The sequence below is a fragment of the Mesorhizobium sp. M0040 genome, assembly GCF_040323505.1.
Classification (GTDB): Bacteria; Pseudomonadota; Alphaproteobacteria; order Rhizobiales; family Rhizobiaceae; genus Mesorhizobium.
Genome location: NZ_JAMYVA010000006.1, coordinates 170,797 through 219,211, shown reverse-complemented (window position 1 = coordinate 219,211; position 48,415 = coordinate 170,797). Strand labels below are relative to the sequence as shown.

At 62.4% G+C, this 48,415-nt stretch carries 40 protein-coding genes (1 of these 40 cut by a window edge); 11 read left to right on the top strand and 29 right to left on the bottom strand.

The genetic code is table 11. The annotated features are described in order from the left end of the window. Positions 1-64 precede the first annotated feature (64 nt). The 3 genes from NKJ91_RS08445 to NKJ91_RS08435 all read right to left on the bottom strand — a co-directional run bounded on the left by NKJ91_RS08445 (position 65) and on the right by NKJ91_RS08435 (position 3,293). A complete protein-coding gene (locus tag NKJ91_RS08445) occupies positions 65-1,072 on the bottom strand; it encodes a magnesium and cobalt transport protein CorA (RefSeq protein WP_023677347.1) in 1,008 nt (335 codons plus the stop codon). A 116-nt stretch (positions 1,073-1,188) separates the two neighbouring features. After that, positions 1,189-1,914 carry a phosphate signaling complex protein PhoU gene (gene phoU / locus NKJ91_RS08440; RefSeq protein WP_352455150.1) on the bottom strand — a complete coding sequence of 242 codons (726 nt, stop codon included), beginning with the start codon at positions 1,912-1,914 and terminating at the stop codon, positions 1,189-1,191. Positions 1,915-2,030: 116 nt separating this feature from the next. Next, on the bottom strand, positions 2,031-3,293 hold the full coding sequence (locus tag NKJ91_RS08435) for a sensor histidine kinase (RefSeq protein ID WP_352455149.1): 1,263 nt from the start codon (positions 3,291-3,293) through the stop codon (positions 2,031-2,033). 197 nt (positions 3,294-3,490) lie between these two features. Here NKJ91_RS08435 and ppk2 point away from each other — a divergent pair, with 197 nt between their 5' ends. Continuing rightward, complete coding sequence (gene ppk2, locus NKJ91_RS08430) at positions 3,491-4,393, top strand: polyphosphate kinase 2 (protein WP_352455148.1); 903 nt, start codon at positions 3,491-3,493, stop codon at positions 4,391-4,393. A 24-nt stretch (positions 4,394-4,417) separates the two neighbouring features. Here the strand turns inward: ppk2 and NKJ91_RS08425 are convergent, their stop codons facing one another. The 3 genes from NKJ91_RS08425 to NKJ91_RS08415 form a co-directional block, all read right to left on the bottom strand. After that, positions 4,418-5,167 (bottom strand): enoyl-CoA hydratase-related protein, encoded by a 750-nt coding sequence (locus NKJ91_RS08425; protein WP_023677343.1) that lies wholly within the window; start codon positions 5,165-5,167, stop codon positions 4,418-4,420. A gap of 15 nt (positions 5,168-5,182) precedes the next feature. Continuing rightward, a complete protein-coding gene (locus tag NKJ91_RS08420) occupies positions 5,183-5,821 on the bottom strand; it encodes an acyl-homoserine-lactone synthase (RefSeq protein ID WP_023677342.1) in 639 nt (212 codons plus the stop codon). 97 nt (positions 5,822-5,918) lie between these two features. Beyond that, a complete protein-coding gene (locus NKJ91_RS08415; protein WP_023677341.1) occupies positions 5,919-6,650 on the bottom strand; it encodes a helix-turn-helix transcriptional regulator in 732 nt (243 codons plus the stop codon). Positions 6,651-6,920: 270 nt separating this feature from the next. On the opposite strand from NKJ91_RS08415, the gene NKJ91_RS08410 reads away from it, so the two are divergent. Further along, on the top strand, positions 6,921-7,772 hold the full coding sequence (locus NKJ91_RS08410) for an ABC transporter substrate-binding protein (RefSeq protein ID WP_023677340.1): 852 nt from the start codon (positions 6,921-6,923) through the stop codon (positions 7,770-7,772). Between the two features lie 14 nt (positions 7,773-7,786). Here NKJ91_RS08410 and NKJ91_RS08405 read toward each other — a convergent pair whose 3' ends face one another. Beyond that, on the bottom strand, positions 7,787-8,197 hold the full coding sequence (locus NKJ91_RS08405) for a tellurite resistance TerB family protein (RefSeq protein ID WP_023677339.1): 411 nt from the start codon (positions 8,195-8,197) through the stop codon (positions 7,787-7,789). A gap of 246 nt (positions 8,198-8,443) precedes the next feature. On the opposite strand from NKJ91_RS08405, the gene NKJ91_RS08400 reads away from it, so the two are divergent. Beyond that, positions 8,444-10,099, top strand: coding sequence for a lysine--tRNA ligase (locus NKJ91_RS08400; RefSeq protein WP_352455147.1), 1,656 nt, complete (start codon positions 8,444-8,446; stop codon positions 10,097-10,099). On the opposite strand, the gene NKJ91_RS08395 is transcribed toward NKJ91_RS08400, so the two are convergent. The 7 genes from NKJ91_RS08395 to NKJ91_RS08365 form a co-directional block, all read right to left on the bottom strand. Then, positions 10,062-10,901, bottom strand: a complete 840-nt coding sequence (locus NKJ91_RS08395) for a thermonuclease family protein (RefSeq protein WP_352455146.1) — start codon at positions 10,899-10,901, stop codon at positions 10,062-10,064. The genes NKJ91_RS08400 and NKJ91_RS08395 overlap by 38 nt on opposite strands. Before the next feature lie 11 nt (positions 10,902-10,912). Further along, positions 10,913-11,557 carry a S24 family peptidase gene (locus tag NKJ91_RS08390; RefSeq protein WP_352448637.1) on the bottom strand — a complete coding sequence of 215 codons (645 nt, stop codon included), beginning with the start codon at positions 11,555-11,557 and terminating at the stop codon, positions 10,913-10,915. A gap of 82 nt (positions 11,558-11,639) precedes the next feature. After that, positions 11,640-13,859: a 3-hydroxyacyl-CoA dehydrogenase NAD-binding domain-containing protein gene (locus tag NKJ91_RS08385; protein ID WP_352455145.1), complete on the bottom strand. Its 2,220-nt coding sequence runs from the start codon at positions 13,857-13,859 to the stop codon at positions 11,640-11,642. Between the two features lie 12 nt (positions 13,860-13,871). Beyond that, on the bottom strand, positions 13,872-15,080 hold the full coding sequence (locus tag NKJ91_RS08380; RefSeq protein ID WP_352448635.1) for an acetyl-CoA C-acetyltransferase: 1,209 nt from the start codon (positions 15,078-15,080) through the stop codon (positions 13,872-13,874). 31 nt (positions 15,081-15,111) lie between these two features. Continuing rightward, positions 15,112-16,281 carry an acyl-CoA dehydrogenase family protein gene (locus NKJ91_RS08375; protein ID WP_352455144.1) on the bottom strand — a complete coding sequence of 390 codons (1,170 nt, stop codon included), beginning with the start codon at positions 16,279-16,281 and terminating at the stop codon, positions 15,112-15,114. A 239-nt stretch (positions 16,282-16,520) separates the two neighbouring features. Continuing rightward, positions 16,521-18,317, bottom strand: coding sequence for an acyl-CoA dehydrogenase (locus tag NKJ91_RS08370; protein ID WP_352455143.1), 1,797 nt, complete (start codon positions 18,315-18,317; stop codon positions 16,521-16,523). Positions 18,318-18,554: 237 nt separating this feature from the next. After that, the gene (locus NKJ91_RS08365; RefSeq protein WP_023677331.1) at positions 18,555-19,016 is read right to left on the bottom strand and encodes a MerR family transcriptional regulator; all 462 of its coding nucleotides are present in this window, start codon (positions 19,014-19,016) and stop codon (positions 18,555-18,557) included. A 552-nt stretch (positions 19,017-19,568) separates the two neighbouring features. Here NKJ91_RS08365 and NKJ91_RS08360 point away from each other — a divergent pair. The 4 genes from NKJ91_RS08360 (at position 19,569) to NKJ91_RS08345 (ending at position 26,700) form a co-directional block, all read left to right on the top strand. Beyond that, the gene (locus tag NKJ91_RS08360) at positions 19,569-23,429 is read left to right on the top strand and encodes a peptidoglycan-binding protein (RefSeq protein ID WP_352455142.1); all 3,861 of its coding nucleotides are present in this window, start codon (positions 19,569-19,571) and stop codon (positions 23,427-23,429) included. Between the two features lie 191 nt (positions 23,430-23,620). After that, positions 23,621-24,544 carry a sulfite exporter TauE/SafE family protein gene (locus NKJ91_RS08355; protein WP_023676949.1) on the top strand — a complete coding sequence of 308 codons (924 nt, stop codon included), beginning with the start codon at positions 23,621-23,623 and terminating at the stop codon, positions 24,542-24,544. Beyond that, positions 24,544-25,335, top strand: a complete 792-nt coding sequence (locus NKJ91_RS08350; protein ID WP_352455141.1) for a TIGR02186 family protein — start codon at positions 24,544-24,546, stop codon at positions 25,333-25,335. Before NKJ91_RS08355 ends, NKJ91_RS08350 begins: the two co-directional genes overlap by 1 nt. 108 nt (positions 25,336-25,443) lie before the next feature. Then, the gene (locus NKJ91_RS08345; RefSeq protein ID WP_352455140.1) at positions 25,444-26,700 is read left to right on the top strand and encodes an Hsp70 family protein; all 1,257 of its coding nucleotides are present in this window, start codon (positions 25,444-25,446) and stop codon (positions 26,698-26,700) included. A 5-nt stretch (positions 26,701-26,705) separates the two neighbouring features. On the opposite strand, the gene NKJ91_RS08340 is transcribed toward NKJ91_RS08345, so the two are convergent. Next, a complete protein-coding gene (locus NKJ91_RS08340) occupies positions 26,706-27,608 on the bottom strand; it encodes a LysR substrate-binding domain-containing protein (protein WP_352455139.1) in 903 nt (300 codons plus the stop codon). 282 nt (positions 27,609-27,890) lie between these two features. On the opposite strand from NKJ91_RS08340, the gene NKJ91_RS08335 reads away from it, so the two are divergent. Genes NKJ91_RS08335 through NKJ91_RS08325 form a run of 3 tightly spaced genes read left to right on the top strand, consistent with a single transcriptional unit; the run spans position 27,891 to position 32,499 of the window. Then, on the top strand, positions 27,891-30,821 hold the full coding sequence (locus tag NKJ91_RS08335; RefSeq protein ID WP_352455138.1) for a molybdopterin oxidoreductase family protein: 2,931 nt from the start codon (positions 27,891-27,893) through the stop codon (positions 30,819-30,821). Then, positions 30,818-31,552 (top strand): 4Fe-4S dicluster domain-containing protein, encoded by a 735-nt coding sequence (locus tag NKJ91_RS08330; protein ID WP_352455137.1) that lies wholly within the window; start codon positions 30,818-30,820, stop codon positions 31,550-31,552. The genes NKJ91_RS08335 and NKJ91_RS08330 overlap by 4 nt, the downstream gene beginning before the upstream one ends. A gap of 11 nt (positions 31,553-31,563) precedes the next feature. Then, complete coding sequence (locus NKJ91_RS08325; RefSeq protein ID WP_352455136.1) at positions 31,564-32,499, top strand: dimethyl sulfoxide reductase anchor subunit family protein; 936 nt, start codon at positions 31,564-31,566, stop codon at positions 32,497-32,499. A gap of 2 nt (positions 32,500-32,501) precedes the next feature. Here NKJ91_RS08325 and pdeM read toward each other — a convergent pair whose 3' ends face one another. From pdeM to NKJ91_RS08300, 5 genes are all read right to left on the bottom strand, one after another. After that, entirely contained in the window at positions 32,502-33,218 is a 717-nt protein-coding gene (pdeM, locus tag NKJ91_RS08320) for a ligase-associated DNA damage response endonuclease PdeM (protein WP_023676942.1), read from the bottom strand. Continuing rightward, positions 33,215-35,737, bottom strand: a complete 2,523-nt coding sequence (locus NKJ91_RS08315) for a ligase-associated DNA damage response DEXH box helicase (protein ID WP_352455135.1) — start codon at positions 35,735-35,737, stop codon at positions 33,215-33,217. Before NKJ91_RS08315 ends, pdeM begins: the two co-directional genes overlap by 4 nt. A gap of 67 nt (positions 35,738-35,804) precedes the next feature. Further along, entirely contained in the window at positions 35,805-36,716 is a 912-nt protein-coding gene (locus NKJ91_RS08310; protein WP_502896642.1) for a C40 family peptidase, read from the bottom strand. Continuing rightward, positions 36,679-37,029 carry a MarR family winged helix-turn-helix transcriptional regulator gene (locus NKJ91_RS08305; RefSeq protein WP_023676939.1) on the bottom strand — a complete coding sequence of 117 codons (351 nt, stop codon included), beginning with the start codon at positions 37,027-37,029 and terminating at the stop codon, positions 36,679-36,681. Before NKJ91_RS08305 ends, NKJ91_RS08310 begins: the two co-directional genes overlap by 38 nt. A gap of 69 nt (positions 37,030-37,098) precedes the next feature. Continuing rightward, positions 37,099-38,463, bottom strand: coding sequence for a leucyl aminopeptidase family protein (locus tag NKJ91_RS08300; protein ID WP_352455133.1), 1,365 nt, complete (start codon positions 38,461-38,463; stop codon positions 37,099-37,101). 122 nt (positions 38,464-38,585) lie between these two features. Between NKJ91_RS08300 and NKJ91_RS08295 the strand changes: the two genes are divergently transcribed. Further along, a complete protein-coding gene (locus NKJ91_RS08295) occupies positions 38,586-39,407 on the top strand; it encodes a tetratricopeptide repeat protein (RefSeq protein WP_023676937.1) in 822 nt (273 codons plus the stop codon). Positions 39,408-39,523: 116 nt separating this feature from the next. Here the strand turns inward: NKJ91_RS08295 and NKJ91_RS08290 are convergent, their stop codons facing one another. The 9 genes from NKJ91_RS08290 to NKJ91_RS08250 form a co-directional block, all read right to left on the bottom strand. Further along, positions 39,524-40,540: a type II secretion system F family protein gene (locus tag NKJ91_RS08290; protein ID WP_023676936.1), complete on the bottom strand. Its 1,017-nt coding sequence runs from the start codon at positions 40,538-40,540 to the stop codon at positions 39,524-39,526. Between the two features lie 9 nt (positions 40,541-40,549). After that, positions 40,550-41,563, bottom strand: a complete 1,014-nt coding sequence (locus NKJ91_RS08285; RefSeq protein WP_023676935.1) for a type II secretion system F family protein — start codon at positions 41,561-41,563, stop codon at positions 40,550-40,552. A gap of 29 nt (positions 41,564-41,592) precedes the next feature. Continuing rightward, positions 41,593-43,101, bottom strand: coding sequence for a TadA family conjugal transfer-associated ATPase (locus tag NKJ91_RS08280; RefSeq protein WP_352455132.1), 1,509 nt, complete (start codon positions 43,099-43,101; stop codon positions 41,593-41,595). Positions 43,102-43,130: 29 nt separating this feature from the next. Beyond that, positions 43,131-44,414 carry a CpaE/TadZ family protein gene (locus NKJ91_RS08275; protein ID WP_352455131.1) on the bottom strand — a complete coding sequence of 428 codons (1,284 nt, stop codon included), beginning with the start codon at positions 44,412-44,414 and terminating at the stop codon, positions 43,131-43,133. 55 nt (positions 44,415-44,469) lie between these two features. Beyond that, a complete protein-coding gene (locus NKJ91_RS08270; RefSeq protein ID WP_023676933.1) occupies positions 44,470-45,204 on the bottom strand; it encodes a CpaD family pilus assembly protein in 735 nt (244 codons plus the stop codon). A gap of 14 nt (positions 45,205-45,218) precedes the next feature. Continuing rightward, positions 45,219-46,745 (bottom strand): type II and III secretion system protein family protein, encoded by a 1,527-nt coding sequence (locus tag NKJ91_RS08265; RefSeq protein WP_352455130.1) that lies wholly within the window; start codon positions 46,743-46,745, stop codon positions 45,219-45,221. Continuing rightward, positions 46,742-47,557 carry a Flp pilus assembly protein CpaB gene (cpaB, locus tag NKJ91_RS08260; protein WP_352455129.1) on the bottom strand — a complete coding sequence of 272 codons (816 nt, stop codon included), beginning with the start codon at positions 47,555-47,557 and terminating at the stop codon, positions 46,742-46,744. Before cpaB ends, NKJ91_RS08265 begins: the two co-directional genes overlap by 4 nt. A 189-nt stretch (positions 47,558-47,746) precedes the next feature. Next, complete coding sequence (locus NKJ91_RS08255) at positions 47,747-48,265, bottom strand: A24 family peptidase (protein ID WP_023676930.1); 519 nt, start codon at positions 48,263-48,265, stop codon at positions 47,747-47,749. Positions 48,266-48,413: 148 nt separating this feature from the next. Then, positions 48,414-48,415: a 2-nt sliver of a Flp family type IVb pilin gene (locus NKJ91_RS08250; RefSeq protein WP_023676929.1), read on the bottom strand. Its footprint extends 169 nt past the window's final position; only 2 of the gene's 171 nt are visible here; its start codon lies beyond the right edge, outside the window; only part of the stop codon is in view: it crosses the right edge, with 2 bases visible at positions 48,414-48,415.

Genomic DNA, 48,415 nt, shown 5'->3' with positions numbered 1-48,415 from the left:
CCCTAGTCCCCTACTGCCCTACTGCCCTACTGCCCTACTGCCCTACTGCCCTACTGCCCTCGCTTCAAAGCCACCCGTTCTTGCGAAACCGCCAGTAAAGAAACGTGCAGATCAGGGCAATTGCCGCCAGGACGGCCGGGTAGCCATATTCCATCCTCAGTTCCGGCATGTCGCTGAAATTCATGCCGTAAATGCCGGCGAATGCCGTCGGCACGGCCAAGATTGCGGCCCATGAGGCAAGCTTCTTGGAGATCGCCGTCTCCTGGCTTTGACCGACCAGAAGGCTCGCCTCGAAGGCGAAGGCGAGAACCTCACGCAGGCTGTCGATCTTTTCCTGGACAGTGCGGATGTGGTCGGTGACGTCGCGAAACAGCGGGTGCATGGCTGTGTGGATTTGCGGCAGATCGGCGCTGGTGAGCCGCCGGCAGACCTCTACCAGCGGCAGGGCCGCATTACGCAGGCGCAAGAGATCGCGGCGCAGCATATAAAGCCGTTCGATATCGGAGCCGGTCATCGGTTTCAGCAGAACCTTGTCCTCGATCGCCTCGACCTCGTTTTCGATCTGCTCAAGCACCGGCATGTAGTTGTCGACGATGAAGTCGAGAATGGCGTAGAGGACGAAATCCTCGCCCTTGGCAAGGGAATGCGGGCAGCTTTCCCAATGCTGGCGAACGGCGGCGTAGGAGGTCGACGGGCCATGCCTGACGCTGACAATGTAGCCCGCGCCGACGAACAGATGCGTCTCGCCGAAGGTGACGCGGCTGTCGATCAGCTGCGCCGTGCGGGCAACGATGAACAGGGCATCACCATATTGCTCGATCTTCGGTCGCTGGTGCGGATGCTCGGCGTCCTCGATCGCCAGCTCATGCAGATGGAATTGCGCCTGGACGCGCAGCAACAAATTGCGGTCGGGCTCCAGCAGTCCGATCCAGACCACGTGGCCCGGCTTCCCGGCCCATTCGCCGGCTTCCTCGATCGGAATGTCGGCGATGCGCCGCCCAGCCGTATAGACGCCGCAAGCGATTATACCCGACATCGGCGGCGCAGGAGCAAACTCGCGGACGTATTCCATCGCAGCCTCCTGAAGGCGGGGCCTTCATCGCGGAACTGAGAAGTCGGCGCGTCGAAAGCTTAGCGCAATTTTCTGTCAGGTGGCGAATCCGAAATTCGCATCAGTGCTGAGAGAACTCACTTCGCTGGTTGGGTTGCGGGAAGAACAATCTTGTCCGTCTTGTCGCCCTTCGGACGATCGGCCGGCATCTGATCGCCGGTGACGATATAGTAGATCGTCTCGGCGATGTTGGTAGCGTGGTCGCCGATGCGCTCGATGTTCTTGGCGCAAAACAGGAGATGTGTGCAGGGCGTGATGTTGCGTGGGTCTTCCATCATGTAGGTCAGCAATTCGCGAAACAGAGAGGTGTACATGGCGTCGATCTGGTCGTCGCGGTCGCGCACGAAACCGATTTTCTCCACCGACCGCGACGCATAGACGTCGAGTACTTCCTTGAGCTGGGTCAGTGCCAGATTGGCCAAAGCCTCGAGGCCGCGGAACAGGCTGTTCGGCTGGCGCCCGTCTGCGACGGCAACCACCCGCTTGGCGACGTTCTTGCCGAGGTCGCCTACCCGTTCGAGGTCAGCCGAGATGCGGATCGCGCCGACGATCTCGCGCAGATCCGTCGCCATCGGCTGGCGTTTGGCGATGATGATGATCGCCTTGTCGTCGATCTCGCGCTGTCCCTCATCCAGAACCAGGTCGTCCCGAATGACTTTCTGGGCAAGCCCCGGATCCGCATTGACCAGCGCCGCGACCGCCTGCTCGACCATGCGCTCGGCATGCCCGCCCATCGCCGCGATGCGCTTCGACAGATATTTCAGCTCCTCGTCATAGGCGCTGACGATATGCACGGACTGCATGACGAAATGCCTTCCCGGGATCTCGTGGTTGAGTCGTTCCCTCGAATCCCCGCTGATACGCTAGCCGGATGACAGAAAAAAGAAACGGCCCATTATGTGCTAGAGATAGTACTACGTTAGCGAGCCGGCAAATGGACCGTGAACGCCGCACCCTTGCCGACCTCCGACCTGATGGAGAGTCTGGCGTTGTGGCGGGTCAGGATATGCTTGACGATGGACAGGCCAAGGCCGGTGCCCTTCTGGGTTCGGCTGTTCTCGACGTCGACGCGGTAGAAGCGCTCGGTGATGCGCGGGATGTGCTCTTCGGGGATGCCGGGGCCGAAATCCCTGATGGTGACGTCGATGCCCGGTTCGGGATCGCTGTCGCTGCGTATGATCGACACCACGACGCGTCCGCCCGACTGACCATATTTGCAGGCGTTTTCCAGCAGGTTTTCGAAGACCTGGAAAAGCTCGTCCCGATCGCCGGGCACGTCGAGCGGCCCTTCCGCGAAATCACGCTCGATGACGACGCCGTTTTCCTTTGCGAGCGGCCCAAGCGAATCGATGACGCTGTCGATGGCCTGGCGCAGGTCGACCTCGGTTCCCGGCTTGAGATAGGGCTTCATCTCCAGGCGCGACAGCGACAGAAGATCGTCGATGAGGCGCGCCATGCGGCTGGTCTGGTTCTGCATGATCTGCAGGAACTGCTCGCGCGCCGCGGGGTCGTTGCGGGCCGGCCCGCGCAGCGTCTCGATGAAGCCGGCGATCGAGGCGAGAGGCGTGCGCAGCTCGTGGCTGGCATTGGCAATGAAGTCGGCTCGCATTCTGTCGATCCGGCGCGCCTCACTCTGGTCCTTGAACACCAGCACGTAGAGATCCGTGGCATGGCCGACTGAAGACGCGCTCACCCGATAGGCTCGTTCGACCGGCAGCTTTTCTATGTAGTCGACGCTGTCCGAAGCGACGTTGCCCGCCAAGATACTATCCAGCAAGGCCTGCATTTCCGGCGCGCGGAATTTCAGCGACAGCGACATGCCGGGCGCAATCCCGCCGAAGGCGGCAAAGGCAGCAGCGTTGGCGTGGACGATAGCGGCGGAGCGATCGAAAATGATCAGCGGATCGGCAACCGCCGCCGCGAGATATTCGCCGGAAAGTTGTTGCACGCTCGACTCGATGGCCGCGGCATTTTCGGTCGATTGGCGGGCGATGCCGGCCGGCAGCATCGCAGCGGCAACCAGCACGGCGCCAGCCAGCAGCACCACATAGCCAGACATGCCGGCAAAACCATAGACCATCAGAACCGCAACGAGGCCGGCCGCCAGCAGCCAGCGGCTGTTCCACAGCCGCATGGCGACGGCTTGCGCCCTGCCTCTCCGCTCCGTGCCGATGTCGGCCATTTGCGCTCCGTCTGCGGCCACTTCAAGAACTTCTTGCTGGACCGGCGCTAGAGCGCAGTGCGTCCAATTGGACGCACAAAGGACGCTCTACCACTTTATCTGCTGCATCGTTCTTTCCGAAAATCGATTCCGATTTTTGGGCCGATGCAGTAAGGCTCCCAATAGCACGAGTCCGGAAGCTGGAAAGGTTCGCCTCGATGAAAAACGCTAAGGAAAGCCCCGCCGCACCCTCATCGGGGCCGCTGAAGATCATGATCGACGGCAAGGAGAGAGCGTTCGACATCGAGGCCCCCGCGCTTCCCGACTGGGTCGAGGACCGCAAGCTCACCGCCGGCGGTTACCCTTACGACAAGAAGATGAAGAGCGAGGAGTATGACGAGAGGCTAGAGAAGCTGCAGATCGAGCTGGTCAAGGCGCAGGCGTGGCTGCAGTCGACGGGCAAGCGGGTAATGTCGCTGTTCGAGGGGCGCGACGCTGCCGGCAAGGGCGGCACTATCTTCGTTTTGCGCCAGTATCTGAACCCTCGCACGGCGCGCAACGTGGCGCTGACCAAGCCAACGCCCACCGAGCTTGGACAATGGTACTTCCAGCGCTACGTCGACCACTTCCCGACGTCGGGCGAATTCGTCACCTTCGACCGCTCCTGGTATAACCGCGCCGGCGTTGAACCGGTGATGGGATTCTGCACGCCCGAGCAGCACAAGCAATTTCTGGACGAGGTTCCGCATTTCGAGCGGATGATCCGCAACGAGGGCATACATTTCTTCAAATTCTGGCTGAACATCGGCCGGGAAACGCAGCTCGAGCGATTCCACGACCGCCGCTGGAGCCCGCTGAAGAGCTGGAAGTTTTCGCCAATCGACATCGCCGGCATCACCAAATGGGACGAATACACCAAAGCGCGCGACCTGATGGTCGAGCGCACGCACAAGGAGTTCGCGCCCTGGATCATTGTGCGGGCGAACGACAAACGGCGCGCGCGGCTGGCCGTCATGCAGCGCATTCTCCTTTCGCTTCCCTATGACGGCCGCGACCTCGACGTCATCGGCAAGGAGGACAAGAAGATCATCGGCGAAGGGCCGACTTTCCTCGAAAAATAAGCTCACCTCATCGATACGCGGCTCTCATGCCGCCAGCCGGGCAATCCGCTGCAGTCGCTTCAGCGTGGTGTCGTCCTGCAGCGCCTGCTGGAAAAGCGAGATCTCCTGGTCGATGCGGTCGCAGAGCGCGCCGGTGTCGCCCCTCAGCAGGTCGCGCGTCTGTAGCAGCGCCGCGACAGGCTTCTTGGCGAGTTGCCTGGCTCTTGCCAACGTGGCTTCCTCGACGCTGCCGTCCGTCACGATCTCGCCGACAAGGCCCAGTGCCCTGGCATCTTCGGCGGCGAGCGTGTCGCCCAGGCAGAAGAAGCGGAACGCCCCGGCATAGCCGAGCTTCTGCGGCGCCAGAATGCTGGTCGCCGCGTCCGGCACCAGGCCGAAATCGACGAACGGCACGCGAAACGTGCTCTTGCTCGAGGCGATCACCATGTCGCAGTGGAACAGGATGGTGCAACCGACGCCGACGGCGTCGCCGTCGACACAGGCAAGGACCGGTTTCGGGAACGTCGCCAGCGTGCGGAACATATCGGTGACGGCGGCGATCAGTCGCCGATGTTTGGTGGCGTCGAGAAATTCGGAGAAATCGGCACCGAGGCAGAAGCACCCGGCCAAGCCGCGCAGGACCACGACGCGGACGTCGTCGTCGACAGCGGCTTCGTGGAATGTTCTGGCCAGGCTTTCATAGGCCCGCCTGTCCAGCACCGGGCGGCCGTCACCCGACGATACCGTGACGATCAGCGTGTGATTGCGGAATTCTGCTTTTGAGTGAACGTTCATGGCCTCTCTCCAATCTCACGAGGCGCGTCTCTGTCCGAGCATGTCCGGGTACCCTCTGGCCAGCACCGGCGCAAAGTGGTTGCGGCGCGAACGCACCACGTCGAGCGTGTGCTCGTTGAAGGTGAGCAGTGTGGCAACCACCTGCTGGTTGCCATAGGTACGCTGGTAACCGAGCGGGGTTGCCAGGAAATGCAGCTGCAGCGCGCGAAGCACCCACATCGGCTCGAATTCGATGATCACCTGGTTGACGTTGCGCTTCAGACCCCACTCGACGAAGCCGGCGATCAGCTCGGTGCCGACCGTCGACACGCCGCGCCGACCGTCGCGGAATCCCGGCGCAACCGCATAGCGGGTCAGTTCATAGACATTCGGGCCCGACGGTGGGGTTCCCTCATAAAGGTCCGCCAGCACATCGGTTAGAAGATGTGCCCGGGTCGTCGGCAACATCCGCTGATAACCGGCGAGCTCGCCATTGCGGATGACGATCTGGTGCACTGCCTCGTCGTGGTCGAATTGATCGATCTCGAGGCCATCAGGGCGCTGCAGATCGGTCCATCCCATCTCTTCGACGAAAACTCTGTAACGCAAACGATGAACGGCCTCCCAGAGGTCGGGCCGTTCCATCAATTCCTGGGTCGTGAGGGAAAAAAGCATTTGCCGTCTCCTAGTTTCAATAGGAAGATACGGCCGTGCTTTCCCAAAAAAATTACGCGATCACGCAAGCAAGAATTTCTAGGCCGGCGCGGCCGACCTAGTTAATATAGCCGCGCCTTATCGCTTCCGCGACGGCCTGGACCCGGTTGACGGCACCGAGTTTGCTTTTGGCGTTAAGAAGGTGTTTCTCTGACGTGTGTTCCGAAATGCCGAGAATTTGTGAAATCTCCCATTCGGACTTGCCAACAGCAGCCCATTGCAGGCATTCGCGCTCACGCGGCGTTAATTCGACATGATCGATGGTTTTGCCCGCCATGGTGTGGAGCTGCATTGCGCGGCCAATCGCATAAGTCGAGACCAGCGACACCAACCCGAACTCGGCGCTCGACAATTCGACAGCCTCGCCGCCTAGCGACACCATGACGATCTGGCCATCGAGCGTGATTAGCGGGAAGGCCAACCCGTCGCGCAGCTTGAATTCGCCGGCATCGCCCATCACCTCGCCGCCGCTCTTGCCGATGCGGATGCCCTGAGATGCTTCCCGCCACTGGAATGGCGCTTGAAGCTGCTTCATGTGGCTGACGACGGGGTCGTGATCGACGTAGTTGCGCGCGACGTAGCGCTCAAGCCATTCAGCCGGCCAGTCGCAGAGCAGCACATGGTCCTTTTGCTGGTTTCTCGGTGTGCCAGGTTGCGGAACCGTCCCGGCCATCAGCGCCGTCAGCCCGAACCCGCTTGTTACCCCCAGCAGCTTTTCGCAGACGGCGGCGGCTGTGCCGGCGTGCTGCAACTGATCTATCAACTCCAGCGTACGATCGAAATGACCCATCGCAACATCTACCCCATGTTGCCTTCCGCTCTTGACGCCAATGGCAGTGATCAACCCGCACCACGCCATCAACCCCGGACTGCAAAGCTGCCTCCCCTGTGCGTCCTACTGCTCCTCTTCAGCCGGCATCACGCAGTCACTTGCAAACTCACTAAACAATATCCCTAAATTGCAATGATGAAACCAAAAACCGTCGTACCTGTGTTTTTTTCGTACAAAAACCTGTTATTTCGTACGAAAGCCGGGGCAAGACCCGGACGGAGTCGTCGCGTGGCGTTTCGGCGCATATCCATTTCATTGATCTCGATATTGATCGGAGCGCAATCGCTTGCGGTTGCTGCGCTCGCCGCGGAGCCGCAGGTGCCGGTGTTCTGGGACGCCAAGGAGCGGCTGCCAAAGCCGGACCTTTCGATGCTGCCGCGGCTGCGATTCCTGACCACCACGGATTTCCCGCCGTTCAATTTCCTCGATGGGGCAGGCCGGCTGTCGGGCTTCCATGTCGACCTGGCGCGCGCCATCTGCGCCGAGCTCGGCATTGCCGAAAAATGCCAGATCCAGGCGCTGCCCTGGGCCGAGCTCGAAGGTGCGCTCGGGAAAGGCGAGGGCGAAGCGATCATTGCCGGCATCGCCGCGACGCCGGAGTCGCGGTCGAAATACGCATTTTCACGCTCCTACCTGCAATTTCCGGCACGCTTCATCATGCTGAAGACACAGGCGCTGACCGAACCAATGTTCGACAAGCTGCGCAGCAAGCGTGTCGGCGTGATCGCCGGCTCCGCGCACGAGCGGATGCTGCGCGATTATTTCGGCGACGTCCAAATCGTCCCGTTCGCAAAGCCGGAGGAGCTTTATGGCGAGCTGAAAGCCGGCAAGATCGACGCCGCCTTCGGCGACGGCATGCGTTTCGCCTTCTGGCTCGGCGGTTCGGATGCAGCGGGCTGCTGCCGCTTTGCCGGCGGCCCCTATCTGGCGCCCGAATATCTCGGCTCAGGCATGGCAATCGCCACCAGGGCCGACGATCCGGCACTGGCCGCCGCTTTCGACTACGCGCTGCAGGAAATCTCGGTGAAAGGCACGTTCGCCGAGTTCTATCTGCGCTATTTTCCCGTCAGTTTTTTCTGAGCTTGGCCGCCGGCTCAGGTCAGCGTGCGAAGGCGGGCCTTGGCGGCTCGCGCAATGGCGGCGACCGTCAGCGCATCGAGGTCGAGTTCCCGGCGGACGAGCTGCAGGACGCGCACCTCCTCCAGGCGCATTTCGAGATCGACAGCTGCGACCTCGAAGGCGGCGGCATAGGCGGTGTCACGCAGGCGTTCGGGCAGCGCCTCGGCGACGCGCGCCAGGACGCCCTCCAGCCCATCCTTTTCATGCAGCATTTTCTGGCAGGCCTGGGCGACCTCGACCAGCCGCTCCTGGTTGAAATCCTCAAACACCGGCCAGGATCGAACGACGTCGCCGATCCGCGCCAGTTCGACGTCGGTCATGTCGCGGTCTGACGCCGAGGTGATGACCATCAGGTAGATCATGGCTTCGTGTGGCGACAATGGCATTTACAACTCCTTGAGATGGTCCCGAAGTTAGGAACGAGGGGCCGGCGCCGCAAGGAAAAACAGCCGCGATCGTCGGCGCTCCGATCACGCCTTGGAACTTGATCCATCCTGACTATCGGGACGGGGGCGCTTAATCTTCTTGCCTGATCACGGTCCTGCCCGAAAACCGGGTTCCACTTTTCGGGATCATGGTCTAGAGCATGCGGCTGCCGGCATGGATGCCGGCAAAGTTGCAGGAATAGCATCATGGCCGAACGACAGCCGATCGATCTCAGCCCGGAAGTCCTCGCCGCCGCCGCCGAAAGCAAGGCGTGGCCATTCGAGGAAGCGAAAAAGATCGTCGCCCGCTACGCGAGCAGCGGCTACCCGGAAACGGTGCTGTTCGAGACCGGCTACGGCCCGTCCGGCCTGCCGCACATCGGCACGTTCGGCGAGGTGGCGCGCACATCTATGGTGCGCCACGCTTTCCGCGTGCTGACTGAAGACAAGGTCAAGACGCGGCTGCTGTGCTTCTCCGACGACATGGACGGATTGCGCAAGGTGCCGGACAATGTGCCTAACAAGGACATGCTGCGCGCCTATCTCGGCAAGCCGCTGACCAGGATACCGGACCCGTTCTCCAATGAGTATCCGTCCTTCGGCGCCGCCAATAACGCACGGCTGCGCGCTTTCCTCGACCGTTTCGGCTTCGATTACGAATTCGCTTCCTCGACCGACTATTATACTTCCGGCCGCTTCGACGGGACGCTGCTCAAGATGCTCGAGCGCTTCGATAAGGTGATGGCAATTATGCTGCCGTCACTGCGCGAGGAGCGGGCGCTGAGCTATTCGCCCTTCCTGCCGATCCATCCCAAGACCGGCATCGTCATGCAAGTCGCGATCGACGAGCGCAAGCTCGACGCCGGCACCATCGTGTGGCGCGACCCGGACGCCGGCGAGCGCTTCGAGACGCCGGTGACCGGCGGTCATGCCAAGCTGCAATGGAAGCCAGATTGGGCGATGCGCTGGGCAGCACTCGGCGTCGATTACGAGATGTCCGGCAAGGATCTGATCGATTCCGTCAAGCTCGCCGGGCAGATTTGCCGCGCGCTCGATGCTCCGGCACCCGAGGGCTTCAATTATGAGCTGTTCCTCGATGAGAACGGCCAGAAGATCTCGAAGTCGAAGGGCAATGGGCTGACCATCGACGAGTGGCTGACTTACGCGCCGACCGAGAGCCTTAGCCTTTATATGTTCCAGCGCCCGCGAACCGCGAAGAAGCTTTATTTCGACGTCATCCCGAAGGCGGTAGACGAATATTACACGTTCCTCTCTGCCTATCAGAGGCAGGACTGGAAGGAGCGGCTGGGCAATCCGGTCTGGCACATGCATGACGGCAATCCCCCGGCAGTCGACCTGCCGGTTCCGTTCTCGCTGCTGCTCAACCTGGTCAGCGCCTCGAATGCGCAGAACAGGGACGTGCTGTGGGGTTTCATTTCGCGCCACGCGCCGGGTGTGACGCCGACAACCCATCCCGAGCTCGACCGGCTGGCCGAATATGCCATCCGCTATTTCGACGATTTCGTGAAGCCGGCGAAAGTGTACCGTGCTGCCGACGCGGTCGAGCGCGAGGCGCTGACCAAGCTTTCGGAAGCGCTCGCCGCGCTGCCGGCTGATGCCGACAGCGAGGCAATCCAGAACGCTGCCCTCAATGTTGCGCGCAAGATCGAGCGCTACCAGGATCATTCCAAGCAGAGCCCGGAGGGCGGACCCGGTGTCTCCGTCGCCTTCTTCCAGATGATCTATCAGGTGCTGATAGGTCAGGAACGCGGGCCGCGCTTCGGCTCCTTCGCCGCGCTCTACGGCATCGCCGAAACGCGCGAGCTCATTCAGCGGGCGCTGGCTGGTCAGCTGGCGGCATGAGGACGCCGTCTTGCTCCTCCAGGATCGAGCTAGGCGCTACAGGCGCGGATCGCGACGCAGCAGCCGGGAGCGGCGGCAGGCCTGAAACGCTCGGCGCCGGCCCGAAGACGCCTTTTTTTGCTGCACGCGCCTTCTCGCCGGCTTCTGCGTAAGGGCCGCCCTTGGCGGCGCGCGCCCAGCCATTTTCGACCAGCCATTGGCCGATATCCTGATTGCCGATCCGGCACTCGGCGGCGATCAGATCACGACCGCCTTCGGGCGGCACGGCACAGACCACCGCACGACTGCGGAGAAAGGCGCGGAAGGCCGTTCGCGCCCGAATGCCGCAATTCCAGGACTCGCCGCCGTCGGTGCAAGTCTCCTCCTGCTTGACGATGTCGATACCGGAAACCGCAATCGAATAGCCCTTTGCTTCGATGACCCCGGCGGCCGACGCGACGGGCTGGAATAGTTTCGTGCCTTTCCAGTCGTCGGGCATTTTCGTTTTTGGCGGCTTGGGCGGTCCGGCCAATGCCAGATCGCTCAACGGGGCGCGCGGCTCTATCCGTTCAAGCTCGTTGGAACCGAGCTGCGGCGGCACCACGATTTCTGGATCGATTGCCCTCGAATGCGCCGCCTGCTTGGCCGGCACTGATTTCGGGATGGCCGACGTAGCCGGCGCGGCGGGCTGCGGTTCAGCGCCGACCTGGATTTGCTCCCAGGGGCCGCCGCTTTCGCTCTGGACGGCGCGGCCGCCGGCGACAATTGCCGTGGCCATCGCCGGGATCGCCAGAACAGCCAAGGCAAGGTGAGGCAGACGCACCGGCCCCGCGCCTACTGGCTTGCCCAGACAATCCGCGCCACCCATTCGACATCGCGCATGGGGATGTCGCGGTCCGGGTGATCGGGATTGAGGGAGACCAGCGCGATCGACCTCGGTGTCTGGCGGTCGAGCACCTTGGCCATCACCTCGCCGGCATTGGTCTTGACGACGACGCGATCACCCTTTCGTATGGTAGCCCCTGGCTCGACGATCAGGACATCGCCATTGCGATAGAGCGGCAGCATGGAATCGCCCTGGACCTTCAAGGCATAGGAGGTTTCGGTTGCCCGTGCCGGAAGCTCGATCAGGTCCCATCCCTGCCCCGCTGGAAACCCGGCGTCGTCGAAGAAGCCACCGGCGCCCGCCTGGGCGAAGCCGAGCAGCGGCACCGACGATCTCTGCACGGGTAGTGCGTCGGAATTACCCCGACCCTCGACCAGCCCCGCAAATTCATCCAGCGAGGCGCCGGTCGCCTCGATGATCTTGGCCAGCGATTCGGTCGACGGCCAGCGCGGCCGTCCATCTGAGGACAGCCGCTTCGATTTGTTGAAGGCGGTCGAGTCGAGGCCAGCGCGCCTGGCCAGTCCAGAGGCCGAAAGCGAATAACGCTCGGCAAGAGCGTCGATGGCGGCCCAAACGCGGTCGTGCGAGAGCACCTTGCTCTTCCTTCGAAACAGGAAAAAATACCTTCCCTGTTCTATCCCTTGGCCGCCATCTTGTCCACCGTCGAAGACGGCGTCACGCCGCCTCCTTGGCCTCGTTTCTGGTATAAGGATCGAAGCGCTCGTAGAAGGTCTCGCCCTTCTCGGCCATGTCGAGCAGCAGCTTCGGCGCCTTGAACTCGGCACCGTATTTCTTCTGCAGGCCTTTGGCGATCTTAGCGAATTTTTTCGCGCCGATGCCGTCTATGTAGGACAGTGCACCACCGGTATAGGGCGCGAAGCCGAAGGCCAGGATCGAGCCGACATCGGCCTCGCGTGGGTCGGTAACGATGCCCTCTTCCATCACCCGTACCGCCTCAAGCGCGATGGTGACCAGCAGCCGCTGCTTCAGTTCCTCATAATCGACCTGCTCCGGCGACAGCTGCGGGTAGAGGTCCCTGAGGCCTGGCCACAGCTTCTTCTTGGCCGGTTTTGCCGGATAGTCATAGAAGCCCTTGCCGTTCTTGCGGCCCAAGCGACCATGCGTGTCGACCATCGTGTTGATCAGCGCCATCTGCTTCGGGTCGACCGCCTTGTCGCCGAGGTCGCGCATGGTCTGCTTCATGATCTTCTGGGCAAGGTCGATCGCAGTCTCGTCGGTCAACGCCAGAGGACCGACCGGCATGCCGGCGGCCTTGGCCGCGTTTTCGATCATCGGCGCCGGAACACCTTCGATCAGCATCTTGTAGGCTTCCGACATGTAGCGCAGCACGCAGCGATTGACATAGAAGCCGCGCGTATCGTTGACGACGATCGGCGTCTTCTTGATGGCGCGGACGAAGTCGATCGCGGTGGCCAGCGCCTTGTCGCCGGTCTTCTTGCCGAGGATGATCTCGACCAGCATCATCTTGTCGACCGGCGAGAAGAAATGAATGCCGATGAAATTCTTCGGGCGCGCCGAATTCCTAGCCAGCGATGTGATTGGGATGGTCGACGTGTTCGACGCGAAGATCGCCGACGGCTTGAGCACAGCCTCGGCCTGTTCGGTGGCATCCTTCTTGACGGCCGAATCCTCGAACACCGCCTCGACCACAAGATCACAGCCGGCAAGATCGGCGTAATCGGCCGTCGGCGTGATCAGCGACAGCAACCGATCCTTGTCCTGCGGCTTGGCACGGCCCTTCTTCACCTGATCCGAGATAAGGGTCTCGGAATGCGCTTTGCCCTTGGCGGCGGACTCCATGTCGCGGTCGAGCAGCACCACCGGGATGCCGGCCCTGGCCGTCACATAGGCGATGCCGGCGCCCATGAAGCCGGCGCCGAGTACGCCGATCTTCTTGAACTTCGTTTCCGGCACACCGGCCGGGCGGCGCGCGCCCTTGTTCAGTTCCTGCAGCGACACGAACAACGAACGGATCATCGCTGCCGCTTCCCTTGTCTGCATGATCTCGGTGAAATAGCGTTGCTCGATCCGCAAGGCGGTGTCGAACGGCACCAACAGGCCCTCATAGACGCATTTCAGGATGGCGGCAGCGGCGGGATAATTGCCATAGGTCTCTCGGCGCAGAATGGCGATGGCCGGGGGCCACAGATTGGCACCGGCCACCGAATAGATCGGGGCGCCGGGCAGCTTGAAGCCCTTTTCATCCCATGGCGCCACCGGCTTCAAGCCGTTCCTGATCATCGCCTTGGCGGTTTCGACCAGCTTGTCCGGCTCGGCAATCTCATGGATCAGGCCCATCGACTTGGCCTTCTGAGGCGACAGCGTCTGGCCGGACGTCAGCATTTGCAGCGCCTGCTGCTGGTCGGTCAGCCGTGGCACGCGCTGGGTGCCGCCGGCGCCCGGAAAAATGCCGATCTTCACTTCGGGAAGCGCCATCCTCACTTTGTCTGAATCGGCCGCGACACGGCCATGGCAGGCGAGCGACAATTCGAACGCGCCACCCATGCATGTGCCGTTGATCGCCGAAACCCATGGCTTTCCCGAAGTTTCCAGCTTACGGAACAGGCCGTTCATGGTGCCCGCATTGTCGAACAGCGCCTTGGTCGCCTTCTCCGGGTCCTTCGCCTTGTCGGCGGCGAAGGTCGCCAGCATCTTCTGCAGCATGGTGATGTCGGCGCCGCCCGAGAACGTATCCTTGCCGGAGGTGATCACCGCGCCCTTTATCGCTGCATCGCTCGCCACTTTGTCGACGATGGTATTCAGTTCGAGCATCACCTCCTCGGTGAAGACGTTCATCGAACGGTCCGGCATGTCCCAGGTGACCAGCGCAATGCCGTCGGCGTCGATGTCGAGGGTGAAATTGGTGTAGCTCATCATCTCTCTCCGTCAGACGCGTTCGATGATCGTTGCAGTGCCCATGCCGGCGCCGATGCAAAGCGTCACCAGCGCGGTGTTGAGGTCGCGGCGTTCCAATTCGTCCAGCACCGTACCGAAGATCATCGCACCGGTGGCGCCGAGCGGATGGCCCATGGCGATGGCCCCACCATTGACGTTGATCCGGTCATGCGGAATGTCGAAAGCCTGCATGTAGCGCAGCACCACCGAAGCGAAGGCCTCGTTGAGCTCGAACAGGTCGATGTCCGACAGCTTCATCTTCGCCCGCTTCAACAGCTTCTCGGTGACGTCGACGGGGCCGGTCAGCATCAGCACCGGTTCGGAGCCGATGTTGGCGAACGCACGGATGCGTGCGCGCGGCTTGAGGCCGAGCGTCTTTCCCGCCTTTTTCGAGCCGAGCAGCACGGCCGCCGCGCCATCGACGATGCCGGAGGAATTGCCGGCATGGTGGACGTGGTTGACCTGTTCCACCTCGGGATGCTTCTGCACGGCGACGGCGTCGAAGCCGCCCATTTCGCCGGGCATGACGAAGGACGGGTTGAGCGCGGCCAGCGACTGCATGTCGGTCGAGGGCCGCATATGTTCGTCATGGTCGAGGATGGTCAGGCCGTTCTGGTCCTTGACCGAGATCACCGAATTCTTGAAGCGGCCCTCGCCCCACGCCTTGGCGGCACGCTTCTGGCTTTCGACCGCGTAGGCATCGACGTCGTCGCGCGAAAAGCCGTATTTGGTGGCGATCAGGTCGGCCGAGATTCCTTGCGGCACGAACCAGCCGGGCAGGCCGACCGATGGGTCCATGAACCAGGCGCCGCCGGAGGCGCCCATGCCGACGCGCGACATCGATTCGATGCCACCGGCAATGACGATCTCGTCGGCGCCCTGTGCGATCTTGGCGGCGCCGAAATTGATGGCGTCGAGGCCCGAGGCGCAGAAGCGCGATATCTGCATGCCAGGCGCCTTGGTGTCGTAGCCGGCCTCGAAAGCGGCGGCACGTGGAATGACCGCACCCGCCTCGCCAACCGGATCGACACAACCGAAGATGATGTCGTCGACGGTGCCGGTGTCCAGCCCGTTGCGGTCGCGGATGGCCTCGAGCACCTTGGCGCCGAGCCGCACCGCCGGCACTTCGTGCAGCGAGCCATCCTTCTTGCCCCTGCCGCGCGGCGTGCGCACGGCATCATAGACATAAGCTTCGGCCATTTTCCTGCTCCTTGGGTTTGCTGAAACTCGCTCAGAGCGAGCGCCCGATCAGCAATTTCATGATCTCGTTGGTGCCGCCGTAGATGCGCTGGACGCGGGCGTCGCGGAACATGCGCGCAATCGGATATTCATTCATGTAGCCATAGCCGCCATGCAATTGAAGGCATTCGTCGACGACTTTTCCTTGCAGGTTCGACAGCCAGTATTTGGCCATAGACGCGGTCACCGGGTCGAGGCCGCCGTTGATGTGGCGGGCAACGCAGTCATTATAGAAGACGCGGCCGATGGTCGCCTCGGTCTTCAATTCGGCAAGTTTGAACTGGGTGTTCTGGAATTCGATGATGGCCTTGCCGAAGGCCTTGCGCTCCTTGACGTAGTCGATGGTAAGCGCCAGCGCCCGCTCGACCATGGCAATAGCAGTGGTGCCGATCTGCAGCCGCTCCTGCGGTAATTGCTGCATCAACTGGACAAAGCCCTGGCCTTCCTCGTTGCCGAGCAGGTTCGAGGTCGGCACACGCACGTCGTTGAAGAACAGTTCCGACGTGTCGTTGGCCTTGAGGCCGATCTTGTCGAGGTTGCGGCCGCGCTCGAAACCTTCCACCTCGTCAGTCTCGACGACGATCAGCGAGATGCCCTTGGCGCCCTTCTCAGGATCGGTCTTGGCAACGACGATGATGAAATTGGCGAGCTGGCCGTTGGTGATAAAGGTCTTCGAGCCGTTGAGCTTGTACTGGTTGCCGTCCTTTTCGGCGCGCGTCTTGACGCTCTGAAGGTCGGAGCCCGCACCGGGCTCGGTCATGGCGATGGCGCCGATCAGCTCGCCGGTCGCCAGCCTCGGCAGCCATTTCTTCTTCTGCTCGTCCGAGCCGTAATGGAGGATGTAGGGGGCAACGATCGAATTGTGCAGGCCAATGCCGAACCCGTCGACGCCGACATGGCCGATCGCCTCGATGATGGCGCTCTCATGCGCGAAGGTGCCGCCCGATCCGCCATATTCCTCCGGCATAGAGGCGCAGAGCAGGCCGGCAGCACCCGCCTTCAGCCAGCTCTCGCGGTCGACCATTTCGTTCTTCTCGAACTCGTCGTAACGCGGCGCGATCTCTTCCGACATGAAGCGGTGCGCCATGTCGTAAAGCATGCCGACCTCGTCCGCCGCCCAGGCGGGCTTGGGAAGGCCAAGGATTTCGGCGGGGTGGGTCATGGTTTCTCCCTCGCGCCGACGTTCCCCTCCCCCTCGAGGGGAGGGTGGCCGCGAAGCGGCCGGGTGGGGTCGCCGATGACTTGCTTGACCTTATCTATTACAACCTGCGCCATGTGCCACGGCATTGCGATCATTTTCCTCCAAGGCATGCACCAGAATGGAGGTCGGCGCACTGCACGCAGGACCCCCTCCCGGCCCTTCGGGCCACCCTCCCCTCGAGGGGGAGGGGAACGCCGAAGCTAGAACGCTTCCGCCGGCAGTGTCATCAATGTGTCGGCACCGCTGGAGATGCGGGCAAGATGCGCCGACGTCTCCGGCATGATCCGCTCTATGAAGAAGCGCGCCGTCACCAGCTTGTGGTCGTAGAAAGACGAAGCGCCGTCGGCGCCATTCGCCAATTTCGCTGCGGCCACCCTGGCCATCCGGGCCCACATATAGCCCAGCGCCACCAGGCCGAAGAGATGCATGTAATCGGTCGAGGCGGCACCGGCGTTATCGGGCTTGGCCATGCCGTTCTGCACCAGCCACATCGTCGCCGTCTGCAGATCGTTGAGGCCCTTCTTCAGCGCCTTGGTGAAGGGCGCCATCGTCTCGTCGGTGCGGTTTTCCTCGCAGAACTCTCCGACTTCCTTAAAGAAAGCCTGGACCGCGCGGCCGCCATTCAAGGCCAGCTTGCGGCCGACGAGGTCGAGCGCCTGGATGCCGTTGGCACCCTCATAGATCATGGCGATGCGCGCATCGCGGACGAACTGGCTCATGCCGTGCTCTTCTATATAGCCGTGGCCGCCGAAGACCTGCTGCGCCATTACCGCATGATCGAACCCCTTGTCGGTGAGCACGCCTTTGACCACCGGCGTCATCAGGCCGGTGTAGTCGTCTGCGACCTGGCGATCTTTGTCGTCACCGGAGCGGTGAGCGATGTCGGACTTGATCGCCGTCCACAGCGCCAGCGCGCGGCCGGCCTCGTTGAAAGCCTTCAAGGTCATCAGGCTGCGGCGGATGTCCGGATGGACGATGATCGGATCGGCCTTCCTGTCCGGCGCCTTCGGCCCTGACAGCGAGCGGCCCTGCAGACGATCCTTGGCGTAGGAAACCGCATTCTGGTAGGCAACCTCAGATAGCGAAAGTCCCTGCAGGGCGACGCCAAGCCGCGCCTCATTCATCATGGTGAACATTGCTTTCAGCCCGCCATTGGCCTCGCCGAGCAGCGTGCCTTCAGCGTCGTCGTAATTCATGACGCAGGTCGAGTTGCCATGGATACCCATCTTCTCCTCGATCGAGCCACAGGAGACGGTGTTCTTCTCGCCCGGATTGCCTGAGGCATCGAGCTTGAGCTTCGGCACGATGAACAGCGAGATGCCCTTCACGCCATCCGGCGCGCCCTCGATACGGGCCAGCACGAGGTGGACGATATTGTCCGACATGTCATGCTCGCCGGCCGAGATGAAGATCTTCTGACCGGAGATCCTGTAGGTGCCGTCGCCATTTGGGACGGCCTTGGTGCGCAGCAAGCCAAGATCGGTTCCGCAGTGTGGCTCGGTCAGGTTCATGGTGCCGGTCCAGGCGCCCTCGACCAGCTTTGGCAACCATGTTGCCTTCTGCTCTTTGGTGCCATGGGTGATGATCGCAGCGATCGCGCCTTGCGTCAGGCCGGCATACATCATCAGCGACATATTGGCCGACACCATGTATTCGGCAACCGCAGTGTGCACCGCGTAGGGCAAGCCTTGCCCGCCAAACTCGACAGGTGCCGCGAGCCCCATCCAGCCGCCTTCGCGATACTGGTCGAAAGCTTCCTTGAAGCCTTTCGGCGTCGTTACCGAACCGTCGTCATGGCGCATGCAGCCTTCCACGTCGCCAACGCGGTTCAGCGGCTGCATCACGTTTTCGGCGAGCTTCGCGCCCTCGGCAAGGATGGCCTCGAGCACATCCGGCGTCGCGTCGGAAAATCCGGGAAGATTGGAATAACGCTGATATCCCAGCACTTCGTTCAGCACGAACAGCGTGTCCCGGACCGGCGCTCTGTAGATCGGCATGCGTTTCCTCCACCATGCGGTCTTGGCCCCGAAATCAGCCCCAGCATATGAGGATGGCAGACGGACCAACGTTGTGGTCGAGATAACAAATATTGACGTTTGCGTAAACGTCAATTCGGCGGTGCGGCAAATTTTCTCCCGCGCGCCAGGACGACAAACGACAAAGCACGGCAAACGACGAAGAACCGCGCAGCGAAAGCCACGCGGCTCTTATTCGTCACAAATCGAAAGCTTAGTTTAGCTCGCCACGCTGGCCTGCGGCGTCGAGCGCTCGATCAGCATTTGCCGGACGGTCGACATCGAAGCACTCAGTTCGCTGATGGCGTCGTCGATCAGCGCCCGCTGCTTCTGCAGACGGGCAAGCTGCTTCTCCGACTTGTCGAGCGCCAGCCGCAATTGCTTGGTGTTGGAGCCGTTCGGATCATAGAGGTCCATCATCTGCTTGACGTCGCGCAGCGAGAACCCGACCTTGCGGCCAAGCAGGATCAGCTTCAGCCGGGCCCTGTCGCGGCGTGTATAGAGACGGGTCGAGCCGTCGCGCTGCGGGTTGAGCAGACCCTTGTCCTCATAGAAACGCAGCGTACGCAGCGTCACTCCGTATTTCTTGGCCATTTCGCCGATGCGGACAAGCTCTTCACCGGCTTCGCTCGACATATCGTTGGTGTTGGCCGCGGCTTGGCCGGGCGAAATAAGTTTCATGTTCACTGGCTTTCCCCGTCTGGTGGCGTCGCGGTCGCGGACCTTGCGTCGCCTGAGTGAAAGCGGGGGCGTGCTTCCACTCGTGGTTTCAACAAACAAATCGCAAACGGCGTAATCCGCTCATTTACGTTTACGTCAATTCTATATCGATAGCCGCCTCACCACGCAAGAGCGTTCTGGTCTTGCAACTTTATGCCGCAGCACCAGCGGACAACCTAAAAGGTCGTTGCCGATTTCGGGAGCGATCATGCGGCTGATCAAAATTCTACAACGTCTTTTGCGCGTCCAAAAAAGACACCCGGCGCCGTCGGCAGCCAGCCGACAAAGTTGCAACTTCTTAAGCTTGGTTAACGCGTTGTTTACCACGTTGGGGCGAAATGTGCGCATGTCGGTTACCCGTGTCTATCCTGTACTGAATTTTTCACGGTTTTTCGGAGCGCGGATGAGACCCGGGAAGCTCGTCTTCCACTGCAACAAGCCAAGCAGTCGCCTTCGTCCCGGCAGGACTTTGGGAACCTGGTGAAAGCCAGCAATTCTGAAACGGGCGCATTGATGAACAGCAAGCGGTCCTACCTCGATACACTCAACGCCGGCAGGCAACGCCGGCCGCACACGACGCTTGAAGAGCTCAACCGCTCCCTGGAAACTCTGGAGCAGCGGCTGGAGCGGACGCGCGAGGAGACGGCAAGCCACCCCGATCCGCGCCGACCAGCGGCAGAACCACGCTATCCCAGCGCCCAACCCTATGGCCAGCAGCGCCGGTATGAGGATCCACGCGCGCAGCGGCCGAAAGGTCCAGCAGCGGCTTTCGACCAGAATTACCAGGCGATCGCCCGCGATATCGACCGGGTGCGCGGCCAGGAGGACAGCGTCGCCCTAGCCGGCAAGATCGCCGGGGAATTGCGCGGCCTGCGCGAAGACTTGCGCCAGCAGATGACCTCCGGCCTGCAACGCGAGTTCGAGGTACTGCGCAAGAATATTGGGCGAGCCTTCCAGTCAAATGGCGGCGGCAAAGGCAGCGCCGAACTCAGCGTCGAATTCGAGCGGCTTTCCGGCGCCATCCAGACACTGGCCGAAAAAAGCGACGACAGAAGCGTCAATATGCTGCGGCTCGAGCTTGAGCAGGTCAAAGCCGCGCTCGATACGCTGGCGCGCGAGGAGAGCGTGCAGGCGGTCGGACGCCGCTGGGACGATTTCGACCGCCGCTGGAACGCTTTCGAGGATCGCGTCGAGGCCGATCAGCGCAAGCGTTCCGATGCACCCGGCCTGTCGGCGCTGACGGAGCGGCTCGAACAGATCAGCAATGCCGTCAGCAATCTGCCGGAATCGCTGTCGCTGCGCTCGCTCGAGGAAAAGGTCCGCACGCTTGCCGGAGCGGTCGACCATTTCGCCCGCCAGCAGGACAATCGCGGCGGCGACACATTCAGTCAGATCGACGAGCGGCTCGACGAGATTTCCCGCGCGATCGTCGCCTCGACGGTTGCCGCGCAAGCCAATTCGTTCGACCCCGAGCCCTTCGAACGCATCGAGAAGCGGATCGATTCACTGGCCCAGCAAATCGAAGAAGTGTCGCAGGATCGTCCGGGTCGGGAGGTCATTGACCGTCTCAACACATTGTCGAGCCGCGTGGATGAACTGGCCGGCCGAGCCAATCTGCCGGAACAGGCGATGGAGCGCCTTGCCAGGCAAGTCGCGCTTATTGCCGACAAGATCGACCACGCACCTGCCATGCCCGACGCCGACTACATCTTCAAGGGGCTCGAGCAGCGCTTCGACGTGCTGTCCAGCATGATGGAACGTCGCCAGGGCGACGCAATCGAACAAGGCAACATGCTGTTTCGCGACCTTGAGCGCCGGTTGGACGAGGTCGCCGACAGGCTGGACCAGCGCATGCCGCAGGTCGATAGCGCCGGCATCATGGATGCCATCGACGCCCGCTTCACCGCGCTGGCCAAGCGGATTGAGACGCGCGTTCCAGATCCCGCCAACGAGGCGGCGATCCGTGGCCTGGAGAGCCGGCTCGAAGACATCTCAAGCCGGCTGGATTCGTCCGCGGCACAGGTCGCCAGCATCGACCCGGCGTTGATCCGCAGCCTTGAAGCGCAGGTCGCCGGCCTGACGGCGCATCTTTCCAAGCCCGGCACGCCGCTGCCGGAATTCGACGACATCAGCCCGCGTCTCAACGAAATCGAGAAGTCGCTGGCCGGAACCCGCGATTCCATCCTCGGCGCGGCGCGCGAGGCGGCTGAGAGCGCCGTCCGCTCACTGGCCGGATCAAGCGCCAACACGGCGGCCGTTACCGGCCTCGCCCAGGACCTGAAGACGCTCGAGGCACTGACGCGCCGTTCGGACGAGCGCAATTCGAGAACGTTCGAGGCTATCCACGATACGCTGCTCAAGATCGTTGACAGGCTTGGTTCATTGGAGACGGGCGAACCGGCAAGCGCGGAGTTGAGCAAGCGTTTCGGCCGGCCATCCAAGATCTCGGTGCAGGACGCACCGTCGATGGACCTCGACCAGCCGCTGCCGTTGACGGGCAGCATGGCCGATCTCGACGGCCGCGCCGCGGCGCTCGTGCGCGACGAGCCAGGTCCGCGTACGCCAGCCGAGGCCGCCGCCGCAGCAGCCCTGGCGGCTCTCGGTTCAGACACGACGCGTGAAAAAACCGAGCAAGGCGGCGGCAGGAAATCGATGTTAGGCGGGCTGGCGCGCGCCTTGAAGGGCAAGAAGGACGCCGAGATGCCGCCGCTTGCAGGCTCGGCGCAGAGCGCCGAGATACCGAGCGTCGATCTCGACGAGCCCCTCGACCCCAAGCTCGCCAACCGGCCACTGGAACCCGGCTCCGGCGCACCCGACCTCAGCGCCATCATGAAGCGCGTGCGCGACGAGCGCGGGCAGCCGACCCGGGAAGGCGGCGCTGAGGCGGCGAAATCGGACTTCATCGCGGCAGCCAGACGGGCTGCGCAAGCGGCGGCCGCCGAGGCGGACGCCCTCAAGCGCCAGTCGACGATGAAAGGCCCGGTCAAGGCACTCAGGATCGGCGACCTGCTCAAGGCGCGGCGCAAGCCGATCCTGATGGGGGCAATCGCCATCATGCTGGCGCTTGCCGGCCTGCAACTGGGCAAAGCCTTCTTCTCCGACCCGGTCGAAGTCACCAACAATGAGGCGGCGCCGGCCATGGCCGTACAGCCGGTGGAAACCGCTTTGGCCAGCGTTGCCAGCGAGCCGAAGGCGGACGCGCAGACGACAACACAGGAGAGCGCGCCGTCGCCCACCGTCAGGCAGGCAGAGCCATCCGCATCGATGACCAAGGACGACACGGCGGCACAAACCGGCCCCGCTACACCGGCAGCCGAGACATCGACGGCGCCCTCGGCTTCCGCGGCGCCCGCTGACCTGGCGGCGCAAGACACCGCGGCCGCGGTGCCCGCGCCGGCAGCGGCGACGGCCAGCGACGCCGAGCCAACACCTGCCGCGCCTGCTATAGCCACCGCTGCGATGCAGGACACGACCGGCACGGTGCCGCCGGCGGATGCTGCCGCGGCAGGTGTTGCCAAGATCGACGTTCCGGCCGATGCCGGTCCGGCCGCCCTGCGCGATGCAGCGGCCGGCGGCGACGCCAAGGCGCTGTTCGAGATCGGCTCGCGCTACGCCGAGTCTCGCGGCGTCAAAGAAGACATGGCGGCGGCGGCCAAATGGTATGAGAAAGCTGCCGAACTCGGTTTCGCACCGGCAGAATACCGCATCGGCAATTTCTACGAGAAGGGCATCGGCGTCGCACGCGACATCAAGAAAGCGAAAACCTGGTACCAGCTTGCCGCAGCGCAGGGCAATGCCAGCGCGATGCACAATCTTGCCGTGCTGTTTGCGATGGCGGCGGATGGCGTGACCGACAATGAATCGGCAGCGCGCTGGTTCCAGGCGGCGGCGGATCTCGGTGTCAAGGATAGCCAGTTCAATCTCGGCATCCTCGCGGCGAAGGGCGTCGGCATGAAGCAGAACCTCGAGGAGAGCTACAAATGGTTCGCACTCGTCGCCAAGACCGGCGACAAGGATGCGGCGGCCAAGCGCGACGAGATCGCCAAGGCGCTGAGGCCCGAGCAGTTGGAGCGTGCGCGGGCCGCGGCTGAACTGTGGAAGGCCAAGCCGCTCGATCCAGCCGCCAATTCGGCCGACGTTCCTGAATCGTGGCAGGACGGCACACCGCAGACGACCGCCGGCATCGACATGAAGAAAGCGGTCCAGAACATCCAGCGCATTCTCAACAAGAACGGCTACGTGGCCGGCAATCCCGACGGCATGATGGGCCAGAGAACCAAGAACGCGATCATGGCCTTCCAGGCCGACAACGATATGAAGGCAACCGGCGCGATCGACGAAAAGCTGGTCAAGGCGCTGCTTGCGCGTAAATAACGGCGGAGGCGTCGTTTCCGCGACGCCCTTGCCACAGATTTGCCTGTTAACTGATTGAGTTGTTTTTTGTTTCGGCGGTGCGGCGAAGTTTGACTTCACGGCCCGGCCGGCGCAAGAACGAGATAGCCTTCTGACGCAAAATGCCCGCAACGGTTGCATTCGCCAGGAGGCAAACTGATCGAGACTGACGGGTGGGCATCTATCTCCCGATCGCGGAAATTTCCGTCAACATCTTCGTGCTGCTGGCCATGGGTGCGGCGGTGGGTTTCCTGTCGGGCATGTTCGGCGTGGGCGGCGGCTTTCTCATTACGCCGCTGCTGATCTTCTACAACATACCGCCGGCAATCGCGGTCGCCACCGGCGCCAACCAGGTCATCGCTTCCTCCTTCTCCGGCGCCCTGTCGCACATGAAGCGCGGCACGCTCGACTTCAAGCTCGGCGGCGTGCTTTTAGCCGGCGGCATCGTCGGCTCGACCGGTGGTATCTATGTCTTTGCGCTCCTGCGCCGGCTCGGCCAGCTCGACCTGTTCATCTCGCTGCTCTACGTCGTGCTGCTCGGCACCGTCGGCGGACTGATGCTGGTCGAGAGTGTCAATGCGCTGCGCGCCACTCGCAGCGGCGCCGCACCGGTGTTGAAGAAATCCGGCCAGCATAATTGGATCCACCGCCTGCCGCTGAAGATGCGGTTCAGGGCCTCGAAGCTCTTCGTCAGCGTCATTCCGGTGCTTGGGCTGGGCGCGGCGATTGGCTTCCTGTCCTCGATCATGGGCGTCGGCGGCGGCTTCATCATGGTGCCGGCCCTGATCTACCTTTTGAAAGTGCCGACCAACGTCGTCATCGGCACCTCGCTGTTCCAGATCATCTTCACCTCGGCTTACACCACGCTGGTCCACGCCACCACCAACCAGACGGTCGACGTCATGCTCGCCTTCCTGTTGATGGCAGGCGGCGTCGCCGGCGCGCAATATGGCGCCAAGGCTGGTCAGAGGCTGCGGGGCGAGCAACTCAGGGCGCTGCTGGCGCTGCTCGTGCTGGCGGTAGCCATCCGGCTTGCCATCGATCTTTTCGTCACGCCGCCCAATCTCTATTCTCTGTCCGGCGTGGGCCTGAGCTGATGGCCGGCCTAAGGACGCTCGCGGCCGCCGCCTTGCTGTCGCTGCTGGCTGCTGCGCCACCGGCGAAGGCGCAGGCGCCACTAACCGAAAACATCCAGATCGGCCTTTCCACCGACAATGTCTCGATTACCGCCGGCTTTTCCGGCGCCGACCTGACCATTTTCGGCTCACTGGAAAATGCCGATCCGCTTGTCGCGCGGCAAGGGCGCTACGACGTGATCGTCGTGCTGGAAGGCCCGGCTCGGCCGGTCGTCGTGCGCCGCAAGGACCGGGTGCTCGGCGTCTGGGTCAATCTGGAGTCGGAAACCTTCAAAAACGTACCTGTCTCCTATTCGGTGGCGACGACGCGGCCGCTGCAGGACGTCACCGATCCGAACAGCTACAAGCAGCTGTCGCTTGGCGCCTCCAACCTCTATTTGCAGCCGGCCGACGCGGAGGACAGCCCGGCGACAATCGAGGAGTTCACCGCCGCGCTGCGCGAACGCAAGGCGGCGACCGGCCTCTACAGCGAGAATGTCGGCGGTGTGCAGTTCCTGTCGCAGAACCTGTTTCGCGCCACCGTCAGGCTCGCCCCAAACGTTCCGGTCGGCACCCATAAGGCCCGCGCCTTCCTGTTCAAGAGCGGCCTGTTCATCAAGGAAAGCTCCGCCCAGCTCGAAATCCGCAAGTCCGGTTTCGAACAGTCGATCTTCCGCGTCGCGCACGACTATTCCTTCCTATACGGTGTCTTTGCCGTATCGCTGGCCATGCTGACCGGCTGGCTCGGAAGACTGGTGTTCAGGAAAGACTGAACTCTCGTAAAAGTGGTTTCCCTTTCCGAGGGTATGGGCTAGACCGCGACCCCCGGCCCGACCGGATACGAGCTGCTGCTCCCCAAATCAGAAATACAGGAACGCACGATGCGACCAGCATTTGCCGGTATCGACTTCGGCACTTCGAATTCCACCGTGAGCGTGGTCAGGAACGGGCAGCCGCGGCTGGTGGCGTTGGAAGACGGCCAGGTCACGCTGCCCAGTGCGGTATTCTTCAATTTCGAGGACAACCGCACCTATTTCGGGCGACGCGCCCTTGCCAACTATACGGACAGTATCGAAGGCCGCCTGATGCGCTCGTTGAAGAGTGTGCTCGGCAGCTCGCTCGCCCACGAAAAGACGCGCATCAAGGCGCGCTCGATCGGCTTCATAGAGATTGTCGGCCTGTTCGTCGGCCATCTGAAAAAGAAGCTGGAAGAAGAAGCCCATGACGCGGTCGACAGCGTCGTGCTGGGACGGCCCGTGCAGTTCGTCGACGACGATGCCGAGGCCGACGCCAAGGCGGAGCACGAACTCGAAAATGCCGCTCGTGCCCACGGCTTCAAGCACATCGCCTTCCAGTTCGAACCGATTGCCGCGGCACTCGACTACGAACAAAAGGTGACGCGCGAGGAACTGGCGCTGATCGTCGACATGGGCGGCGGCACGTCCGACTTCTCAATCGTGCGGGTCTCGCCCGAGCGCGCCCGCTCGCTTGACCGCAAGGACGACATCCTGGCCAGCCGCGGCATCCACATCGGCGGCACCGACTTCGACCGGCTGTTGAGCATCGCCCATGTGATGCCGCAGCTCGGCCATCTCTCACCGACCAAGGATGGCAAACGTAATCTGCCGGCGAGCTACTTCATCGACCTGGCGACGTGGCAGCGCATCAACCTGGTCTATACCGCAAGGGCGATGACTCATCTGCGCCAGATCCGCTATGAGGCGGAGCGCGCAGACCTGGTCGACCGGTTCATCCACATCGTCGAGCATCGTTACGGCCACGCGCTGGCGGCGCTGGTCGAAAAGGCCAAGATCGAGCTGACGGACCGATCGTCGGCCGATGTCGAGGTCGCGCTGCAGGAGGTGAGGTTCACGGCAGAAATCACGCACAAGAGTCTCGAAGCCACCATAGCCAGGGACATTGAGCGTGTTGCAGCTACCGTCGAGCAGACCATCCGCGACGCACAGGTGAAGGCCTCGGATATCACCGCGGTGTTCTTGACCGGCGGATCGACCGCGATCCCGCTGGCCAGGCAGCAGATCCTGGCGCTGGTGCCGCAGGCGTCGGTAATCGAAGGCGATGTGTTCGGCTCGGTCGGGCTTGGGCTGGCGCTCGACGCGCAGCGGAAGTTCGGCTGATCGGCTTAAAGCGGCGCGGATCTCTCAGCTTTGCCGCCAAGATGCGCCTTGAGCGCCATCTGGGCCAGGCTTGGCTGCCGGTCGCGATGCGTGATCATGGCAAATTCGCGCTTCGGCAGATCGATCGGCACGGAACGCAGACTGCCTTCGGCGACCGCGCGCGCGACGACGAGTTCCGAAATGATGCTGGCGCCGGCGCCGGCCTCGACCGCCTGGCGAATAGCCTCATTGCTCGGCAATACCAGGAATATCTGCAAGTCCGCGAACGAAATCCCGTCGCGTCGGGCAAGGTCCTCCAGCGCCTCGCGCGTGCCCGACCCGCCTTCGCGAATGATCCAGCGAAGCCCGCCAAGGTCGGGATGTCCAGGCGAAACTTCTGCGATCTCAGGGTGCGAGCGCGCCACGACCAGCATCATGCGATCGATATCGACCTTGGCACGCCGCAAAATGTCGGATTCGGTGCGCCCCTCGACCAGGCCAAAATCGGCTGCGCCATCAAGTACATTGGTCTCGACCTGCCTGGTGTTGCCAATGCTCACGCTCAGCCTGACGGCAGGATAGGCTTCGTGGAAAGAGGCGAGCCGGCGCGGCAGCCAATAACTGGCGATGGTCTGGCTGGCAGCGATCGAGAGACTGCCTGATATCGTCTGCGAGACATGCTCCAGCACATTGTGGGCGGCCGCAGTCCGCTCGAGGACCGCCTTGGCCTCGGGCAAGAATCGGCGTCCGGTCTCGGCGAGCTCGATATTGCGGCCCACGCGGTTGAACAACTGGACGCCATGCTGCTGTTCGAGCGAGCGGATCGCGGCGGATGCGGCCGACTGTGAGATGCCCAGCAACTCGGCCGCTTTGGTCATGTGCGCCCGTTCGGCGACGGCGACGAAGATCCGCAATTGGTCCAGAGTCATGCCAGCAATTAAGAAGCAACTCCGATTAGAATTACAAGAGCAATTTGTTAGACAGATTGATTGCTTTGTTCTAAATTTTGGCTCGAAATCGGAAAAAAGTCGCGCCAGAACAGTCGAGGGTAGAGATTTGGTGAGGCTGTTCAAATCGGTGTTCACGCATTGGTCCCGCAGCCTGCGGCGGCGGCTCGTCGGTGAACGCTATCGTCCGGAACAACATTACATGCGCGGCCCAGGTCCGAAGACGAGAGCCAAGGCCGCCGAACGCAAAAACATCGCCAGATCATGACCAACAGACCGCTGCGCGGCGCCAACTCAGCACCATCCCAACGGCCGCTCGCCGATACCCGCCCGCCCGCTGAAGGCGACGGCGTCGATACGTCGCCCGATGTCTCCGACAGCGTCGCCAAGACGACTTGCTATATGTGCGCCTGCCGCTGCGGCATCGACGTCCATATCAAGGACGGCAAGGTCCGCTACATCAACGGCAACAAGGATCACCCGGTCAACCGCGGTGTGCTGTGCGGCAAGGGCAGCGCCGGCATCATGCAGCATTACAGCCCGGCCCGGCTGAAGAAGCCGCTACTGCGCACCGGCCCGCGCGGCTCGGGTGAGTTCCGCGAAATCGAGTGGGAGGAAGCCTTGTCGATCGCGACAGAACGGCTTTCGAACATCCGCCGAACCGATCCGAAGAAACTTGCCTTCTTCACCGGGCGCGACCAGTCGCAATCGCTGACCGGCTGGTGGGCGAGCCAGTTCGGCACGCCGAATTTTGCCGCCCATGGCGGCTTCTGCTCGGTCAATATGGCGGCCGGCGGCCTCTACACGATTGGCGGTTCGTTCTGGGAGTTCGGCGAGCCCGACTGGGACAACACCAAATATTTCATGCTGTTCGGGGTTGCCGAAGACCATGATTCCAATCCGATCAAGATCGGCCTCGGCAAGCTCAAGGCGCGCGGCGCCAAGGTGGTTTCAATCAATCCCTGCCGCACCGGCTATAATGCAATTGCCGACGACTGGATCGGCATCCGGCCCGGCACCGACGGCCTGTTCGTATTCGCCCTCATCCATGAATTGCTGAAGGCAGGCCGCATCGATCTCGAGTACCTCTTGCGCTACACCAATGCCCACATCCTGGTCGTTCAGGAGCCTGGAGCTGTCGATGACGGGCTGTTCATGCGCAATGGCGACGGCAATCCGCTGGCTTGGGACAGGGTGGCGAAGATGCCTGTCGACGCCGGCGATACCGACGCAAAGCCCGCACTGACCGGCAGCGTTCTCGTCGACGGCCGCCGATGCGTGCCGGTCTTCCAACTCGTCGCCGACCGCTATCTGGACGAGTGCTATTCGCCCGACGCCGTCGCTGACCGGTGCGGCATCTCCGCCGACACCATCCGACGCATTGCTGCAGAACTCGCTCATGTCGCCTTCGAACAGCAAATCGAACTGCCGGTGGCCTGGACGGACTGGGCCGGCCGCCGGCACGAGACCATCAAGGGTCGGCCGGTGTCGATGCATGCGATGCGCGGCATCTCGGCCCATTCGAACGGATTTCACACTTGCCGCGCCATTCATCTGCTTCAGGTGCTTCTCGGCACGGTGGACGTGCCGGGCGGCTTCCGCTTCAAACCGCCTTATCCGCGGTCCGCGCCGCCGGGTCCAAAGCCCGCCGGCAAGAATGTGAAGCCGATGACACCACTCGAAGGCATGCCGCTCGGCTTCGTCTGCGGGCCGGAAGACCTGCTGATCGACGGAGGCGGCAAACCGATCCGTATCGACAAGGCCTACTCCTGGGATGCGCCGCTGGCCGCACACGGACTCATGCACACGGTCATTCGTAACGCCTGGGCCGGCGATCCCTACACGATCGACACGCTGTTCATGTACATGTCCAACATGGCCTGGAACTCGTCGATGAACACCGTCGAGACGATGGCGATGCTGACCGACGCGGACATATCGGGCGAATACAAGATCCCGTTCATCATCTATTCCGACGCTTATTATTCCGAGACCGTGCCTTTTGCCGATCTGGTGCTGCCGGACACGACCTATCTCGAGCGTCATGACTGTATCAGTCTGCTCGACCGGCCGATCAGCCACGCCGACGGGCCGGGCGACGCCATCCGCCATCCCGTCGTCGAGCCGGACCGCGACGTCAGGCCGTTCCAGACGGTGCTGATCGAACTCGGCGCGCGGCTCAGCCTGCCCGGCTTCGTTGACGACGACGGCTCCGCCAAATACCGCGACTATGCCGACTACATCGTCAATCACGAGCGCACGCCAGGTGTCGGTCCGCTCGCCGGCTGGCGCGGCGAGGACGGGACCTCGGTCGGCAAGGGCGACGTCAATCCCGACCAGTTGCAGCGCTACATCGACAATGGCGGCTTCTGGCACCAGGACTTCGCCGCCGATCAGCGCTACTACAAGATGGCCAACCGCTCCTATCTCGACTTCGCCGAGAACATGGGCTTCATCCCGAAAGCCGAGCCGATCGTGTTCCAACTCTATTCGGAGCCGATGCAGCGCTTCCGCCTTGCGGCGCGCGGCCATGGCCGGGTGCTGCCGCCGGAGGCGGAGCGCAGCCGCATCGAGACCTATATGGATCCGCTGCCATTCTGGTATGCGCCCTTCGAAGAGGCTGCGGTCGACAGCCGAGCCTATCCGCTGCACGCGCTGACGCAGCGGCCGATGCACATGTACCATTCCTGGGGCGGGCAGAATGCCTGGCTAAGGCAGATCACCAGCCAGAACCGGCTGTTCGTGCACGATCGGACCGCCGCCAGCCTCGGGCTTGTCGATGACGACTGGGTGTGGATCGAGAGCATCAACGGCAAGGTCAAAGGACAGATCAAGCTGGTCGACGGCGTCAACGCCAATACGGTGTGGACGTGGAATGCGATCGGCAAGCGTCGCGGCAGCTGGGGGCTGAAGGATGATGCGGCCGAATCCAATCGCGGCTTTCTACTCAACCACATCATCGGCGACCAGACCTCTGCCGATGCGAATGGCAAACACTATTCGAATTCCGATCCTGTCACCGGCCAGGCGGCATGGTTCGACCTGCGCGTGCGCATCGTCAAATGCGCAGACGAGGAAGCAGGCTTCACCGAACCGCAGTTCGAGCGGTTCCGACAGCCCCCGCATTTTGAGCCCCCGCCCGATAAGCTTAGTTTCGGCGCCGAATTCCGTCGGGAAAGAGAAGCTGCCAAATGACTTGCCTTCCCACCCATACCGACAAGAAGCTCGGCCTTGTCATCGATCTCGACACCTGCGTCGGCTGCCAGGCCTGCGTTACCGCCTGCAAAGAATGGAACACCGGCGGCCATATGGCGCCGCTAACCGACATCGACCCCTATGGCGGCAATGTCGACGGCGTCTGGTTCAACCGCGTGCACAGTTATGAGCACATGACCGAGATGGGTGGGCGCACGGTCAATTTCCCACGCTCCTGCCTGCACTGCGAGACGCCGGCGTGCGTCACGGTCTGCCCGACCGGCGCCTCCTACAAGCGGGCGTCGGATGGCATCGTGCTGGTCGACGAGGACAAATGCATCGGCTGCAAACTGTGCAGCTGGGCCTGTCCCTACGGAGCGCGCGAATTCGACACCAATGTCGGCGTGATGAAGAAATGCACGTTGTGCGTCGACCGCATCTACAACGACAATCTGGCGGAAGAAGATCGCGTGCCGGCCTGCGTCGCTGCTTGCCCGACCAGCGCGCGGCATTTTGGCGATCTGGGCGATCCGGCATCCGCTATCTCGCAACTGGTGGCCGAGCGCGGCGGTGTCGATCTGATGCCGGAAATGGGCTATAAGCCGACCAACAAATATCTGCCGCCACGTGCCCACACCACCCGCGCCGCATCGGTGCCGGCGCCAGCGCTTGAAGCGGTGCGGGCCGAAGGCGGCTTCCTCGGCTGGGTCGACCGCATGCTTTCGAACTGACCCGTGCCTTCATGCATCCAGCCTTCTCCGTCGTCTTTTTCACCACGGCCACGGGCGCCGGTTACGGCCTGCTCGCGCTGCTTGGCGTGCTCGCCGGACAGGGCTTTATCCCGCCCGATTTCTGGCTTGGCCTCACCGGCATGGGGCTGGCGCTTAGCCTGATCTCGACAGGCCTGCTGTCGTCGGCCGGCCATCTCGGCCGGCCCGAACGCGCCTGGCGTGCCTTCTCGCAATGGCGTAGCTCATGGCTGTCGCGCGAAGGTGTTGCCTCGGTCGCCACCTTCGTGCCGGCGGGGTTGTTCGGTATTGGCTGGGTGGTCCTCGGCCGTACGAGCGGCTGGGCGGCTGTCGCCGGGCTGCTCGCTGCCATCGGCGCGGTCGCAACCGTCTGCACCACCGGCATGATCTACGCGTCGTTGAAGCCGATTGCCCAGTGGCACAGCCGCTTCACCCTGCCCGCCTACCTGGTCTTTTCGGCGATGACCGGCAGCGTACTGCTCAACGCCCTGCTGCAGGGATTTGCCGCAGGCTCGAATATGCTTCTGGCGGGTGCCCTGTTGCTGACCGCGCTCGGCTGGGGTTTGAAGCTGGCGACCTGGCGATACAATGACAGGCTGGAGATCCCGACCAATGCCAACACCGCAACCGGGCTTTCCGGCGGCACGGTGCGGTCGCTGGAATGGCCGCATACCGAGGAAAACTATCTGCTCAAGGAGATGGGTTTTCGCATTGCGCGCAAGCACAGCGCTAAACTCCGCCAGATCACGCAGGTGCTGGCCTTTGCTTTGCCCGCGTTGCTGCTGGTCGCGGCGTTCGCCTTGCCGTGGCCCTATGCGGCAGCACTGTCGATACTCGCCGCAATCGCCCAACTCGCCGGAATGCTGGTCGAGCGCTGGCTGTTCTTCGCCGAGGCCAAGCACACGGTCACTTTGTACTACGGCAGGTAGGTTCAGCCCGGTCTGAGCATCGCGTGGGAAATCGCGAAAATGCGCTCTGTGCCAAGCATATAGGCCATCAGCGTTTCGCGGCGGAACAGCCCGGCATAGGCGCGATCGAGCACGTTGAGCGAGCCGGTATAGGCGCCGAAAGCCGGCATGATCATGCGGCCGCCATCGCCGGCAAAGCAACGACGCCGCACCGAACGGCCTTGCTGCACGATGCGGGCGCAAGGATGCAGGTGGCCTGATATCTCGCCTTCCACTCTCACCGCCGAAGGCTCGTGCCGGAAGAGTAGCGAGCCTATGGCCAGCTCGCGTACGGTCTCGCCTGGCAAGTCGGCCGGCGCTTCAGGATCATGATTGCCGGCGACCCAGAACCAGTCGCGCCCGACCATCAACCCTTCCAGCCTTTGGCGAAAGCTCGCGTGCATACGTGCGGCGCCGCCGCCATCGTGAAAACTGTCGCCCAGGCTGATAACGATCGCAGGCTGATAATCGGCGATCACCGCCTGCAGCCGGAGCAACGTCGCACCGGTGTCGTAAGGTGGGACCAGCGTGCCGCGCCTGGCCAGTGATGAGCCTTTTTCCAGATGCAGGTCGGATACGGTCAGAAGCCGGAATTCGGGAAAATAGAGCACGCCGCGACGGTCGCAGATCGCGCGTTCGCCGGCGATACGGACAGCGCCCGCATCCGCCAGAGGCGCAGCCATGGCGAGCGCGACAGTCATTTCGTCCCCATGGCCTCCTCGACCAGCGTGGCTGCATCCATCAGCAGCGTGTCATCGGCCTCGCCATGCACCGGCATTTTGCCGATCTCGAGCATGATCGGCACGGCGAGCGGCGATATCTGCTCGAGGTTCTTATGCATGATTCGACCTTGGACGCGCGAGAGCATCTCGGCAAGTCTGCTGACATCCAAGAGACCGGTCGCGGCATCGGCACGCGTCGCCTGCAAAAGGATATGGTCGGGCTCGTGGCTGCGCAGCACGTCGTAGATGAGATCCGTCGACACGGTTACCTGGCGGCCGCTCTTCTCCTGCCCCGGGTGGCGTTTCTCGATCAATCCCGAGATCAGCGCGCAATTGCGAAAGGTGCGCTTCAACAACCAACTGCCGGCGAGCCAGGCTTCGAGGTCGTCGCCCAGCATGTCCTGATCGAATAGCGCAGCCAGCGACGGTTTCTTCGCCCTGAACATATGGCCCATATCGGCCAGCGACCATATGGCAAGCGCATAGTCGGTGGCGACGAAGCCGAGCGGCTTGGCTCCCGCCCTGTCGAGGCGGCGGGTGAGCAGCATGCCGAGCGTCTGGTGCGCCAGCCTGCCCTCGAATGGATAGGCCACCAGATAGTAGCGGTTGCCGCGCGGAAAGGTCTCGATCAGCAGATCGTCGCGTTTCGGCAGCACCGACTTGTCGGCCTGGAAGCGTAGCCAGTCGGCGACCTGCTCCGGCAGCTTCTTCCAGCGCTGCGGATCGTCCAGCATGGCGCGGACCTGTTCGGCCAGGTACGTCGAAAGCGGGAATTTGCCACCACCGTAATACGGCACCTTGGCGTCGCTGCCGGGTGCATTCGAGACAAAGCACTCATTCTCGCGGATACCTTCGAAGCGCAGCACCTTGCCGGCGAACATGAAGGTGTCGCCATGCGTCAGCGTTTCGAGGAACGCCTCCTCGATCTTGCCCAGAACCCGGCCGCCACGCGAAGCCGCGCCTCTGCTGCCCGCCTGGACGTAGCGGACGTTGAGCGCCGGCACTTCGATGATGGTGCCGACGTTGAGCCGGTATTGCTGGGCGACGCGAGGATTTGAGACCCGCCACAGTCCGTCCTTGTTCAACCGGATGCGGGCATAGCGCTCGTAGTTCCTTAGCGCATAGCCGCCAGTGGCGACGAAATCGATGACGCGATCGAATGTCGGGCGATCGAGATCGGCATAGGGTGCTGCCGTCCGCACCTCCTCGAACAGCGCATCGGCATGGAACGGCGCACCGCAGGCACAGCCCAGCACGTGCTGCGCCAGGACGTCGAGCCCGCCATCGACCAGCGGCGGCGTATCCTGGGCACCGAGATAATTGGCGTCGAGCGCCGCCCTGCATTCCAGCACCTCGAAGCGGTTGGCCGGTATCAGGATCGCCTTGGACGGCTCGTCCATACGGTGGTTGGCGCGGCCGATGCGCTGCGCCAGCCGGCTGGCACCTTTCGGCGCACCGACATGGACGACCAGGTCGACATCGCCCCAGTCGATGCCGAGGTCGAGCGTCGACGTGGCGACGATGGCGCGCAGGGTGTTCTCGCCCATTGCCTTTTCGACACGCCGGCGCTGCGCGACGTCGAGCGAGCCGTGATGCAGCGCGATCGGCAAGGTCTCCTCGTTGACCCGCCACAACTCCTGGAACAGCAACTCCGCCTGGCTGCGCGTGTTGACAAACAGCAGGGTTGTCTTGTGGCCCTTGATCTCGTTGTAGATTTCCGGCGTTGCGTAGCGGGCCGAATGTCCCGCCCACGGCACGCGCTCCTCCGAATCGAGAATGGAGATGTCGGGCTTGGCGCCGCCAGTGACGACGATCAGTTCGGCCATCGGCCCCGGTGGATTCTGGCTGACCAGCCAGCGCCGCAATTCGTCAGGCTCGGCGACCGTCGCCGACAGGCCTATCGTCTGCAGGGCGGGCACAAACGAGCGCAGCCGGGCCAGCCCGAGCGACAGGAGATGCCCGCGCTTCGAGGTCACCAGCGAATGCAATTCGTCGAGCACGACATAGCGCAGGTCCTCGAAGAAGCGCCTGGCATCGGGCGCGGCAATCAGCAGCGCCAATTGCTCGGGCGTGGTCAGGAGAATGTCGGGCGGCGCCAGCTTCTGCCGCTGGCGCTTGTGTGCGGGCGTGTCGCCGGTGCGCGTCTCGACGGTGACCGGCAGCCCGATTTCTTCGACGGGTTTGCCGAGATTGCGCTCGATGTCGACGGCCAGCGCCTTCAGCGGCGAGATGTAGAGTGTGTGGATGCCTCGATGCGCCTGCCCCGGCCTTCTCCTCGGTCGGCCGGCCAGTTCGGTCAGCGATGGCAAGAACCCGGCCAGCGTCTTGCCGGCGCCGGTCGGGGCGATCAGCAATACCGACTGCCCACCCTGGGCTTTGGCCAGCAAATCGATCTGGTGGGCGCGCGGCGACCAGCCCTTTTCCGCAAACCATTTGACGAATGGCTGGGGCAGGACGACGGCGGCATTCTGTTGGGCAAGGCGCGGCTGCTCTGTCACGCGCCAGAGGTAGCGCGGCGACGCGCAATCGCCAAGCAGAATCAGAACAAAAGGTGATCGATTCGCGTTACGGCCGGCGAAACCCGGTCGGTCCGCCATAGAGATAGCCGATACGGGCGACCGCCTCCCCCAGTCCTTCACGCGACACCAGCATGGTGTGGCCGTTGGCGTGGATCATGGTCTCCGGATCCGTCATGATCGCGACGTGGCCTTTCCAGAAGACCAGGTCGCCGCGCCGCAACCCGGCAAAATCCGGCCCGGGTTCGAGCGGCTCGCCGACGGTCGCCGCCTGCATGTCGGTGTCGCGCAGCACTTGCCTGCCAGCCATGTGCATTGCAAGTTGCACGAGACCGGAACAATCGATGCCGAAGCCGGAAACGCCGCCCCACAGATAGGGCGTGCCGAGAAACGCCTCGGCGACCGCGACGTAGTCGGGGGCAACCTCGGCGACAGGCCTGAGATGGTCAGATATGACCGCCTCGCCGGATGGCAGCAGAGCATAGTACGTGCGGCGTGTTTCAGCCGCGCCTTTCACTGTTACCGCCGATCCCATCGAGAGTTGCCCGCTGATCGGGAACCGCAAATCCGGTCCCGGATAGAGGAAAGTGCGCGGCACCGAGACAACATGCGTGGGCGCATGGTCCCGACCGCCCAGCACAGTGTCGGCGACATAGCCGACATAGCCGTCGCGCTCGGCCTGTATCCAGGCCCAGCCCTCAACGTCCTCGAAGACGAGGACGTCTTCGCCGAACAGAAGCTGGGTATCGACGCCGGCATCCGGGCGCGGAGCCTTGCGGACATCGGCCACGGAGGCTGATATGCGAGCCGGCCGGCCGGCGACGAAACGGTCGGCGGAAACCTCGCCTTTCAGCCTGGCGTCGGCGAGATCGGAGCGGAAGGCATGGAGGCGGGCATCGCTGGCGGTCAAATCGGCAACTCGTTCAAATGGGCAACTCTTGGGCTCTGGCAATGATAACATCGCCAAAGCGCTCGACAAAGAGCGCGCCTTCGACTGTACGCCTGACCAGCACGTTGCGCTTGTCGAGCTCGTCGCGATGGCGCGACACCAGTTTCAGCGCCCCCATCGTATCGAGCGCACGGGTGATCACCGGCTTGGTGACGTTGAGGCGGGCGGCTAACCCCCGCACCGTGTGTGGCGGCGGATCGAGATAGATGGTGAACAGGATCGCCGTCTGGCGCATGGTGAGATCGGGCGCGTCGTCGCGCACCTCCGACAGCACCACCTGTTGCCATAGTCGCAAGGCTTGGCTTGGACGCATGATAATCGACATCCGTCCAGCATGTCGGAAAATTGTTTCGGTTCCGTTTCAGTCAATACCTTCGTCGGCTATGTCCTAGAATCAGCCGTAGCGGTTCGAAATGACCTGCTCCAGCGCCCGGATGCCTTGCGCTTCGCCACCCGCAAGGCCGTGCGGGCGGTCGAACGGGTTCCAGGCGAAGATGTCGACATGCGCCCAGCCGGCGGTCTTTTCGACGAAGCGCTTCAGGAAAAGCGCCGCGGTGATCGAGCCGGCGAAACCGTCCGACGTGACGTTGTTGATGTTGGCCACCTTCGACGCCAGCTTGGCGTCATAGGGCTTCCACAACGGCATGCGCCATAGCGGATCCTCGACCGCAACGGAGGCGTCCGCCAGCTCGGATGCAAGCGCCTCGTCACCGGTGTAGAACGGCGGCAGGTCGGGACCGAGCGCAACACGGGCAGCGCCTGTCAGCGTCGCCATATCGACCAGCATCTGCGGCTCTTCGTCATCGGCCAAGGCCAGGGCATCGGCGAGCACCAGCCGCCCTTCGGCGTCGGTGTTGCCGATTTCGACGGTGATGCCCTTGCGGCTCACCAGCACGTCGCCTGGCCGGAAGGCATTGCCGGCTATCGAATTCTCGACAGCCGGGATGAGCACGCGCAGCCGAACCTTCAACCCGGTGGCCATGATCATGGAAGCGAGACCCAGCACGTTGGCAGCGCCACCCATGTCCTTCTTCATCAAAAGCATGCCCGAGGACGGCTTGATGTCGAGACCGCCTGTATCGAAGCAGACGCCCTTGCCGACCAGCGTTATCTTGGGGGCATTGTTCGGCCCCCAAATCATGTCGATCAGGCGTGGCGCGTCGGCAGAAGCCCGACCGACGGCGTGGATCATCGGAAAGTTGGCGGTAAGAAGATCGTCGCCTTTGGTCACCGATATTTCGGCCTTGTGCGTCGCGGCCAAGGTCCGGGCGGCCTTCTCCAACTGCCCGGGGCCCATATCGCTGGTCGGCGTGTTAACCAGATCGCGCGCCAGGAAAATGCCATCGGCGAGGCGGCGGATGCGGGCGGCGTCGGTGCCTGCCGGCAGCGCGAGGCGAAGCGTCTTGCCTGGCTTCTTGCCGTAGCGGGTGAAGACATAGCCGCCGAGCGCCACGGCGAGTGCCGTAAGCTCCGGCTTGGCCGGTGCGGACGCAAAATGCCACTCGCCTTCGGGCAAGGCTCTCGCTAGTGCGCCGATGGCCAGTGCGCCCTCGCCATCACCGGTGCCGAACAGGGCTCCGGCAATCGCGCCGTTGTCGCCAGGCACGATGAGCGTCCTGCCGGCCTCGCCGGAAAAGCCGTTGGCCTTGGCCCAGGCGACCGAGGATGGCGCAAGGCCCGACGCCGCCAGAGCATCCTTCGCCACCAGATGGACCGGCAGCGCATTGCTCAATTCTTTCTCGACGAGTTCGACAGGCATTCGCTGGCCTCCGGCTTCCGAGTCGACGTTTCTTAACTCTCCGTTAGGGTTAACAGAATATTTCTGCGGGAGGAAAGATGACCTCGCAAATGGTCACGCGCATGAACGGAGCCCTGGTGCCGATGCCGACCAACCGCAGGATGAACGCCAGCGCAAATAGGCTGATCAGCACGGCGTTGATGATGGCGCTTGCCGCAGGCGTCGCTGGCTGCGGAACCAGCAAATTGACGACTGGCTCGATTTCTCGTCCAAGCGGCAAGCCGCTGGAAACAATGTCGGCGGGCGAACTGCACAACGCTACGATGGCGCTTGGCCAGTCCTATTCGAAAAACCCCAGCGACAAGCGGATCGCGACAAATTATGCCGCGGCGCTGCAGATGGACGGCGACGCAGACCAATCGCTTGCGGTGATGCGCAAGCTGGCGATCGCCCTGCCGAAGGACCGCGACGTGCTCGCCGCCTATGGCAAGGCGCTTGCCGCCAACGGACAGTTCGAACCGGCTCTCGATGCCGTGCGCCGCGCGCAGACCCCTGAATATCCTGATTGGAAACTGGTGTCGGCGGAAGCTGCCATTCTCGACCAGCTCGGCCAAAAGGACGAGGCGCGCCAAGGCTATCGCAAGGCGTTGGATCTCAGGCCAAACGAACCGTCGATCCTTTCCAATCTCGGCATGTCGTACGTGCTGGAAGGTGATTTGCGCACGGCCGAAACCTATATGCGCTCAGCCGCCCAGCAGCCGAATGCAGATAGCCGCGTCCGCCAGAACCTTGCGCTGGTCGTCGGTCTGCAAGGCCGTTTCGACGAGGCCGAGAAGATCGCCTCGCAAGAGCTGTCGCAGGATCAGGCGCAGGCTAACGTCGCTTACCTTCGCCAGATGCTGGCGCAGCAGAATGCCTGGAGCCAGCTCAAGGACCAGGACAAGGCAAAGCCCGCCACCAACTGACCGCTTCGAGCGCCGAACCGGCGCGCGAATTCCGCAACATGTCTAACGCAAAGAGCCGCGCTGCACCGGCAGCGTGGCTCTGAATCGTATCAGCGTTTCTGGCAACGCCGCTGGCGCTACTCGCTGCTGGATTTCGGCTGGTCGCCAAAGATGCCGCGCTGGCTCACCTGGATGCCGGCGGGACCCAGAATAATGGCGAACAGCACCGGCAGGAAGAACAGGATCATCGGCACGGTGAGCTTCGGCGGCAGCGCGGCCGCCTTCTTCTCGGCGGCATTCATGCGCATGTCGCGGCTCTCACTGGCAAGCACCCGCAACGCATGCGCCACGGGCGTGCCGTAGCGCTCGGCCTGAACCAACGCCTGGGACACCGACCTGACGGATTCCAGGCCAGTTCGGCTTGCAAGGTTCTCGTAGGCCTGCTTGCGCTCCTGCAGATAGGAAAGCTCGGCGTTTGTCAGGATGAATTCTTCCGCCAATGCCACCGATTGCGCGCCGATCTCATCGGCGACCTTGCGAAGCGCCGCTTCCACCGACATGCCGGACTCGACGCATATCAGCAACAGGTCGAGCGCGTCCGGCCACGCCATCTGAATCGATTGCTTGCGCTTGGTAGCGCGGTTGTTGACGTAGAGCACGGGCGCGTAGAATCCCGCATAGGCTACCACGATGCACACGAACAGCTTCACGAAAAGCGGCTGCTCGGGCAATCCGCCGAGCACGAACAGATACATCGCCGCCAATGCAAAGCCGATGAAGGGCAGGACGAGACGGAAGAAAAGGAAGCGCGTCAGCGGATTTTGCCCGCGAAAACCCGCCACTTTCAATTTCTGCAAGGTACCTTCATCCGCCAGCGCACGCCTGAGATCCAGGCGATCGACAATATTGCGCATGCCGACCGACTGTTCTTCGCGCAGGCCCTTGCGGCGGCGGTCGGCTTCGACTGCCAGCCGCGCGCGCTGCTTGGCGCGCAGCTCATCGCGCTCCAGCGCTACGGATTTCATGCGCGCCTTGAGCTGGTTCCCGCCAAAAGCGGGCAGCAGCGTGAAGACGGTCGCAAACACCGCGATACCGACCAGCAGTGCGATCAGCAGGGACGGGTCGGTGAGAGTTCTGATGACGTGATCGGTCATACGCGAGTCCTAGACTTCGAAATTCATCATCTTGCGCATTACCAGGACGCCCATCGACATCCAGATGCCGGAACAACCGAGGATCAGATGGCCGGTGCTGGTGATGAAGAGGGGCATGATGTAGTTCGGGCTCGTCAAATAGACGAGAAAGGCGACGACGAAAGGCAACGCGCCGATGATCACGGCGGATGCCTTGGCTTCCATGGACAATGCCTGGACCTTGGCTTTCATTTTCTTGCGGTCGCGAAGCACGCGCGAAAGATTGCCCAGCGCTTCGGAAAGATTGCCGCCGGCCTGAGACTGGATCTGGATGACGATGCCGAAGAAGCTCGCCTCGGTGCACGGCATCGTTTCTGGCATGCGCATGGCCGCGTCGGGGATCGACAAACCCATTTGCTGCGAATCGACGATGCGGCGGAACTCGGTCTTGACCGGCTCGGGGGATTCGTTGGCGATCAGGCGCACGGCATCGTTCAGCGGCAGGCCGGATTTTACCGCACGCACAATGATATCGAGCGCGTTCGGAAATTCGTTGAGGAACGCCTTGACGCGGTGCGCGCGGCGAAACGAGACGAACCAGCGGGGCAGACCCAAGACGCCGACCAGCAGCGCAGCCGGCAAAACCAGCAACGGTGCGCCGATGAAATAGACAAGAGCCGTCAAGACGACGCCGCAGACCGCCGAGTAGACATAGAAGCGCTCAAGCGAGATCTTCATGCCGGCCTGACGGATTTGGATCTTCAGCGGTGGTTTCTTGACCAGGCTCTGATTGGACTTTTGCTTTTGATCGAGATCCTTCAGCGAATCCTGGACGGACTTGCGACGCTTGGCCGCTTCCGCCACGCGATCGCGCGACGCCTTGACGACGGAACGATCCGTCTCGGCGGTCTTGATCGATTCAAGCCGCTTGCCGACCTGCTTCTCGGTGCTGATCCGGTTGAACAGGAAAGCATAGGCCACAGCGCCGGCGCTGAAGCCGGCGAGCACGACGAATGCCAATACGGTGCCGTCAATTCCGAACATCGACCCTGGCCCCCACGCTTCCAGACGGATCAATCAGCGCGTTTCTCCATCGCCTCGAGCGCAACCGCGAGGCGCTGCTCCTCACCGTAGTAGCGGGCGCGCTCCCAGAAATGCGGACGGCCGATGCCAGTCGACACGTGCTCGCCCAGCAGCCTGCCGTTCGCGTCCTCGCCCTTGATGTTATAGAGAACGATGTCCTGGGTGATGATGACGTCGCCTTCCATGCCGATCACCTCGGTGATGTGGGTGATACGCCGCGATCCGTCGCGCAGGCGTGCAGCCTGTATGATCACGTCGACGGAGCCGACGACGATTTCGCGCACGGTTTTTTGCGGCAGCGTGTAGCCGCCCATGGCGATCATCGACTCTATACGGTTGAGGCATTCGCGCGGGCTGTTCGAATGGATCGTTCCCATCGAGCCGTCATGGCCGGTGTTCATCGCCTGCAGCAGGTCGAACACTTCGGGTCCGCGCACTTCGCCGACGATAATACGTTCGGGGCGCATGCGCAGACAGTTCTTGACCAGGTCGCGCATGGTCACTTCGCCCTCGCCTTCGAGGTTGGGCGGACGGGTTTCGAGACGCACCACATGCGGCTGCTGCAATTGCAGCTCAGCTGAGTCCTCGCAGGTGATGACGCGTTCTTCGCGGTCGATATAGTTGGTCAGGCAATTGAGCAGCGTCGTCTTGCCTGAGCCGGTACCGCCCGAGATGACAATATTGCAGCGGACACGCCCGATGATCTTGAGAATCTCGGCCCCTTGCGGAGAAATCGAGCCGAACTTGACCAGCTGGTCGAGCGTCAGCTTGTCCTTCTTGAACTTGCGGATGGTAAGTGCGGTGCCGTCGATAGCCAGGGGCGGTGCGATGACGTTGACACGGGAGCCATCAGGAAGACGCGCATCGCAGATCGGGCTTGATTCATCGACGCGGCGGCCAACCTGGCTGACGATACGCTGGCAGATGTTGAGGAGCTGCTGGTTGTCGCGGAAACGGATGCCGGTCTGCTCGACCTTGCCGTTGACTTCGATGTAGACGTTCTTGGAGCCATTGACCATGATGTCGGCAATATCGTCGCGGGCAAGCAGTGGCTCCAGCGGCCCGTAGCCTAAAACGTCGTTGCAGATATCCTCGAGAAGCTCTTCCTGCTCGGCGATGGACATCGCGAAATTCTTGATCGCGATGATGTCGTTGACAATGTCGCGGATTTCCTCGCGCGCGCTTTCGGGATCGAGTTTGGCGAGCTGGGACAGATCTATCGTATCGATGAGTGCGGCGAAGACCTGGCTTTTGGTGTCGTAGTAGGTTTCGCTCTTTTGGCGCTGGATACTTTTCGGCTCCGGGGCCAATGGCGGCGGCTCGACCGCACGGCGAACCGCCGGCGCGGCAGGCGCGCCGGATGGCGGCAGCGCCGCCGACCTGGCAGTTACAGCCGCTTCCACAGGGTTTGCGGCCGCCGGCGCAGCAGGTGCGGGTGCTGGCTGACGGAATTCCGGAATGGTCCGGTTGCCGTCGTCGCTGCCTCTTTTACCAAACATGATCGCTTACCAATTCCACCGCTGAGGCATCACTTCTTGTTGCGCGAAAGCTTGCCGATCAGATTGCCGAGCCCAGCCTTTTTCTTCACCTTGATTTCGCTGCGCCCTGTCAGCACATGGGCGATCTCGTTGATCGTGGCGACAACCGGATTCTTGGCATCCATCTCACCGAGCATACGTCCGTTGTTGGCAGCATTTCCGAACAAAAGCGGCTCGAACGGGATGACCGACATCGGCGAAAGGCCGAGCGATTCGGAGAAGTCGGACGGCGTAATCTCAGGACGTTTCGGCACACCGGCCTGGTTGATCACAAGCTTTGGCGCGGGATCGTTCGGACGAAGCCGCTTCAGCATGTCGACCAGGTTCTTCGTGTTGCGCAGATTGGCCAGTTCGGGCGTCGCCGTGATGACGATCTCGTCGGCCTTGACCAGCGTGTTCTTGGTCCAGCCGGCCCACACGTGGGGAACATCGAGCACGAGGAGCGGCGCGCTACGCTGGGCTATGTCGATAAGCTGGGTGAAGGCGTCGGGATCGAAATCGTAGACCCGCTCCAGGGTCGAAGGGGCCGCAAGCAGCGACAGGTGCTCGGCGCATTGGGCGAGCAGCCGGTCGAGATAGACCTCGTCGACGCGTTCCGGCGAGAAGACTGCCTCGGCAATGCCTTGCGCCGGATCCTGGTCGAAATTGATATTGGCCGTTCCGAAGGCGAGGTCGAGATCGGCGACAACCACTTCGGATTTGAAAAGGGACGACATGGCCCAGGCCACATTATGGGCTATGGTCGAGGAGCCGACGCCGCCTTTGGCGCCGATGAAGGCAATCGAGCGGCCGATCGGCTCCGCTTCCGGATCAACGAAGATCGAAGACACCACGCTGACGATGTCGGCCATCGATACGGGCGCGATGACATACTCGGAAATGCCCGAACGAATGAGTTCGCGGTACAGGCCGACATCGTTGTAGTGGCCGACAACCACCACCTTGGAGGTCGGGTCACAATGCTCGGAGAGCTGGGCGAGTTGTTCAAGCAATAGCTTCGGCTCGCTGCGCGATTCAAGCAGGATCAGGTTCGGTGTCGGCGCCGACTGATAGAATTCGATAGCGGTAGGGATGCCCCCCATATGCACCTTCAGATGGGCCTTGGCCATGCGGCGATCCTCGCCGGCGCGCTCGACCGGATTGGCTACGCCTTCGGTCTCGCAAAATGCCTGGATCGAAATGCGCGGGATCGGCCGCAACGCCTGCATCGCGGCAATATCCTGCTCCGAGGTTTCGCCGCCCGGTACCTCTGTGTCATAGGCAAGATTGCTCATTGTCATCACTTTCCGTGACTTGCGCGGCTTAGGGTTTGTTGAGCCTCAACACTCGTTAATATTCGACTTCCGAATTGCCGAGGAATTCGTCCGAAATACCTCTGTCACGATAGACGTCGATCACCGCGCCGCGATTTTCCGCGTCGATCGGGGTCGGCTTGCGTGGCCCGATCAAATCGGACGGATTGGCCATCTGGGCAGCCAGGTTGTTCTGATACGAACAGCCGAAATCGGCATAGTGCTTGTTTTCCGAAGTCTGCAGCAGGTCTTCGGGCCAGCGCCCGCATTTATCCGTCTGAGCCTTCACCGAGACGTAGGCAACACGGATCGGTGCGGACGCTTCGGCCGAAACAGACTGATAGGACCGCATGGCGATCCGCTTCCGGCTGATGCCGCTGGCTATGGCCAGCCTGGCGAAATCGCGGCCGGCCACGGCCGCTGCGATTTCGTTGGCTGAGCCGCTCGGAATCTCGATCGTCAGCACCGGAGCCGCGCTCCTGTCGTATCCGTCCAGGAAGCCCAGGAGCGTGTCACGCTGGGATCTGGTCATGCCACGGTCGCCGGCGCCGACCGGAAGGTCGATCTTCTGTATCTTCTCGGCTATGACGATCGGATGGGTGGTGCGATAATCGTCCGGTATGGCACCCACCGTGACGCTGTCGCGATTGGCGCAGCCGGCCAGCAATGCCGCCACCGCGATCGCCATAATGGGAACGGCCGGCCGCCAGATTCGCGAATGGACCGACCGCGTCGCGGTGATCGCCCGTGCCTTCGATGCTGCCTTAGACATGACCGCTTCCCCGCTTACTTGTAGATAAAGCCGACAACGCCGTGGTAACGGCCGTTGGGCTTGTCGGTCTGCATGGTGCCGTAGACACGGTTGACGCGGCCAAGGAAGATGCCGGCGCCATCGCTGGCGGCGTTGAAATTGTCATCCGGCTTGGCAAGATCGTTGCGCGCCACCGGCTTCACCAGATAGGGCGTAATGATGATGACGAGCTCGGTCTCGTTGCGAACGAAATCCCTGCTGCGGAACAGCGCGCCAAGCACTGGAATCTTTGTCAGACCAGGTAAGCCGTTGACGGCTTGCCTGAGATCATCGCGGACAAGGCCGGCAATCATCATCGAGCCGCCCGAAGGCAGTTCCACTGTTGTGTCGGCCAAGCGCTTACGGAGCGACAGGGCATTCATGCCCGGGCTTGTTACGCCTTCGGACAAAGACACAGACCCCTCCGTTGTCGGCTCGGAAACCGAGGTTCTGACTTTCAGGCTGATACGGCCGGGAGACAGCACCACCGGCTGGAATTCCAGGCCAATGCCGTATTCGATCTTCTCGACCGAATACGTCTTCAGACCGGTCTGGTTATCGTTTGATACGGCTTGGGAAACGCTGGTCACCATGTTGTATTCGCCGCCAACCTTGAAGGTCGCCTTCTCGCCGGATACGGCCGTCAATGTTGGTTCGGCGAGGGTTTTCATGACACCGGACTGTTCCATGGCATTGATGTAGGCCTGCAGCGTCGAGCTCCCGATAGAGAGGCCCGAGTTCGACAGCGACTTGCCCAAACCAGTGAAATTGTCGCTTACCGCGCCCCAGCTGATGCCGTTGCTGCTGCCGTTGCCCACCATGTTGACGCCGAGCTGCTTCATCACCGAGCGGCTGACTTCCGCGACCGTCACCTTCAGCGTCACCTGGTCGTCGCCGATGATCTGCAGCAGGTTGACGATCTTGCTGACGCGGCGCTCGGCATCCGGGTTATCGATCGCGACGCCGGCTTCAGCCGAACCGCCGGCAGCGGTCTGCGAATATTGACCCGTGGTCGCCTCGCCGCCGGACACGAAAATGGTTGCCAGATCGGCCGCGCGCTTGGCGTCCAGAGGAGTGTCCACGGTTCCGGTCAGAACGACGTTGTCGTTCAGCAACTCGACCTTAACCTCCGATGACGGGATGAAGCGCTTGATATAATCCTCCAGCCCGGCGACGTCACGTTCGACCGCTAGGTCAAGGCTGACGATCTGCTCGCCATTCGGGCCAAAGACGAAGATATTTGTCTCGCCGACCGCCTTTCCAAACAGATAGATGCGCCTGGCGGTGCGGGTCACCGCGTCGGCTACAGCGGGGTTGGCGACGAGAATGTCGTAGGCATCGCTCGGGAGGTCGATGACCACCGACTTGTTCAGTCCGAGCTTGACCCGCTGGGTGGCGGTCGAAGCCGTCACCCTGGCATTGCCCGCCGCACTGGCATCGACAATGCCATGTGCATTCGTTCCAAGGAGAAACAGGCCGATCGCCGCAGCCAGGATGAGCGGCCGTTTGGTTTTTAGCCTCATTTCCTTGCCCCCACTTCGGAAACTTCGCCCGACTTGATCAACCGCACGGTTCCGCGCCGACCATTGCCGGAAACCAGGTAATCGGCTTCGCCCACATTCTTGTCCTGACTGTCCTTGATCGAGCGCAGCGCCAATGTCAGGCGATCCGCCATCTGCTGTGCGACGGTGATGATCTCGGACTGCTGCGGCGTCAGTTCCAGGGTGGCGGTCTGGCCAACCCTGGTCTTCTTACCTTCCTCGTCCTCCTGAATGGTCTGGTCGATCGCCAGGACGCGAATGTTCTTCAGGATAGTTTCGGTCGTGAAGCCCGGACCACCGCCATTGGCGGCATCGGCTCTGCGGGTCATGATGACGTCGACGAAATCGTTGGGAAGAATAAAGCCACCGGCCGAGGTGTCGGCCGAGATGCTTGTGGCAACGGCCCGCATGCCGGAGGGCAGGATCGACGACATGAAGCTTTGCCCTTCACCGATCAGCTTCGAGCGCCGCAGCGGCTCGCCGGCGTAGAGCGCCACGCGAGCGACGGCGCCCTTCAGCTTGTCCAGCGCTTCAGGCTCGGCGGCGCGGGTGATGAAATTTGCGTTGATGCCGGCGGACGGCCATGACTCCCAGGAAATATTGTTTTCAAGCGGACTGCCCATCGGAACGTCGCCGGAAAGGACAAGCACATCCTGCAGCGCGATCGCCGGCGCCTGAGGACCGGAATCGACAACCGGAGGCGGCGGAGCCACGACCATGTTCTTCGCGACATAGCCTGCACCACCGGCCGCGGCTATCGCCACGCTCAGAATAATCAATCGGGATGCTGGCATCTGTCCGAACCTCGCCTTGGCAAACCACGTAGCCAAGCGGGACTTTGCAGCGGCAATCGTCAAAACAAGGTTAATGTTATACTTACGATCGTGATTAATTTAACGTTTATATAAATTGGACCGACAAGCCCGGCCCGAAGGAAAACGTGGCCAACTCGCCTGCTCGGCGCCAACCGCGTAAAGTGAAATTCAGCCCGCCAGCCTAGTAAGTGCCCAGGCCATCAATGGCGAGTCGGAATAGGTGAGCAGACCGCCAATGCCAAGCGCGATGCCGTACGGAACGCCGGTCGCCTCATCGGCGAAATGGCGCAGGAACGGATTGTGGCTTGTGACGGCGGCAAGCGGCGATTTTCGATAGGCGAGGATGGCTAGCGTCAGCAGGCCGCCGATGAATGTCGAGGCGACGAGGTATTCGATGAGATGGATGTTCAGTCCCATCCACATGGCAGTGGCAGCCAGAAGCTTGGCGTCGCCGCCGCCCATGCCGCCCAGCGCGAACAGGCCGAACGTCACCGCGAGAACCAGGCCGGCGGCGGCGAAATGCCAGCCATAGGTGGCCCAGTCCATACCGGTCAAAGGCGCAACCAAGGCGAAGACAACCACAAGCAACACCGGCACGCGATTGGCGATCGTCATCGAAAGCATGTCGGAGATCGCGGCAAAAAGCATGCAGAACGGAAACACGACGAAGATCACGGCTTCAAGCATCGGCGCGCCTATGACCCAATTGCATCTGGCCCCAGCCTAATCCTATTCGATTAACGACTGATGAGGCCTAAATTTCAATTCATACCAGGACTAAATAAGGGCCGCCAGTGCGGCGGCCCTTATTTCAGAACAACCGAACCCGTTACGGTC

Excerpts from the sequence above, each read along its gene's own strand:
- NKJ91_RS08445 (WP_023677347.1), bottom strand. The coding sequence starts at position 1,072 with ATGGAATACGTCCGCGAGTTTGCTCCTGCGCCGCCGATGTCGGGTATA.
- phoU (WP_352455150.1), bottom strand. The coding sequence starts at position 1,914 with ATGCAGTCCGTGCATATCGTCAGCGCCTATGACGAGGAGCTGAAATAT.
- NKJ91_RS08435 (WP_352455149.1), bottom strand. The coding sequence starts at position 3,293 with ATGGCCGACATCGGCACGGAGCGGAGAGGCAGGGCGCAAGCCGTCGCC.
- ppk2 (WP_352455148.1), top strand. The coding sequence starts at position 3,491 with ATGAAAAACGCTAAGGAAAGCCCCGCCGCACCCTCATCGGGGCCGCTG.
- NKJ91_RS08425 (WP_023677343.1), bottom strand. The coding sequence starts at position 5,167 with ATGAACGTTCACTCAAAAGCAGAATTCCGCAATCACACGCTGATCGTC.
- NKJ91_RS08420 (WP_023677342.1), bottom strand. The coding sequence starts at position 5,821 with ATGCTTTTTTCCCTCACGACCCAGGAATTGATGGAACGGCCCGACCTC.
- NKJ91_RS08415 (WP_023677341.1), bottom strand. The coding sequence starts at position 6,650 with ATGGGTCATTTCGATCGTACGCTGGAGTTGATAGATCAGTTGCAGCAC.
- NKJ91_RS08405 (WP_023677339.1), bottom strand. The coding sequence starts at position 8,197 with ATGCCATTGTCGCCACACGAAGCCATGATCTACCTGATGGTCATCACC.
- NKJ91_RS08400 (WP_352455147.1), top strand. The coding sequence starts at position 8,444 with ATGGCCGAACGACAGCCGATCGATCTCAGCCCGGAAGTCCTCGCCGCC.
- NKJ91_RS08385 (WP_352455145.1), bottom strand. The coding sequence starts at position 13,859 with ATGAGCTACACCAATTTCACCCTCGACATCGACGCCGACGGCATTGCG.
- NKJ91_RS08380 (WP_352448635.1), bottom strand. The coding sequence starts at position 15,080 with ATGGCCGAAGCTTATGTCTATGATGCCGTGCGCACGCCGCGCGGCAGG.
- NKJ91_RS08375 (WP_352455144.1), bottom strand. The coding sequence starts at position 16,281 with ATGACCCACCCCGCCGAAATCCTTGGCCTTCCCAAGCCCGCCTGGGCG.
- NKJ91_RS08370 (WP_352455143.1), bottom strand. The coding sequence starts at position 18,317 with ATGCCGATCTACAGAGCGCCGGTCCGGGACACGCTGTTCGTGCTGAAC.
- NKJ91_RS08365 (WP_023677331.1), bottom strand. The coding sequence starts at position 19,016 with ATGAAACTTATTTCGCCCGGCCAAGCCGCGGCCAACACCAACGATATG.
- NKJ91_RS08360 (WP_352455142.1), top strand. The coding sequence starts at position 19,569 with ATGAACAGCAAGCGGTCCTACCTCGATACACTCAACGCCGGCAGGCAA.
- NKJ91_RS08350 (WP_352455141.1), top strand. The coding sequence starts at position 24,544 with ATGGCCGGCCTAAGGACGCTCGCGGCCGCCGCCTTGCTGTCGCTGCTG.
- NKJ91_RS08345 (WP_352455140.1), top strand. The coding sequence starts at position 25,444 with ATGCGACCAGCATTTGCCGGTATCGACTTCGGCACTTCGAATTCCACC.
- NKJ91_RS08340 (WP_352455139.1), bottom strand. The coding sequence starts at position 27,608 with ATGACTCTGGACCAATTGCGGATCTTCGTCGCCGTCGCCGAACGGGCG.
- NKJ91_RS08335 (WP_352455138.1), top strand. The coding sequence starts at position 27,891 with ATGACCAACAGACCGCTGCGCGGCGCCAACTCAGCACCATCCCAACGG.
- NKJ91_RS08330 (WP_352455137.1), top strand. The coding sequence starts at position 30,818 with ATGACTTGCCTTCCCACCCATACCGACAAGAAGCTCGGCCTTGTCATC.
- NKJ91_RS08325 (WP_352455136.1), top strand. The coding sequence starts at position 31,564 with ATGCATCCAGCCTTCTCCGTCGTCTTTTTCACCACGGCCACGGGCGCC.
- pdeM (WP_023676942.1), bottom strand. The coding sequence starts at position 33,218 with ATGACTGTCGCGCTCGCCATGGCTGCGCCTCTGGCGGATGCGGGCGCT.
- NKJ91_RS08310 (WP_502896642.1), bottom strand. The coding sequence starts at position 36,716 with ATGTTATCATTGCCAGAGCCCAAGAGTTGCCCATTTGAACGAGTTGCC.
- NKJ91_RS08305 (WP_023676939.1), bottom strand. The coding sequence starts at position 37,029 with ATGTCGATTATCATGCGTCCAAGCCAAGCCTTGCGACTATGGCAACAG.
- NKJ91_RS08300 (WP_352455133.1), bottom strand. The coding sequence starts at position 38,463 with ATGCCTGTCGAACTCGTCGAGAAAGAATTGAGCAATGCGCTGCCGGTC.
- NKJ91_RS08295 (WP_023676937.1), top strand. The coding sequence starts at position 38,586 with ATGCCGACCAACCGCAGGATGAACGCCAGCGCAAATAGGCTGATCAGC.
- NKJ91_RS08290 (WP_023676936.1), bottom strand. The coding sequence starts at position 40,540 with ATGACCGATCACGTCATCAGAACTCTCACCGACCCGTCCCTGCTGATC.
- NKJ91_RS08285 (WP_023676935.1), bottom strand. The coding sequence starts at position 41,563 with ATGTTCGGAATTGACGGCACCGTATTGGCATTCGTCGTGCTCGCCGGC.
- NKJ91_RS08280 (WP_352455132.1), bottom strand. The coding sequence starts at position 43,101 with ATGTTTGGTAAAAGAGGCAGCGACGACGGCAACCGGACCATTCCGGAA.
- NKJ91_RS08275 (WP_352455131.1), bottom strand. The coding sequence starts at position 44,414 with ATGAGCAATCTTGCCTATGACACAGAGGTACCGGGCGGCGAAACCTCG.
- NKJ91_RS08270 (WP_023676933.1), bottom strand. The coding sequence starts at position 45,204 with ATGTCTAAGGCAGCATCGAAGGCACGGGCGATCACCGCGACGCGGTCG.
- NKJ91_RS08265 (WP_352455130.1), bottom strand. The coding sequence starts at position 46,745 with ATGAGGCTAAAAACCAAACGGCCGCTCATCCTGGCTGCGGCGATCGGC.
- cpaB (WP_352455129.1), bottom strand. The coding sequence starts at position 47,557 with ATGCCAGCATCCCGATTGATTATTCTGAGCGTGGCGATAGCCGCGGCC.
- NKJ91_RS08255 (WP_023676930.1), bottom strand. The coding sequence starts at position 48,265 with ATGCTTGAAGCCGTGATCTTCGTCGTGTTTCCGTTCTGCATGCTTTTT.